This is a genomic window from Pseudomonas sp. 2957 (genome assembly GCF_031456345.1).
Classification (GTDB): domain Bacteria; phylum Pseudomonadota; class Gammaproteobacteria; order Pseudomonadales; family Pseudomonadaceae; genus Aquipseudomonas; species Aquipseudomonas siliginis.
The window spans coordinates 967,838-1,025,508 of sequence record NZ_JAVDUL010000001.1; the positions used below are offsets into that span (position 1 = coordinate 967,838).

Annotated in this window: 25 protein-coding genes (1 of these 25 cut by a window edge); 14 read left to right on the plus strand and 11 right to left on the minus strand. The window is 62.7% G+C overall.

Going from position 1 to position 57,671, the window contains the following annotated elements:
• Positions 1–1,562: the 5' portion of a glycoside hydrolase family 15 protein gene (locus J2Y39_RS04445; protein ID WP_310215343.1), read on the minus strand. The gene continues 265 nt to the left of window position 1, outside the view; 1,562 of the gene's 1,827 nt are visible here — the first part of the coding sequence; its start codon is at positions 1,560–1,562; its stop codon lies beyond the left edge, outside the window.
• Entirely contained in the window at positions 1,555–2,355 is an 801-nt protein-coding gene (locus tag J2Y39_RS04450) for a glucose 1-dehydrogenase (protein ID WP_310215345.1), read from the minus strand. The genes J2Y39_RS04445 and J2Y39_RS04450 overlap by 8 nt, the downstream gene beginning before the upstream one ends.
• A 234-nt stretch (positions 2,356–2,589) precedes the next feature.
• Here J2Y39_RS04450 and J2Y39_RS04455 point away from each other — a divergent pair, with 234 nt between their 5' ends.
• Positions 2,590–3,762: an MFS transporter gene (locus J2Y39_RS04455; RefSeq protein WP_310215348.1), complete on the plus strand. Its 1,173-nt coding sequence runs from the start codon at positions 2,590–2,592 to the stop codon at positions 3,760–3,762.
• 111 nt (positions 3,763–3,873) lie between these two features.
• Here J2Y39_RS04455 and J2Y39_RS04460 read toward each other — a convergent pair whose 3' ends face one another.
• Positions 3,874–5,007, minus strand: coding sequence for a cupin-like domain-containing protein (locus tag J2Y39_RS04460; RefSeq protein ID WP_310215350.1), 1,134 nt, complete (start codon positions 5,005–5,007; stop codon positions 3,874–3,876).
• A 136-nt stretch (positions 5,008–5,143) separates the two neighbouring features.
• Between J2Y39_RS04460 and J2Y39_RS04465 the strand changes: the two genes are divergently transcribed.
• The 6 genes from J2Y39_RS04465 to J2Y39_RS04490 all read left to right on the plus strand — a co-directional run bounded on the left by J2Y39_RS04465 (position 5,144) and on the right by J2Y39_RS04490 (position 31,672).
• Positions 5,144–5,884, plus strand: a complete 741-nt coding sequence (locus J2Y39_RS04465; protein WP_310215353.1) for an alpha/beta fold hydrolase — start codon at positions 5,144–5,146, stop codon at positions 5,882–5,884.
• A gap of 35 nt (positions 5,885–5,919) precedes the next feature.
• Positions 5,920–6,903 carry a TauD/TfdA family dioxygenase gene (locus tag J2Y39_RS04470; protein WP_024012352.1) on the plus strand — a complete coding sequence of 328 codons (984 nt, stop codon included), beginning with the start codon at positions 5,920–5,922 and terminating at the stop codon, positions 6,901–6,903.
• A gap of 187 nt (positions 6,904–7,090) precedes the next feature.
• Positions 7,091–10,492: an amino acid adenylation domain-containing protein gene (locus J2Y39_RS04475; RefSeq protein WP_310215356.1), complete on the plus strand. Its 3,402-nt coding sequence runs from the start codon at positions 7,091–7,093 to the stop codon at positions 10,490–10,492.
• Positions 10,489–18,312, plus strand: coding sequence for a non-ribosomal peptide synthetase (locus tag J2Y39_RS04480; RefSeq protein WP_310215359.1), 7,824 nt, complete (start codon positions 10,489–10,491; stop codon positions 18,310–18,312). Before J2Y39_RS04475 ends, J2Y39_RS04480 begins: the two co-directional genes overlap by 4 nt.
• A gap of 13 nt (positions 18,313–18,325) precedes the next feature.
• Positions 18,326–30,640: a non-ribosomal peptide synthase/polyketide synthase gene (locus J2Y39_RS04485; protein ID WP_310215362.1), complete on the plus strand. Its 12,315-nt coding sequence runs from the start codon at positions 18,326–18,328 to the stop codon at positions 30,638–30,640.
• Positions 30,641–30,709: 69 nt separating this feature from the next.
• A complete protein-coding gene (locus tag J2Y39_RS04490; RefSeq protein WP_310215365.1) occupies positions 30,710–31,672 on the plus strand; it encodes an alpha/beta hydrolase in 963 nt (320 codons plus the stop codon).
• A gap of 877 nt (positions 31,673–32,549) precedes the next feature.
• Here J2Y39_RS04490 and J2Y39_RS04495 read toward each other — a convergent pair.
• The 5 genes from J2Y39_RS04495 to pvdM form a co-directional block, all read right to left on the minus strand.
• Positions 32,550–35,033, minus strand: a complete 2,484-nt coding sequence (locus tag J2Y39_RS04495; protein ID WP_310215368.1) for a TonB-dependent siderophore receptor — start codon at positions 35,031–35,033, stop codon at positions 32,550–32,552.
• 115 nt (positions 35,034–35,148) lie between these two features.
• A complete protein-coding gene (locus tag J2Y39_RS04500) occupies positions 35,149–36,798 on the minus strand; it encodes a cyclic peptide export ABC transporter (protein ID WP_310215371.1) in 1,650 nt (549 codons plus the stop codon).
• A 109-nt stretch (positions 36,799–36,907) separates the two neighbouring features.
• Positions 36,908–37,795, minus strand: a complete 888-nt coding sequence (locus tag J2Y39_RS04505) for a formylglycine-generating enzyme family protein (protein WP_024012359.1) — start codon at positions 37,793–37,795, stop codon at positions 36,908–36,910.
• Positions 37,796–37,831: 36 nt separating this feature from the next.
• Entirely contained in the window at positions 37,832–39,118 is a 1,287-nt protein-coding gene (locus tag J2Y39_RS04510; RefSeq protein WP_310215375.1) for an aminotransferase class V-fold PLP-dependent enzyme, read from the minus strand.
• The gene (gene pvdM, locus J2Y39_RS04515) at positions 39,115–40,479 is read right to left on the minus strand and encodes a pyoverdine-tailoring dipeptidase-like protein PvdM (RefSeq protein ID WP_160769553.1); all 1,365 of its coding nucleotides are present in this window, start codon (positions 40,477–40,479) and stop codon (positions 39,115–39,117) included. Before pvdM ends, J2Y39_RS04510 begins: the two co-directional genes overlap by 4 nt.
• Before the next feature lie 207 nt (positions 40,480–40,686).
• On the opposite strand from pvdM, the gene J2Y39_RS04520 reads away from it, so the two are divergent.
• Positions 40,687–42,312 (plus strand): PvdJ/PvdD/PvdP-like protein, encoded by a 1,626-nt coding sequence (locus tag J2Y39_RS04520; RefSeq protein WP_310215378.1) that lies wholly within the window; start codon positions 40,687–40,689, stop codon positions 42,310–42,312.
• Between the two features lie 527 nt (positions 42,313–42,839).
• Here J2Y39_RS04520 and J2Y39_RS04525 read toward each other — a convergent pair.
• From J2Y39_RS04525 to J2Y39_RS04535, 3 genes are read right to left on the minus strand one after another with little or no spacing between them, the layout of a single operon-like run.
• On the minus strand, positions 42,840–44,234 hold the full coding sequence (locus J2Y39_RS04525; protein ID WP_252885684.1) for an efflux transporter outer membrane subunit: 1,395 nt from the start codon (positions 44,232–44,234) through the stop codon (positions 42,840–42,842).
• A 7-nt stretch (positions 44,235–44,241) separates the two neighbouring features.
• Positions 44,242–46,212 carry a MacB family efflux pump subunit gene (locus tag J2Y39_RS04530; RefSeq protein ID WP_310215382.1) on the minus strand — a complete coding sequence of 657 codons (1,971 nt, stop codon included), beginning with the start codon at positions 46,210–46,212 and terminating at the stop codon, positions 44,242–44,244.
• Complete coding sequence (locus J2Y39_RS04535; RefSeq protein WP_310215385.1) at positions 46,213–47,376, minus strand: efflux RND transporter periplasmic adaptor subunit; 1,164 nt, start codon at positions 47,374–47,376, stop codon at positions 46,213–46,215.
• 279 nt (positions 47,377–47,655) lie between these two features.
• On the opposite strand from J2Y39_RS04535, the gene J2Y39_RS04540 reads away from it, so the two are divergent.
• The 6 genes from J2Y39_RS04540 to J2Y39_RS04565 all read left to right on the plus strand — a co-directional run bounded on the left by J2Y39_RS04540 (position 47,656) and on the right by J2Y39_RS04565 (position 57,624).
• Positions 47,656–48,138, plus strand: coding sequence for a sigma-70 family RNA polymerase sigma factor (locus tag J2Y39_RS04540; RefSeq protein WP_016773904.1), 483 nt, complete (start codon positions 47,656–47,658; stop codon positions 48,136–48,138).
• 133 nt (positions 48,139–48,271) lie between these two features.
• Positions 48,272–49,609, plus strand: coding sequence for a SidA/IucD/PvdA family monooxygenase (locus tag J2Y39_RS04545; protein WP_310215389.1), 1,338 nt, complete (start codon positions 48,272–48,274; stop codon positions 49,607–49,609).
• A gap of 675 nt (positions 49,610–50,284) precedes the next feature.
• Complete coding sequence (mgtA, locus tag J2Y39_RS04550; protein WP_310215392.1) at positions 50,285–52,984, plus strand: magnesium-translocating P-type ATPase; 2,700 nt, start codon at positions 50,285–50,287, stop codon at positions 52,982–52,984.
• 230 nt (positions 52,985–53,214) lie between these two features.
• Positions 53,215–53,649 carry a hypothetical protein gene (locus tag J2Y39_RS04555; RefSeq protein WP_041478514.1) on the plus strand — a complete coding sequence of 145 codons (435 nt, stop codon included), beginning with the start codon at positions 53,215–53,217 and terminating at the stop codon, positions 53,647–53,649.
• A 125-nt stretch (positions 53,650–53,774) separates the two neighbouring features.
• A complete protein-coding gene (locus tag J2Y39_RS04560) occupies positions 53,775–54,407 on the plus strand; it encodes a response regulator transcription factor (protein ID WP_056784337.1) in 633 nt (210 codons plus the stop codon).
• Positions 54,408–54,417: 10 nt separating this feature from the next.
• Positions 54,418–57,624: a transporter substrate-binding domain-containing protein gene (locus tag J2Y39_RS04565; protein WP_256811285.1), complete on the plus strand. Its 3,207-nt coding sequence runs from the start codon at positions 54,418–54,420 to the stop codon at positions 57,622–57,624.
• Positions 57,625–57,671: the final 47 nt, after the last annotated feature.

Genomic DNA, 57,671 nt, shown 5'->3' on the forward strand with positions numbered 1-57,671 from the left:
AGGCCATCGATGTTGGCGTCCTCGTTGCGATAGCGATATACCATGCCGTCACGCACCAGGGTTTTTTCGATTGCTTCCAGAGTCGACAGCCAGCGCGGATCCTTGGCGCTGACGAAGCGCACCAGCGGCATCAGCAGCATCGAGCCATCCAGTGCGGTGCCGCCCTTGTACTGAACGAAATGCCCGCGTTCTTCGTCCCAGAAGTTTTCCCAGATGTCGGTGTAGATCGCTTGCCGGGTGTCATCCCAACGGGCGAACGGCGCCGGTAGCGAACGCTTGGAAGCCAGACGGATCGCCCGGTCCAGCGCCACCCAGCACATCAGCCGCGAGTGCAGGAAATGATGGGTCTCACCGCGCATTTCCCAAATGCCGACATCTTCGCTCTGCCAGTTTTCGCAGACCTGATCGACCACTTCGCCGACATGCCGCCAGCCTTCGTGGGAGATCGCATCACCGTACTTGTTGACCAGATACACCGCGTCCATCAGCTCGCCGAAGATATCCAGCTGGATTTGGTCATAAGCGCCGTTACCGATGCGCACCGGTTGCGCGCCGCCGTGGCCGGCCAGATGCGTCAGCTCGGTTTCCGGCAATTCCTGCTGGCCATCGATGGCATAGAGGATGTTGAGTTTCATCGGTTTGCCACAGCAATCGCTCACCCGTCCGCGCAGCCATTGCATGTAGTGGTTGGCTTCATCGACAAAGCCCAGGCGCATGAACGCGTAAACGGTGAACGAGGCATCTCGGATCCACGTGTAGCGGTAATCCCAATTGCGCTCGCCGCCGGGGGTTTCCGGCAGGCCGAAGGTGGCGGCGGCGAGGATCGCACCGTGGCGACGCGAGGTCAGCAGTTTCAGGGCGAGGGCGGAGCGATTGACGATTTCCCGCCAGCGCCCGCGATAGTTGGATTGGCCGATCCAGCCGCGCCAGTATTTGAGGGTGCGCTCCATGCACAACTCGCCGGCGCCTTTGGCAAAACGCGGATCGTCGCTGCCGCCGAGCATGAACGCGGCGGTTTCATTGTGCTTGAGGGTGAACTGCGCGACGGCCGCTTGTGCATCGATTTGCAGTGCCTGATCTGAAGCCAGGCGTATCGACGGCTGGCCAGCGGCGTGGAACGTTACGTCCTTTGCGTCCATCTCTGCCCGGGTGTCGGCGCGACCATAGTCGTGGCGCACCGCGCAACGCAGGTTGAACGTTGCCGAACCGCTGACCACGCGCACCCGGCGCATCAGCAGCGGCAGGGCGTCGACATCGTCCCCGATGGGCAACAGATCGGTGATTTCCACCACTGCGTGTTCGCTCAGCCAACGGGTCTGCAAGACATTGGTGTCGGGCAGATAAATCTGTTCCCGGCGCGCATCCGGCAAGTCCGGCGCGAGCTGGAAAATCCCTGCTTCAGGGGTATCGAGCAGCGAGCAGAAGATCGTCGGGCTATCGAACTCCGGCCAGCAGAAAAAATCCACGCTGCCCTTGTCGTTGACCAGTGCGGCGCTGCGCATGTCGCCGATGATGCCGTGGGCACCGATGGGACTTTGTTGTTCCATTTCAGGCTCAGCCATTGCCGCGAAACTCCGGATAGAGGCTCATCCCGCCATCGATGAACAGGGTGGTGCCGACGATGTAATCGGACAGATCGGAAGCGAGGAAAACCACTGCGTTGGCAACGTCCTCGACATCGCCAATGCGTCCGTAGGGAATCAGCTCAAGAAGTTTTTCGCCGGCCGCGCCTTCAGTGGCTTCTGTGTTGATGGCCGTGCTGATCGCACCGGGCGCGATGCTGTTGATACGGATGCGCTGGTGGCTGACTTCCTGAGCGAGGCTCTGCATCAACTGATCGACGCCGCCCTTGGACGCCGCGTAATTGACATGCCCGGCCCATGGAATGCGCTGGTGCACCGAACTCATGTGAATGATCTTGCCCGCCGCGCGCGACACGCCCTCGCGCACGCCCTGACGCTGAAAAATCCGCAACGCCTCCCGCGCGCAGAGGAACTGCCCGGTGAGGTTGACGCCGATCACCGTGTTCCAGTCGTCGAGGGTCATGTCCACGGCGGCAGCGTCTTTTTGCAGACCGGAGTTGGCCACCAGAATGTCCAGCGAGCCGAAGGCTTCGACGGTCTCGGCGAACAGCCGCTCGACCTCGTCCTCTTTCGAAACATCGGCGCCGATAGCGAGGGCCTTGCCGCCCTTGGCGTTGATTTGCGCGGCCAGTTCTTCCGCAGGTTCAGCGCTGCTGTTGTAGTTGATCACGACCGCAGCACCGGCCGCAGCGAGTGCTTTGGCGGCGGCATGGCCGATGCCGGAGCTGGCACCCGTGACCAGCGCCACCTGATGAGCGAGGGAAATCTGCATGACGATTCGCGCCTTGGTTCCAGAGACTTAAGTAGCTGACTGATGGCAGACGCTGAGAGTTCATTTGCTGGATGCGGTGATTGCGCCGGCCCCTTCGCGAGCAGGCTCGCTCCCACCGGGGGACGGCATTTCGAATGTGCGAGCGAAGGGGCCTTCACAGACCGCTAACAATTGCGCGCTTCCACGGCATTCAAGGCTATGGCAACTTGGCCGCCCCTGATGAGGCTGCAATCGATGGCAAATCCCTACCGCGAATTGTTCACCGCCCCCGGCGCCCGTGCGTTTGTGCTGGCCGGGATGCTGGCGCGCATGCCCATTTCCATGACCGGCATCGGCCTCATCACCATGCTTGCGCAGTTGAACGGCGGTTATGCGCTGGCGGGGGCGGTGGCGGCGACGTTTGCCTTGGCCACGGCGTTTTGCGCGCCGCAGGTATCGCGGTTGGTGGACCGTTATGGTCAGGGGCGGGTGCTGCCGATCGCAGCGCTGACCGGTGGCGGCGGGTTATTGAGTTTGCTGCTGTGCACGCGTTTGCAGGCGCCGGACTGGACTTTGTTCGTCTTTGCCGCGCTGGCCGGGTGCATGCCGAGCATGTCGGCGATGGTGCGGGCGCGCTGGACTGAAATCTACCGTGGCCAGCCGCAATTGCAGACGGCGTATGCCCTGGAGTCGGTGCTCGACGAAGTGTGTTTTATCGTCGGGCCGCCGCTGTCGGTGGGCTTGTCGGTCGCGGTGTTTCCCGAGGCCGGGCCGCTGGCGGCGCTGTTGGCCTTGGCCATTGGCGTGACGGCGTTTGTCGCCCAGCGCAGCACCGAGCCGCCCGTGCACGCGCAGGAGTCGCAGCATCAGGGCTCGATCATTCGCTCGACTGACGTGCAATGGCTGCTGGCGTTGATGCTGGCGATGGGCGTGATCGTCGGGGTCATCGATGTGGTCAGCGTCGCCTTCGCTCAACATCAGGGGCAGCCGGCAGCGGCGAGTATTGTTTTGTCGGTGTACGCGATCGGCTCATGCCTGGCCGGCATCGCCTTCGGTGCGATGCGTTCGAAACTGCCGCTGCCGCGCCTGTTTCTCTACGGCGGTGTGGCGACGGCAGTGACCACGCTGCCGCTGTTATTGGCGAGCAATATTCTCGGCTTGTCGATCGCGGTATTTATCGCCGGGCTGTTCTTCTCACCGACGCTGATCGTCGCGATGGCGTTGATCGAACGCATCGTGCCACCGGCCAAACTGACTGAAGGCCTGACCTGGCTGGTGACCGGGCTGAGCATCGGCGTGGCGATCGGCGCCGCCGGTTCCGGCACGCTGGTGGATGCGTTTGGCGCGCGCAGCGGCTTCTGGCTGGCGATTGCGGCGGGGGCGGTGGTGCTGGTTTCAGCGTTTCAAAGTTTCCGTCACTTGAAATGAAATTCCACTGTGGGAGCGAGCCTGCTCGCGAAGGCGGTGTGTCAGTAAATATCTTCATACCTGATACAACGCCTTCGCGAGCTGGCTCGCTCCCACAGTTATTTTGCGGTGTTACCAGCCGCGTCCTGAGTTGATCCAGAAGTTGACTGACAGCGACGTCGACACCGACTCCACCTGATGGAACCAGCCCTCGGGCAGGAACAGCAGATCCCCAGCCTCCAGCGTTACCCGCAAAAACGTCACCTCCCGCGCTGCCGGGAAGCGCTCATAGTCCGGCGCATCGGGGTTGAAATCGCAGCCATCCAGACCACCCTTGGGCGCGGTCGACCAGGTGCCCAGCGCTTCGCGGTGATGCGGCGCGGCAAGGGTGAATTTCTTCTGCCCCCAGACCTGCGCGAAGAGGTTGTCGGTGTCATCGCGGTGCAACGGCGTCAGCGTGCCCTTGGGGCCGATCCAGATCCGTGGCGGGATGAACAGCGACGTGTCGAAGTAGGGCGGGTACTGGATCTGCTGCAACAACTGCGCTGGCAGGATGTTGTTGCCCATGTACGCCGGCGGCTCGCCGTCCGCGCCTTTGACTGCCGGGCTGTCCAGCGAGGCGATGAACTCGGCCATTGAGGTCGAGCGGAAATCACGCTCGGTGGAAAACGTCTTCTTCACATAATCGCCATGGCGGGTGATGCCCTGCAGTTCAGCGAAATGCACCAGCGACTCCTCGCGGCTCAGGCTGAACAATGGCCAGTCGTGCAGGGCATTGCTGATCACCAACGGAATGCCGTTGGGCAGATACCGGGTTTCGAATTCGTGCCGGCTCAACTCGGCGCGTGTGCGACGTTCGACGCTGGTCTGCCGAGGCAGCGCGGCAGTGAGCTTTTCGCTGAAGCGTGGCGGCGTCGGGTAGCGCTTATTCATGTCGACCTTTGCCACCGTGCCGCCACCCTGGCGGGCGTGGTCGATAATTTGCGGCAACATCGTCGCCAGGCCCATGTTGCCACCGATCTTCAGGCGACCGCTGGCGAACAGTTCCTCGACGTTGACCACGCCGGCCATGATCCCGAGAAAGTCTTTTTGCGCGACTTCGATGGTCACGTCCGGACGCGGGTGGCGCCCGACTTCCGTGCGCTGGCTGGTCTTGATGTCGTACCAGTACGCCTGTTGCGCACTGAAGATGAACTGGAAAACCCCCTCGATGCCGACCGCGCCGGCGTTGGCGAACAACTTGCCCAGAATGCTCTGCAGGTCCACGGTGATTCCCTCGCGATTGTTGTTTTTTTCCTGAACAGGCAACGAGCGGCTGGCGGCGGAATTTAGCGGCCGGGCGACTAATTTGTCCGGCCAGTGATCCGTCTTTCTTGCAGACACATTTTTCAAGGAAAGCGCGGTGACCAAGCTGACATTGCTGTGCCTGCCCTATTCGGGCGCCAGCGCCATGGTTTACAGCCGCTGGCGGCGTCAACTGCCGACGTGGCTGCAATTGCAACCGGTGGAACTGCCGGGACGTGGCACGCGGTTCGATGAACCGCTGCAAACCGACATGCGCGCACTGGCGCGGCAACTGGCGCGCGAGCACAAGCCGGGGCTGCAAGGCCCGTATGCGTTGTTCGGGCATAGCCTCGGTGCGTTGCTCGCCTGCGAACTGGCCCATGCCTTTCGCGAGTCGGGTGTGCCGGAGCCGCTGGCGCTGTTCGCCTCCGGCACCGCCGCACCGACCATGCGCAGCGACTACGACCGCGGCTTTGCCGAACCGCGCAGTGATGCAGAACTCATCGAACAGTTGCGCACTTTTCAGGGCACCAGCGAAGAAATCCTCGCCAATCAGGAATTGATGAGCCTGACCCTGCCGGTGCTGCGCGCCGATTTCATGATGTGCGGGCGCTTCACGCCTGCCGAGCGGCCCTTGCTCAATTGCCCGGTGCACGTGCTCGGTGGCAAGGAAGACCGCGCCACCACCGAACAACTGATCGGCTGGAGCAAGGAGACCCTGGGCAGCTTCTCGGTGGACATGATGACCGGCGGGCATTTCTTCATTCATGAACATGAAGCGCGGGTCATTCGCACGATCAAGACGCATCTGGAAGTGCATCACCGGCGCCATGCGCAGGCCGCGCAACCGGCGTTCTGAGACGCGACTCATCTATCATTTTCAGGAGGCCAGTCATGGCTGTTGCTCTGGGATTTTCCGTGCGGCCGCTGCTGCCGCAGCGCGGGCGCTTGCCGCTGCTGGTCGAGGCGGGCGATGCCGACACCGATCTGTTGGCGGTATTCGATGAATTGAAGGCGTTGGTCGACGAGCACCTGCTGCGCGACGGTGGCGTGCTGTTTCGCGGCTTCCGCCTCGACGGCGCCGAGCAGTTTCGCCAGTTTGCCGCAAGTTTCGGCCATCCATTGCTCAACTACGAGTTCGGCTCGACGCCGCGTACCAACGTCACCCAAGGCGTGTACACCTCCACCGAATACCCGGCGCACCAGAGCATTCCGCTGCACAACGAACAGGCCTATTCCCGCGACTGGCCGATGAAGATCTGGTTCTACAGCATGATCGCTGCCAGGTCCGGCGGTGAGACGCCGATTGCCGACAGCCGCGAAGTCTACCGGCGCATCCCCGTGGCGATCCGCGAGCGGTTCGTCAGCAAAGGCCTGATGTACGTGCGCAACTTCGGCAATGGCCTCGATGTGGCCTGGGAAGACGTGTTCAACACCGAAGACCGCGAAGTCGTCGAGGCCTACTGCAAGGCTCACGGCATAGTTTGCGAGTGGAAGGACGACGGTGAGCTGCGCACGCGGCAGACCTGTCAGGCGGTGGCGGTGCATCCGGTGACCGGCGACCACGTCTGGTTCAATCAGGCGCACCTGTTTCACATCTCCAACCTGCCAGCGGACGTGCGCGAAAGCTTGCTCGACATCGTCGACGAAGAAGACCTGCCACGTAATGTCTACTACGGCGACGGCTCGCCGATCGAAGACGAAGTGCTGGCGCAGATTCGCGCGGTGCTCGACGACTGTGCGATCAGTTTCCCCTGGCAGGAGGGCGATGTGCTGATGCTCGACAACATGCTCTCGGCTCACGCGCGCTCACCGTTCGAAGGGCCGCGCAAAGTCATCGTGGCCATGGCCGAGGGGCATTCGCAGGACGTGCGCTGACCTGTTCGCAACTCTTCAACTCAAATGCCGAATCCGGGCCTGTACCGGCTTCGGCATTTGTCTGTCTGGCCTTTGAACCGTCGGGCCGTGATTGCCGCTGGCGCGCTAAATCATCGCGCGGGCCATTCGTTCTTGTTGATACGACCGGGTCTCCAGGTCACGCCGCCGATCAGCAAGGACTCCACGCATGAATGCCGCAGACGCACAGAAACTAGCCCGCCGCTTTATCGAATTGCCCCAGGACAAACGCCGTCTGTTCCTCGCCGGCATGGCCCGCGAGGGCATCGATTTTGCGCAGTTGCCCATGACCGCCTGCGACGGCATCGCCGAGCGAGACGGCTTGTCTTACGCGCAACAGCGCATGTGGTTTCTCTGGCAACTGGAGCCGACCAGCGCCGCCTACAACCTGCCGATGGCGGTGCGTCTGGATGGTGAGTTGCAAGTCGAGGCACTGGAGCAGGCCTTCAGCCGTCTGGCGGCGCGCCACGAATGTTTGCGCACCACCTTCGGCCAGGACGGCGAGCGGGCCTTCCAGCGTGTGGCCGAACCTCAGCCTCTGAAACTACCCGTGACTGACCTGAGCGAGTTGCCCCAAGCCCGGCGCTGGCCGCTGGCGCAGCAGCACATGATGGCCGAGGCGACCCAGGCCTTCGACCTGCAGAACGGCCCGCTGCTGAGTCTGCGTCTGTTGCGCCTGGCCGAGCAGGAACATGTGCTGCTGCTGACCCTGCATCACATCATCGCCGACGGCTGGTCGATGAACATTCTGATCGACGAATTCATGCGCACTTACGACGCGTTGGTCGCCGGGCGTGATCCGACGCTGGCGCCGTTGAGCGTGCATTACCGCGACTACGCACTGTGGCAGCGCAGCTGGCTGGAGGCCGGTGAGCGCGAGCGGCAATTGGACTACTGGCGCACGCAACTGGGCGACGAACATCCAGTGCTGGAATTGCCCACCGATCGCGCCTATCCGGCGCAGTCCAGTCATCAGGGCGCACGCCTGGAAACGGTGATCGACGCACCCCTGCGCGAAGAGCTGAAAAACCTTGCCCAGCGTCAGGGCGTAACCTTGTTCGTGGTGTTGCTGGCAGCGTTCAAGACCCTGTTGCATCGCTACAGCGGCCAGACCGATATTCGTGTCGGCGGGCTGATCGCCAACCGCACCCGCAGTGAAACCGAAGGGTTGATCGGCTTCTTCGTCAACACGCAGATTCTGCGCAGCGTGGTCACCGCACAAACGCCCTTCACCGAGTTGCTGCAGAACCTGCGCCAGGCCGCCCTCGGCGCCCAGGCCCATCAGGATCTGCCGTTCGACGCCCTGATCGAAGCCCTGCAACCGGCGCGCAGCCAGAGCCACAATCCGCTGTTCCAAGTGATGTTCAACCACCAGCCGCTGGTCACCGATCTGCACCAGGCGCAACTGGCCTCGGGTTTGCGCGTGGGCTATTTGAGCGAGGAGCAACTGGCCGGCAGCGGCCGGCAACATGCGGCCACCAGTGACCTGATGCTCGACACTCGCGAGGAGGGCGAGCAATTGTTTGCTGCCTTCACTTACGCCAGGGATATTTTTGATGCTTCAACCATCGCCGCGCTGGCCGGGCATTGGCGCAACATTCTCCAGTCGGTGTGCCGCGACCCGCAGCAGTTGATCGGCGATGTGGCGATGCTTGCCGAAGACGAACGCCACGCCTTGATCCAGGCCACCGCACCAGCGCCTCGTTTCATTAGCGTGCAAAGCCTGTTCGAAGCGCAAGTCGCACGGACCGCGCAAGCGCCGGCGGTGCGGTTGGCCACAGCGCCTGCGCCGGCATTCAGCTACGACGAACTCAACAGCCGCAGCAATCGCTTGGCCCATCAGTTGCGCGCACAGGGTGTCGGCCCGGACGTGCTGGTCGGCGTCGCGCTGGGGCGTTCGCTGGAATTGGCGGTGGCGCTGCTGGCGGTGCTCAAGGCCGGTGGTGCCTATGTGCCGCTGGATCCGCAGACGCCGGCCGAACGCTTGCGCCATGTGCTCGCTGACAGTGGTTTGCAACTGTTGCTCGGCGACCAGCAAAGCCTCGCCAGCCTGCCGCCGCTCGACGGCATCGAATGCCTGTGTCTGGAGCAATTGCCCGCCAGCGAACAGAGCGACAATCTGCCGGTCACGGTCGAAGCCGACAACCTCGCTTACGTGATCTACACCTCTGGCTCCACCGGACGGCCGAAAGGGGTGGCGGTCAGTCATGGCGCGCTGAGCGAGTTCATTGCCCGCGCCATCGATTACAGCGATCTGCGCGAAGGCGACCGGGTTCTGCAATTTGCCACCAGCAGTTTCGACGGTTTCGTCGAGCAGTTTTTCCCGCCGCTGTGCCATGGCGCCAGCGTGGTCATGCGCGATGCGCCGTTGTGGGACAGCGCGACGCTGCATCAGGTGATCATCGATCAGGGCATCACCCTGGCCGATCTGCCAGCGGCTTATTGGTATTGGCTGGTGCAGGAATACGCGGCGAAACCGCCGGCAAGTTTCGGCGCGCTGCGGCAGATTCACGTCGGCGGTGAAGCCATGGCGGTGGACGGTTTGCGCTTGTGGCAACAGGCCGGGCTCGGCCATGTGCGCCTGCTCAACACCTACGGCCCGACCGAGGCCACGGTGGTCTCGACGATTCATGACTGCACTGCGCTGACCGCGCAGGACGTGTCGTGGCGCGGCATGCCGATCGGCAAGGGCTTGGCGGCGCGGCGCCTGTACGTGCTCGACGATGATCTGAACCTGCTGCCGCAAGGCGCGGTGGGCGAGTTGTACATCGGTGGACCGGGTCTGGCGCGCGGTTATCAACGCCAACCGAGCCTCAGCGCCGAGCGTTTCATTGCCGACCCGTTTGCCGACGGTCAGCGCCTGTATCGCACTGGCGACCGTGCGCGGCTGCGCGGCGATGGCGCGCTGGAATATGTCGGTCGGGTCGATCATCAAGTGAAGATTCGTGGCTTTCGCATCGAACTGGGCGAGATCGAATCGCGCCTGCAGCAATGTTCGGGCGTTCGCGAAGCAGTGGTGTTGGCGGTGCCGTTCGCCGGCGGTGCGCAACTGGTCGCCTACGTTGTGACAGAACCTGCGGTGCTCGCCAGCGCGGCGACGCAAGCGGCATTCCGTCAGCAGACCCGCGCCGCGCTGCAAGCCAGCCTGCCGGATTACATGGTGCCGGGGCATCTGCTGTTGCTGGCGAACCTGCCGCTGACACCGAGTGGCAAGCTCGACCGCAAGGCCTTGCCAGCGCCGGATCCTGCGCAGTTGCAGGGCGATTACCGCGCCCCGCAATCACCGGCTGAACAATGTCTGGCGCAGGTCTGGGCCGAGGTGCTGCACGTGCCGCGTGTGGGCCTGGATGATCACTTTTTTGAACTGGGTGGTCATTCGTTGTTGGCCGCGCAGGTGATTGCCCGGGTCAAGGAGCAGATGGGCGTGGTGCTGCCACTGCGCAGCCTGTTCGAAAAACCGCTGCTGGCGGATCTGGCCGAGGTGCTCGGGCAACTGGCCGAGGCGAGCGGCGACGACGACTGGTCCGACCTGGATCAGTTCATGAATGCTTTGCAAGGAGAAGAAGTATGAGCGGCACGATGGCGGAACGTATTGCAAAAAGGTTCGTCGGCTTGCCGCTGGAACAGCGTCGGCTGTTTCTCGCCAAACTGCGCGAGGAGGGCAAGGACTTCAGCCTGTTGCCGTTGCCGGTCAGCCGCCACGACTGCGGGCAGATTCCCCTGTCGTTCGCCCAGCAACGCCTGCTGTTCCTGTGGCAACTGGAACCGCACAGCGCCGCGTACAACATGGCCGCTGGCTTGCGTCTGAAAGGCCGGATGGATGAGTCGGCCCTGAGCCGCTCGTTCGATCATCTGCTGGCGCGCCATGAAGTATTGCGCACGGTGTTTCACACCGACGGCGATCAAGCGCATCAGGTGATTCTCGAGCAGCAGAAAATTGCCCTGGACCGCTTTGATCTGACCGACGTCGCCGCGCAAGAGCGCGAAGAACTGCTCGCGCAACACGTACAAGACGTCACCGCGCAACCGTTCGATCTGCGCCACGGCCCGTTGCTGCGCGCCAGCCTGTTTGCCTTGGCCGACGATGAATTCGTGCTGGTGGTGAGCATGCATCACATCGTCTCCGATGGCTGGTCGATGGACGTCATGGTCAAGGAATTCGTGCAGTGCTATCAGGCGTTCAGCTTGCAGCGCGAGCCGCAATTGCCGGCACTGCCGTTGCAATACGCCGACTATGCGATCTGGCAGCGGCGCTGGCTGGAAGCCGGCGAGGGCGAACGCCAGCTCAACTACTGGCGTCAGCAATTGGGCGACGAGCATCCGCTGCTGGAAGTGGCAGCGGACTTTGCCCGACCACCGACCCAGAGCTTCGCCGGGCAGACCCTGAGTTTCGATTTCGGTGCTGACCTTTCGCAGCAGCTCAATGCCTTCGCGCGCAGCCAGGGCATCAGCCTGTTCATGCTGGTGCTGGCCGGGTTCTCGCTGTTCCTTTCGCGTCTGGCCGGCGAGCGCGACATTCGTGTCGGCGTGCCGAATGCCAACCGTGGCCGCGCCGAAGTCGAAGGGCTGATCGGTTTCTTCGTTAACACTCAGGTCCTGCGCTGCCAGGTCGATGAGCGCGGCAGTTTCGCCGATTTGCTCGCGCAGGTGCGTGAAGCGGCGTTCGGCGCGCAGGCGCATCAGGAATTGCCGTTCGAGCAACTCGTCGACGAATTGGTCGCCGAACGCACCCTGGGCCACAACCCGCTGTTCCAGGCCAAATTCAACCAGAACGTCGGCATGCAGAAACAGCGCTCGATGGCCTTGCCCGGCCTGACCGTCAGCGAATACCCACTGGCCAAGGACGGCACGCACTTCGATCTGGCCCTGGACATTACCGACGACGGCGCACTGATCCACGGTCAGATGACCTATGCCAGCGATCTCTATCAGGCGGAAACGGTCGCCGGTTTTGTGCCGATGTTGCTGGATCTGTTTGCACAGTTGCTCGACTCGCCGCAGGCGCCACTGCACACCGTGGCCACGCGGCAGCCTGCTGCGCTTGCCATTCACCGCGAACCGGCGTTGACGGTGTTGCAACACTGGGCGCGTGAAGTGGCCCGGCAGCCGCAGGCGCTGGCCGCTCGGGATCTCAAGCAAACGGTGACTTTCCAGGCGCTGGATGAACAAGCCAACCGTCTCGCCCATTATTTGCGTGCGCAGGGCGTCAATGTCGGCGAACCGGTGGCCGTACTGCTGGAACGTTCGCTGGACTGGCTGACTTGCCTGCTGGCGATTCTCAAGGCTGGCGCGGTGTACATGCCGCTCGACGTCAAGGCGCCAAGCGCGCGCCTGAAGCAGATGCTCGGCGCTGCCCAGGCGCGGGCGCTGATCGGTGCTGAAGGCGACGCACGGCTCAGCGAACTGGCGGCTGAGGGCTGTCAGGGTCTGGAGTTTGCACCAGGGCAATGGCACTCGCTGCCGACGTCCGCGCCTGAGCTGACGCTCTATGCGCAGTCGCCGGCCTACGTGATTCACACCTCCGGTTCCACCGGGCAACCCAAGGGCGTGCTGGTCAGCCACGGCGCGCTGGGCAGTTATGTGCGCGGTGTACTCGAGCGTCTGGCGCCGGCGCCCGAGGCGAGCATGGCGCTGGTCTCGACCATCGCCGCCGACCTTGGCTTCACCGTGCTGTTCGGCGCGTTGTGCTCCGGTCGTTTGCTACATGTGCTGCCAGAAGAACTCGGCTTCGACCCGGATCGTTTTGCCGAATACATGGCCCGCCATCGCGTTGGCATGTTGAAAATCGTCCCCGGGCATCTCGCCGCGCTGTTGCAGGCGGCCAAGCCTGCCGATGTGCTGCCGGAACACGCACTGATCGTCGGCGGCGAAGCCTGTTCGCCGGCGCTGGTCGAGCGTGTGCAGCAACTTAAGCCGGGCTGCCGCCTGATCAACCACTACGGGCCGAGTGAAACCACCGTGGGCGTGCTGACCCATGAGGTCGAAGTGCTTGCCGCGCAAGCACGCAGTGTTCCGGTCGGCACGGCGTTGGCCGGTGCCCATGTCTATGTGCTCGACGATGTGCTCAACCCGGTGGCCGATCAGGTTGCCGGTGAGTTGTACATCGGCGGCGACAGCGTTGCCCTTGGCTACCTGAATCAGCCAGCGCTGACCGCAGAACGCTTCCTGCCCGACCCGTTCGGCGCAGCGGGCGCGCGGGTCTACCGCAGCGGCGACCGGGTCCGGCGCAATCGCGAGCAGGCGCTTGAGTTCATCGGTCGTGCCGACGATCAGGTCAAAGTTCGCGGCTACCGTGTGGAGCCTGCGGAAGTCGCGCGGGTGTTGCTCAGCCTCGATGACGTCAGCGAAGCCGCCGTGCTCGCGCTGCCACTGGATGACGATCCGGCGCGCCTGCAACTGCTGGCGTGGTGCGTGCCGGCAGTGGGCGCGAAGGTGCAGGCGCAGGATCTGCGCGAGCAATTGCAGGCGCGGCTGCCGGATTACCTGGTGCCGGCGCAGTTGCTGTTGCTGGAAAAGCTGCCGCTGACTGCCAACGGCAAGCTCGACAAGCGTGCCTTGCCAGTGCCCGGCGTGGTCAGCCAGCAGTTCGTCGCGCCGGTCGGTGAGATCGAAGAGAAACTGGCCGCGATCTGGGCCGAGGTGCTCAAGCTCGAAAGGGTCGGCAGCAGCGATAACTTCTTCGAACTGGGTGGCGACTCGATCCTCAGCTTGCAGATCATCGCCAGGGCCAAGCGCCAGGGCATCAAGCTCAGCCCTAAGCAATTGTTCGAAAAACAGACCATCGGCCAATTGGCTGCCGTGGCCAGACTGATCGAAGCCAAACCGGCTGCCGTCGCCGCACCTGTGGCACGCGGGCCGTTGCCGTTGCTGCCGATTCAGGTGCGTTTTTTCGAGACCCCGATCGCCCAGCGCCAGCACTGGAACCAGTCGGTAATGCTGCAACCGACCCTGGCGCTGGACGCCGTGCATTTGCGCAAGGCGCTGGCGACGTTGGTCGAACAGCACGAAGCGCTGGCCTTGAGCTTTGTGCAGTCGGGCGATCACTGGCAGGCACTGCCGCAGCCGCAGGGTGATGCCGAATTGCTCTGGGTACGCGAGCTGGACAGCCTCGATACCTTGCCGGCCGTGGCCGACGCAGCGCAGCGCAGCCTGGATTTGCAACGCGGGCACTTGCTGCGCGCGGTGCTGGTCAACCTGCCGAACGCCGAGCAGCGCTTGTTGCTGGTGATTCATCACCTGGTGGTCGACGGCGTGTCGTGGCGCATTCTGCTGGAGGACTTGCAGCAGGCTTACCACGCATGGGCGGCGGGGACGGCGCCGGTGTTGCCAGGCCAGAGCAGTTCGCTGCACAACTGGGCCGAGCAGTTGCATCGTTATGCGCAGAGTGAAGCGCTTGCCGGCGAACGCGATTATTGGCGCCAGACCCTGGCGGCGGAAGACGCGGCACTACCACAAGATTTCGCCGTGGACAGCCAGACCCGCACCCAGGCCGCCCGCGCCAGTACGCGCCTGAGCCAGACATTGACCGACAAGCTGCTGAAAGTCGCCCCGGCGGCTTATCGCACGCAGATCAACGATATGTTGCTGACGGCTTTGGCGCGGGTGCTGTGTGACTGGAGCGAGCAGCCTTCGGTGTTGATCCAGCTCGAAGGCCATGGTCGTGAAGACCTGTTCGAAGACATCGACCTGAGCCGCACGGTCGGCTGGTTCAGCAGCCTGTTCCCGGTGCGCCTGACCCCGCAGGCCAATCCCGCTGCGTCGCTGTGCGCGATCAAGGAGCAACTGCGCGCCGTGCCTGGCAAAGGCATCGGTTATGGCGTGCTGCGTTACCTCACGCGTGCTGCCGAGTTGCAGACGCTGGCGCAACCACGGGTAACCTTCAATTATCTCGGCCAGTTCGACGGCGCGTTCAGCGCTGAGCAGGGCGCGTTGTTCCTGCCAAGCGCTGACAGCACCGGCGCCAATCAGGATGGGCAAGCGCCGCTGGGCAATTGGCTGAGCGTCGACGGACAGGTTCTCGGCGGTGAGCTGGAACTGACCTGGACCTTCGGCACCGGCATGTACCGCGCCGAGACCATCGAGGCGTTGGCCGAGGCCTATCGCCGCGAACTGCAACGCCTGATCGAACATTGCTGCGACAGCGCGGCCGGTGGCGTGACACCCTCGGATTTCAACCTCGCCAACCTGACCCAGGCGCAGCTGTCGGCGCTGCCGATGGCGCCGCGTGACATCGTCGATCTGTACCCGCTGTCGCCGATGCAGCAAGGCATTCTGTTCCACAGCCGCAACGAGCCGGACAGCCCGGCCTACACCAATCAGCTGCGCGTGGATGTCGAGCAGCTCGACGCCGAGCGCTTCCGCCAGGCCTGGCAGCAGACTGTTGATGCTCACGATATTCTGCGTACGGCGTTCGTCTGGCCGCAGGATGCCGCCGCGCCGGTGCAGGTGGTACGCAGCCGTGTGCAGATGCCGTGGCAGGTGCAGGACTGGCGCGGTCGCGCCGGCCTTGATTCAGCACTTGATCATCTCGCCACTGAAGACCTGCACAACGGTTTCGATCTGCTCGACGCACCGCTGTTGCGCGTGACGTTGGTGCGCATCGCTGAACACACTCATCACCTGATCTACACCTGCCATCACATCCTCATGGACGGCTGGAGCACTTCGCAGTTGTTCGGCGAAGTGCTGCAACGTTACGCCGGCATCGTGCCGAGCACAGGGCAGGGGCGTTATCGCGATTACATCGAATGGCTCGGCCAGCGCGATCCGCAAGCCAGTCGGCAGTTCTGGAGCACGGCGCTGGCGGATCTCGAAGAGCCGACGCGACTGGCCAGTGCCATGCCGGTCAGGCACGCGGCGAGCGGCTATGCCGATCACCAGCATGTGTTCAGCGAACCGCTGACCGCAGAACTGAACCGCTTCGCCCGCGAGCAGAAAGTCACGCTCAACACGCTGGTACAAGCGGCGTGGCTGCTGCTGTTGCAGCGCTACACCGGCCAGGATCACGTGGCGTTCGGCGCGACTGTCGCCGGGCGGCCGACGGATTTGCCGGGTGTCGAGCAGCAGATCGGCCTGTTCATCAACACCTTGCCGGTGGTAGCGGCGCCATCGCCGGAGATCGGCGTCAGCCAATGGCTGCAACAGGTGCAAGACCTCAACCTGGCCTTGCGCGAGCACGAACACACGCCGCTGTATGACATTCAGCGCTGGGCCGGGGCGGGTGCCGGCGCGTTGTTCGACAGCATTCTGGTGTTCGAAAACTACCCGATGGCCGAGGCCTTGGCTCAGGGTCCGCAGACCGGCCTGAAATTCTCGGCGATCCGCCGTCAGGAGCAGACCAATTATCCGCTGACCCTGGTGGCGATCACCGGCCGTGAGCTGAGTCTGGGCGTGAGTTACGATCAGGCCAGTTTCGAAGCTCAAGCGATCAATGCGTTGAGTGCGCAGTTGCAAGGCCTGCTCGAGCAGTTCCTCGCCGACGCCGCGCAGCCGCTGGGCGCGCTGCAACTGCTCGCCGAGCCACAACGGCAACAAGCGATCGAGTGGGGCAAGGCGCCGGTTACCACGCCGGATCAATGCACGGTGCTGGCGCACATCGCCGCGCAGGTGCAGCGACAGCCACAGGCGAACGCGGTGCTGTTCGCTGAGCAATCCATCGCTTACCAAAACCTCGATGCCCGGGCCAATCGTCTGGCGCACAAGCTGCAAGGCATGGGCGTCGGGCCGGAAGTGCGCGTCGGCGTGTGCATGCGCCGCACGCCGCAGATGCTGGTCGGCTTGCTGGCGATCCTCAAGGCCGGTGGCGCCTATGTGCCGTTGGACCCGGATTACCCGCAGGAACGCTTGCTGCACATGCTCGACGACAGCCACGCGGCGGTGCTGCTCACTGAGCCAGCGGCATTGGCGATGCTGCCTGAAACCTTGAGCGCACAGGTGCTGCTGGTGGACGAGAGCGTCGCCAGCGAATGCCCGGATGCTGCGCCACTGGTTAATCTCGCGGCAGACAATCTGGCGTACGTGATCTACACCTCCGGCTCCACCGGCAAGCCGAAAGGCGTAGCCATCAGCCACGGCAATCTGTCGGCGCTGATTCAGTGGTCAGCGGGTGTCTATCGCGAAGAACAATTGCGCGGTGTGCTGGCCTCGACCTCGATCTGCTTCGATCTGTCGGTGTGGGAAATCTTCGTCACGCTGGCCTGCGGAGGCTGTCTGGTATTGGCGGACAACGCCCTGGCGCTGGCGGATTTGCCGGCGCGCGAGCAGGTCACCCTGATCAACACTGTGCCGTCGGCGATTGCCGCGTTGCAACGGGCCGGGCAGATCCCGACTTCGGTCGGCACCATCAATCTGGCCGGCGAGCCGCTCAAGCAGAGTCTGGTCGACAGCCTCTACGCCAGCACTCAGGTGCAGCAGGTCTACGACCTCTACGGGCCGTCGGAGGACACCACTTATTCAACCTTCACCCTGCGCACGCCGCAGGGCCGGGCGAACATTGGCCGGCCACTGGACAACACCGTGGCCTACCTGCTCGACAGTCAGTTGCAGGCGCTGCCCGAGGGCGTGGCGGCCGAGCTGTATCTGGCGGGTGCCGGGGTGACGCGCGGCTATCTGCGTCGTGCCGCGCTGACCGCCGAACGCTTTGTGCCGAATCCTTACGCGAGCAATGGCGAGCGCCTGTACCGCACCGGCGATCTGGTGCGCCAGGGCGATGAGGGCAACATCGAGTACATCGGTCGCGCCGACCATCAGGTGAAGATTCGCGGTTTCCGCATCGAACTCAGCGAGATCGAAGCGCGTCTGCTGGAACTCGACGATATCGGCGAAGCGGTGGTACTGGCGCAGGACGGCGCCGCTGGCAAACACCTGCATGCCTACCTCGTCGCCGCGCCGGACAGCGAGCGGTCGACGCTGGCCGAGCGGGTACGCAATGCCTTGGCCAGTCGCTTGCCGGCGCACATGGTCCCGGGGCATCTGCACCTGATCGACGCGATCCCGCTGACGCCCAACGGCAAGCTCGATCGCAAGGCGCTGATGTCGTTGGGCGAGAGCCCGACGCAGGAGCAATACCATGCACCGCAAAGCGATCTGCAATGGGAGGTCGCGACGATCTGGCAGGAGGTGCTGGAAGTCGAGCGGGTCGGGCTGGCGGACAACTTCTTCCAGCTCGGCGGCCATTCGTTGCTGGCGACATTGGTGGTGACCCGGGTGCAGGAGCGCCTCGGCGACAAGGTGCCGCTCAAGGCGCTGTTCGAAACCGACACCCTCAAGGATTTCTGCGCGCGGATTGAAGCGCTGCGCGTCGAAATGTCGCCCGTTCAGGATGAATTGGCTAAATCACTGGAGGCCCTCAAACGTCTATCCCTCGATGATCTGGAAAAACTGATTTCTTGAGAGGGAAAAACGCGTGCAAGAGTTAATCGAGTCGGTAGGACAACTTTCGGCTAAGCAAAGAAAGGCTCTGGCGGTTCTGCTCAAGCAGAAAGGCGTCAACCTCTTTGACATTGCCCCGGTTTTCAAGCGCACGGCTGAAGAGCCGTTGCTGCTGTCCTACGCTCAGCAGCGCCAGTGGTTCCTCTGGCAGTGGGCACCGCACAGCGCGGCCTACAACATTCCGACGGCCCTGCGCTTGCAGGGGCCGCTGGATGTGCCGGCACTGGAACGCAGCATCGCGGAGTTGATCGAGCGCCACGAAACCTTGCGCACGGTGTTCTCTCAAGACAGCGCGCAACCCTTGCAAGTGGTCCTGCCCGCAGGACCTTTTACCCTCGATATTCACAACCTGAGCACTGATCTGGCGCATGACCCGGAGCACTCGATCGAGGCTTTCGTCCAGACCCAGAGCCAAAAGACTTTCGACCTGCAGCACGGCCCGTTGCTGCGTGCTGCGCTGCTGCAGGTCAACCCCGCTGAGCATGTGCTGGTGCTGACCCTGCATCACATCGTTTCCGATGGCTGGTCGCTGCAAGTGATGATCGAGGAACTGGTGCAGCTCTATGCCGGTTTCAACCTCGGTCACGACGCCGGTCTGCCGGCGCTGCCGATTCAATACGCCGATTACGCCTTGTGGCAGCGCCAGTGGATGGAGGCCGGTGAGCAGGAGCGACAACTGGCCTACTGGCAGGCCAAGCTCGGCGGCGAACAACCGGTACTGGAACTGCCGCTGGATCGCCCGCGCGCGGTGGAGCAGAGCTTCGCCGGCGCCAGCCACAACCTGATTCTCGATCCGGCGCTGAGCCATGCCCTCAAGGCCTTTGCCCGGCAGGAAAACGTCACCCTGTTCGTGTTGCTGCTGGCTTCGTTTCAGGCCTTGCTGCATCGCTACAGCGGGCAAAGCGACATCCGAGTCGGCGTGCCGGTGGCCAACCGTGGCCGAGTGGAAATCGAGCGCCTGATCGGCTTCTTCGTCAACACCCAGGTGCTCAAGGCGGACATCGACGCAGAGCTGCCGTTTGTCGAACTGCTGCGTCAGGTCAAACAGACGGCGCAGGAGGCGCAGGCGCATCAGGACTTGCCGTTTGAGCAACTGGTCGAAGCGCTGGAGCCGGGCCGCAGCCTCAGCCACAGTCCGCTGTTCCAGGTGATGTTCAACCACCAGGCCGAGCGCCGTGCGAGCGTTGCGACGCGCCTTAACGGCCTGAACATCGAACCGCTGGAATGGCAGAGCCAGACCGCGCAATTCGACCTGACCCTCAACACTACCGAACAGGCGCACGGCATCGAAGCGGTGCTCAAGTACGCCACTGACCTGTTCGACGCAGCGACCATCGAGCGCCTGGCGCAACACTGGACCGCGCTGTTGCAGGCGATCGTCGCCGAGCCGACCCGGTGCATCGGCCAATTGCCGATGCTCGACGCCGGCCAGCAGCAACAGCTGTTGGCGCAATGGAATCCGTCGCTGATTGAACAACCGCTGACGCCGTGCATCCAGCAAGCCATTGAGGCCCAGGCCGAGCGGCATGCCGACGCGGTGGCCGTGACCTTCGCAGGACAACGCCTGACCTACGCTGAACTCAATCGCCGCGCCAACCAGTGGGCGCATACGCTGCTCGAGCAGGGCGTCGGCCCGGACGTGCGCGTCGGTGTGGCGGTGGAGCGTTCGCTGGACATGATCGTCGCCATTCTCGCGGTGCTGAAAGCGGGCGGCGCCTATGTGCCGCTGGACCCGAGCTACCCGGATGACCGCTTGAGCTACATGATCGACGACAGCGGTATTCAATTGCTGTTGACCCAGGGCCATTTGCTCGGGCAATTGCCGCTGCCGCCGGGGCTGATCTGCCTCGATCTGAATCAGGCGCCGGAGCACGGCATCGCAAGCAACCCGCCATGCCTGACCACGCCGGACAATCTGGCCTACGTCATCTACACCTCCGGTTCCACCGGCAAACCCAAGGGCGCGTTGCTGCCGCACGGCAACGTGATGCGCCTGTTCAGCGCCACCGCGCACTGGTTCGATTTCGGCGCGCAGGACAGCTGGACGCTGTTCCATTCCTACGCGTTTGACTTTTCGGTGTGGGAGATTTTTGGCGCGCTGCTGTACGGCGGCAAACTGGTGGTGGTGCCCCACGACGTCAGCCGTTCGCCAGAGGATTTCTACACGCTGCTGTGCGATGAAAATGTCACGGTGTTGAACCAGACGCCGTCGGCATTCAAGCCGTTGATGCAGGTTGCCTGTGAATCTGCGCGCAGCAATGCCCTGCGTTACGTGGTGTTCGGCGGCGAGGCGCTGGAAGTACAGAATCTGCGTCCGTGGCTCGAGCGTTTTGGCGATCACGCGCCGACGCTGATCAACATGTACGGCATCACTGAAACCACCGTGCACGTGACCTACCGGCCATTGTCGCTGGCCGATCTGCAGAGCAATCACAGCAGCCCGATCGGCGCGCCGATTGTCGACCTGTCGTGGTACTTGCTCGACAGCTCGCTGAACCTGGTGCCGCAAGGCTGCATCGGTGAGTTGTACATCGCTGGCGCCGGTCTCGCCCGTGGTTATCTGAATCAGGCCGGAATGAGCGCCACCCGCTTCGTGCCCGACCCGTTCAACCGCAAGGCCGGCCAGCGTCTGTACCGTACCGGCGACCTCGCACGGCTGCGCGGCGATGGGGTGATCGAGTACATCGGTCGTATCGACCACCAAGTGAAGATCCGTGGTTTCCGCATCGAGCTCGGCGAAATCGAAGCGCAACTGCTCAAGCATCCACAGGTGCGCGAAGCGGTGGTGCTGGCGGTGGACGGCCTCAGCGGTCAGCAACTGGCAACCTGGGTCGTGCCCGTCGAGGCAGTGAACGCGGACGAGCAGGGCGCCCTGCGCGATTCGATCAAGGCGCACCTGCGCGAAACCCTGCCCGATTACATGGTTCCGGTCAGTTGGGCGTTCCTCGACCGACTGCCGCTGACCGCCAACGGCAAGCTCGACCGCAAGCAGCTGCCGCAGCCGGACGTTGCGCAGGTGCAAGAGGCCTACTCCGCGCCGCGCAGCGAACTGGAACAGCGTCTGGCGGAGATCTGGCAGGACGTGCTCAAGGTCGAGCGGGTCGGGCTTCACGATAATTTCTTCGAGCTGGGCGGCGATTCGATCATTTCGATTCAAGTGGTCAGCCGCGCGCGGCAGGCTGGCATTCGCTTTACGCCCAAGGACATTTTTCAGCACCAGACCGTGCAGCGTCTGGCCACCGTCGCGCAACAAAGCGACGCCGTGCAGACGGAGCAGGGCGAGGTGCTTGGCGACGCACCACTGACGCCGATCCAGCAGTATTTTTTCCACAGCGACATCCCGGCGCGGCATCACTGGAACCAGTCGATCCTGCTGACCCCGGCGAAAACCCTGCAAGCCACTGCGCTGCAACAGGCCCTGGCGCAGGTGCAAAAACAGCATGACGCCTTGCGTCTGCGTTATCGCCAAACCGAGCAGGGCTGGCAGCAAAGCCACGGCGCGGCGGATCAGCCACAAGACTTGTTGCGCAGCTTTACGCTGGACGACAGCGCGGCACTGCCAGCGCTGTGCCTGGACCTGCAACGCAGCCTCGACCTGCACAACGGCCCGCTGATCCGCGCGGCGCTGGTCGATATGCCGGACGCCAGTCAGCGTCTGTTGCTGGTGATTCATCACCTGGTGGTCGATGGCGTGTCGTGGCGAATCCTGCTCGAAGACCTGCAAAGCGCCTATCAGCAGATCAGCAGCGGACAGAGCGTGCATCTGCCGGCCAAGACCAGCGCGTTCAAGGACTGGGGCTTGCGCCTGCAAGAACATGCGAGCAGCGCGGCGCTGGGCAGCGAACTGAGCTACTGGCGCGAGCAGTTGCGCGATGTTCCGCTCGGTTTGCCGCTGGATAATCCGCAGGGCCAATTGAACAACCGCTTCGAACGCAGCGTCGACACGCGGCTGGACGCCGAACGTACCCGCCAATTGCTGCAACAGGCTCCGGCGGTCTACCGCACCCAGGTCAACGACCTGCTGCTGACCGCACTGGCGCGGGTGCTGTGCGAGTGGACCGCTAGCGACAGCACGTTGGTGCAGCTCGAAGGCCATGGCCGCGAAGACCTCTTCGATGACATCGACCTGAGCCGCACCGTGGGCTGGTTCACCAGCATGTTCCCGGTGCGCCTGACACCAAACGCCAGTCTGCAAACCTCGATCAAAGGCATCAAGGAGCAACTGCGCGCGATCCCCAACAAGGGCATCGGCTTCGGCTTGCTGCGTTATCTCGGTACCGCCGAAGCACAAGCGGCGCTGCGTGAACTGGCGCAACCGCAGGTGACGTTCAACTACCTCGGCCAGTTCGATAACAACTTCGACGAAGACGCCTTGTGGCGGCCGGCCACCGAAGACAAGGGCGCCGGTCAGGACGCAAACGCGCCGATGGCCAATTGGCTGACCATCGATGGTCGGGTTTATCAGGGCCAGTTGAGCCTGACCTGGACCTACAGCAGCGACGTTTTCGAAGAGGCGACCATTGTCGGTTTGGCCCGTGCCTACGAAGTGGCGCTGAGCGAATTGATCGACCACTGCCTCAGTCATTCCGGGGGGCTGACTCCGTCCGACGTGCCGCTGGCCGGTTTGTCCCAGGCGCATCTGGACAGCCTGCCGATCGCCGCCCAGCGCATCGAGGACATCTATCCGCTGGCGCCGATGCAGCAGGGCATTCTGTTCCACAGCCTGTACGACGCCGACGCCAGCGCCTACGTCTATCAGATGCTGCTGGACATCGACGGCCTCGACGTCGCGCGGTTTCAGCAAGCCTGGCAGCGGGTGGTCGATCGCCACGAAGTGCTGCGCGCCGGTTTCATCTGGGGGCGCGATGGCCTCGATGCGCCGTTGCAGGTGATCAACCGCCAACTGACCCTGGAAATGCCGGAAATCGATGTGCGCGATGCCGCCGATCTGCCGGCGGTGCTTGAAGCACGGGCGCAGGCCGACCGCGAACGTGGCTTCGATCTGCAGAATCCGCCGCTGTTGCGTCTGTGCCTGCTGCGCACTGCCGACGACCGCCATCGACTGATTTTCACCTGCCACCACATCCTCATGGATGGCTGGAGCAACTCGCGGATGTTCGGCGAGGTGCTGCAGGATTACGCCGGCCAGCCGGTGCCGAGCGCGCAGGGTCGCTATCGGGATTTTCTGGTGTGGCTACAGGGCCAGGACAAGGCGGCCGCGCAGGAATTCTGGCGCGGGCAACTGGCCGAACTCGACGAGCCGACCCGACTGGCCTCCGCCTGCCACGGACGCACCGTGCCGGGGCCGGGCAAACAGATGCATCGTCTGCATTTCGATGAAGCGTTGACCCAGCGTCTGAACAGCTTCTCCCGTCAGCAACAGGTGACCCTCAACAGCCTGGTGCAGGCGGCATGGCTGCTGGTGTTGCAGCGCTATACCGGCCAGGCCACCGTTGCGTTTGGCGCCACGGTATCCGGGCGTCCGGTGGATTTGCCGGGCATCGAAGAACAGCTGGGGCTGTTCATCAACACTCTGCCGGTGATCGCCAGCCCGCAGGCCACCCTCAGTGTGGGCGACTGGGTGCGCAGCGTGCAGGACAAGAACCTGCTGTTGCGCGACTACGAACAGACGCCGTTGCAGGACATTCAGCGTCTGGCCGCATTGAGTGGCGAAGCGTTGTTCGACACTTTGCTGGTGTTCGAGAACTACCCGGTGTCCGAAGCGCTGGAGGCCAATCCGGGCGGGCTGCGCTTTTCCGGTCTGGAGCATCGTGAACAGACCAACTACGGCCTGACCCTGATCGCTGGTGCCAGCGAAGTGCTCAACCTCGATTTCAACTACCTCACCGAGCACTTCGCCGAGCGCAGCGTGCTTGGTCTGGCGGCGCATTTGCGTGAAGTGCTCGAGCAATTTATCGCAGCGCCGCAGCGTGCACTCGGCGAGATCGGTCTGCTGCCGCTGGCCGAGCGTCAGACGCTGGCGCAGTGGAACGACAATCACGCGGCTTATCCGGCCGAGCGGTTGATCTCGCAGAGCTTTGAAGCAAGGGTCGCAGCACATCCGCAGGCACTGGCGTTGAGTCATGCCGGCGTGGCCTTCAGCTATGGCGAACTGAACCTGCGGGCGAATCAGCTGGCCCGGCATTTGGTGACGCTGGGTGTCACCGCCGAAGTGCGCGTCGGCGTGGCGCTGCCGCGTTCGGCGGAACTGGTGATCGCCCTGATGGCGGTGCTCAAGGCCGGCGGCACCTACGTGCCGTTGGACCCGGACTACCCGGCCGACCGCGTGGCCTACATGCTCGATGACAGCCAGGCGAAAGTCCTGCTGACCCAGCAAGCGTTGCTGGCGCAACTGCCGTCCAGCGAAGCCCACGTGGTGCTGGTCGAGGCCGGCGGTGAGGCGTTCGCCGCGCAGGCGCGGGACAACCTGCCGGCGCGCGCCGACTCGGCCAATCTGGCCTACGTGATCTACACCTCCGGTTCCACCGGCAAACCGAAAGGCGTGGCCATCGCCCATCGCAACGTGCAGGCGCTGATTCACTGGTCCGCCGAGGTCTACAGCGAGGACGATCTGCAAGGCGTGCTGGCCTCGACGTCGGTGTGCTTCGACCTGTCGGTGTGGGAGATTTTCGTCACCCTGGCGCGCGGCGGATCCATGGTCATGGCACGCAATGCCCTGGAGCTGGCGGACTTGCCCGAGCGTGATCAGGTGCGCCTGATCAACACCGTGCCGTCGGCAATTGCCGCGTTGCAACGCATCGGCCAGATCCCGGCGGGCGTGCGCATCATCAATCTGGCCGGCGAGCCGCTCAAACAGGCGCTGGTTGACACCTTGTACCGCGAGACTTCGGTCGCCCACGTTTACGATCTGTACGGGCCTTCCGAAGACACCACGTATTCGACCTGGACCCGCCGCGAACTCGGCGGCCAGGCCAATATCGGCCGGCCACTGCGCAACACCACCGCGTACCTGCTCGACGGGCAATTGCAGGCAGCACCGCTCGGCATCGCAGCGGAGCTGTATCTGGCCGGTGAGGGCATCACCCGTGGCTATCTGTTGCGCCCGGGCCTGACCGCCGAACGTTTCGTGCCCAACCCGTTGGCGAGCAACGGCGAGCGTATGTACCGCACAGGCGACCTGACGCGCTGGCTGGATGACGGCCGTATCGAATACGTCGGCCGCATCGACCATCAGGTCAAGGTGCGCGGCTTCCGTATCGAACTGGGGGAAATCGAAGCGCGTCTGCTGGCCCAGGCCAGCGTGCGCGAAGGCGTGGTGCTGGCGGTGGACGGCGTTGGCGGCCAGCAACTGGTCGCTTATGTGGTACCGGCCGAGGCTGATCAAAGCCCCGCGCAACTGGACGCGCTGAGCACTGCGCTGCAAACCGCGCTCAAGGCGCATCTGCCGGACTACATGGTGCCGGCGCAGTGGCTGTTCCTCGAACAGTTGCCGCTGACACCCAACGGCAAACTTGATCGCAAGGCCTTGCCGACGCCGGATGCCAGCCAGGCACAACGCGATTACGTCGCGCCATCGACGCCGCTGGAGCAGCAACTGGCCGAGGTCTGGCAGGACATTCTGAAGATCGAGCAGGTCGGCGTGACCGACAATTTCTTCGCCCTCGGCGGTGATTCGATCATCTCGATTCAACTGGTCAGCCGTGCGCGTCAGCAGGGCATTTGCTTCACGCCCAAGGACCTGTTCCAGCAGCAGACGGTGCAGAAACTGGCCGCAGTGGTTTCGCTTGAAGACGCACAATCAGCCAGCGCCGCCGACTATCCGTTGGCGCAACTGGATCAGGCGCAGCTCGATGCCTTGCCGGTGCCGGCGGAGCTGATTGAAGACGTCTATCCGCTGTCGCCGATGCAGGAAGGCATGCTCTTCCACACGCTGTCGGATAACGGCAGCAGCCTCTATGTGCAACAGGTCAGCCTGCCGATCAAGGGCCTCGACGTTGAGCGTTTCCGCCAGGCCTGGGAATTCATCATTGTGCGGCAGGCGATCCTGCGCACCAGTTTCCATTGGCAGGATGGGCTGGCCAAGCCGTTGCAGGTCGTCCATCGCCAAGCGCCGTTGCAGATGCAGGTGCTCGATTGGCGTGGGCAGGACTGCAGCGAGGCGGCGATTGCCGAATTTGCCAGTGCCGACCGCGCGCTGGGCTTCGACTTGTCCGAGGCGCGTTTGCAGCGGGTGACCCTGCTGCAGCTGGGCGACGAGCAGTACCAGATGATCTGGACCAGCCACCACATTCTGATGGACGGCTGGAGCAGTTCGCGGTTGTTCGGCGAGGTCTTGCAGTTCTATTCCACGGGCCAGGTGACTGGCGAGAACGGCCGCTATCGCGACTTTATTGCCTGGTTGCAGGCGCAGGATCAGGATGCCCAAGAGCTGTTCTGGAAGGCGCGTCTGGCGGTGGTCAACGAACCGACCGCGCTGAGTCAGGCGATGCACCCGCGCCACAGTGCCGACGTTACCGGTCACGATGCGCTCTATTCAAATTGGGACAAAGCGCAAACCGCGCGCCTGCTGGAGTTCTGCCGCGACCTGCGCATCACCCCCAACACGCTGATTCAGGGCGCGTGGCTGCTGCTGTTGCAACGCTACACCGGCCAGCAAACGGTGACCTTCGGCGCCACCGTATCCGGGCGTCCGGAAAGTCTGCCGAACGTCGGCAACATGCTCGGCCTGTTCATTAACACCTTGCCGATCATTCAGACCCCGCAGGCTGATCAGCGCCTGGCCGACTGGCTGGGCGAAGTGCAGGCCTACAACCTCGACATTCGCGATTACTCCCAGGCGCCGCTGGCCGATGTGCAGCGCTGGTCGAACCTCGGTGGTCAGGCGCTGTTCGACAGCATCGTGGTGTTCGAGAACTTCCCGATCGACGAGCGCTTGCAGGAAGAAACCGACACCGAGCTGACCTTTGGCAAATCCATCGGCCATGGCGTGACCAACGTGCCGATGGACCTTGCGGTGATGCTCGGCGACGAGTTGTCGATCGAGTACCTGTACTTGCGCAGCCACTTCAGCGCCGAGGCGGTGCAAGGCATTCGCCTGACCCTGGAAAACACCCTCGCGGCGATGATGGCCGCGCCTTATGAGCGGCTGGGCAACTTGCAGCGTCTGTCCGCTGAACAATGGCAAGCGGCGCAGGCCTGGAGCGCCGAGCCGGCGCACCGCCATGAACCGCGCCTGTTGCCGGAGCTGATCAGCCGTCATGCGCAACAGCAACCGGATGCGATCGCAGTGCAATGCGCCGGCGAGAGCCTGAGCTACGCAGAGCTGGAGCGGCAGGCTAATCGACTCGCGCAGTGCCTGATCGCCCATGGCGCCGGGCCGGAAGTGGTGATCGGCGTGGCGTTGCCGCGCTCGCTGGAAATGCTGGTGAGTTTCCTCGCCGTGCTCAAGAGTGGTGCGGCGTACGTGCCGCTGGACATCGATTACCCGCCGGAGCGTCTGGCCTACATGATCGAAGATTCGCGCATGGCCCTGCTGCTGACGCAAACCAGCCTGCGCGCGACGTTACCGGTGCCGCATGGCGTGTTGCGCCTGGAAATCGATCAGCTCGATCGCAGTCTTTACAGCGATGCCGCACCGGTCTGCGATGTTCACGAGCAGAGCCTGGCCTATCTGGTTTACACCTCCGGCTCCACCGGACGGCCGAAAGGCGTGGCCGTCACCCAGGGACCGCTGAGCATGCACTGCCAGGCGATCGCCGAGTTGTACGAAATGGACGCGAGCAGTTGCGAGCTGCACTTCATGTCGTTCGCTTTCGACGGTGCCCATGAACGCTGGGTGAGTACGCTGTACAGCGGCGGTCGTCTGGTGATCCGCGACGGTTGTTTGTGGACGCCGGAGCAGACCTATCAGGCCCTGCACGATTACGGCGTGACCATTGCCTGCTTCCCGCCGGCCTATCTCAAACAACTCGCCGAGTACGCGGCTGCCAGCGGCATTGCGCCGCCGCCAGTGCGCATCTACTGCTTCGGTGGCGATGCGGTGCCGGAGCAGACCTTCGAACAGGTGAAAGCGGCGTTGCGTCCGCAATACTTCACCAACGGCTACGGCCCGACCGAAACCGTGGTCACGCCGATGCTCTGGAAAGTCGCCATCAGCCAGCAGTGCGAAGCGGCATACGCGCCGATCGGTCGCGCGGTCGGTGCGCGTTCGTTGTACGTGCTCGACGACGATCTGAATCCGCTGCCGCCGGGCTTTGCCGGTGAGTTGTACATCGGCGGTTACGGCGTCGCCCGTGGTTACTACGGACGCCCCGACCTGACCGGCGAGCGCTTCGTGCCCAACCCGTTTGCCCCGGGCGAGCGCCTGTACCGCAGCGGCGATCTGGTGCGTCGTCGCCCGGACGGCGTGGTCGATTACGTCGGGCGCATCGACCATCAGGTCAAGGTGCGCGGCTTCCGCATCGAGCTGGGCGAAGTCGAGGCCAGCCTGCGTCAGTTGCCGGCGGTCAGCGATGCGCTGGTGATTGCCCGCGACAATGCCTCCGGCAAGCAACTGATCGGCTACGTGGTCACCGCCAGCGGTGAAGACATCGGCGATGAACTCAAGGCCGGGCTGCGCGCTTCGCTGCCGGAATACATGGTGCCGGCGCAGATCGTCTGCCTCAGCGCGTTCCCGGTCACGCCCAACGGCAAACTCGATCGCAAGGCCTTGCCGGAGCCGGAGTTCAAAAGCGACGAATATGTTGCCCCGCGCACCGAGCAGGAACGCCTGCTGGCGGAAATCTGGGCGCAGGTGTTGCAGGTCGAGCAGGTCGGTATCAGCGATAACTTCTTTGAACTGGGCGGCGATTCGATCCTCAGCCTGCAAGTGATCTCGCGGGTGAGAAACCACCCGACCCTGCAGATGGAGCTGAAGCTGCGTGATCTGATGCGCTATCAAACCATCGCCGGCATCGTAGAGCAGCAAGTGGCGAAGGAGGGCGCCGGGCAAGCGTTGCCGGACCTGACTCAGGTCGCTGCAGAGGGTGCGTTCAATTTGCTGCCGATCCAGCAATGGTTCTTCGCCGAAGGCATGGCCGAGGCGCATCACTACAACCAGTCGTTGCTGCTCAGCGCACGTCAGCCGCTGGATCTCGATGCCCTGGAACAGGCGCTGGGCTTGATCGAACAGCATCACGATTCGTTGCGTCTGCGTTTTTCCAACGACGGCGGGCGCTGGTTGCAGCGCTATAGCAGCAGCGCGTCCGACGAGGCTGTGCTGTGGCGCCGTGAAGCGCAAAGCAGCGAAGAGGTCGAAGCCTTGGCCAACCTCGCGCAGCGCAGCCTCAAACTCAATGACGGGCCGGTCTGGCGGGTCATGCATGTGGCCTTGCCGGATGGTCAGGCGCGGTTGCTGGTGGTGATTCATCACCTGGTGGTCGACACCGTGTCGTGGCGGATTCTGCTCGACGATCTGAAAGTCGCTTATGAGGCGTGCGTGCAGGGGCTGGCGCCGCAGCTGCCGATTCGCACCAGCAGTTATCGTTCGTTTGCCGAGGCATTGCAGGCGCAGGCGCCGGTGATTGCCGAGCAGGAATTGAGCTATTGGCTGGAGCAACTGGATCAGCCCGGCGTTGATCTGCCGTGCGACAACCCGCGCGGCAAGAACCTCGTGCGGCAACAGGCGCAGGCGCGGCTCAAGCTGTCCCGCGAGCACACCGAACAACTGCTCAAACAGGCCCCGGCGGTGTACGGCACGCAGATCAACGACTTGCTGTTGTCAGCGCTCAGTCGCGCCCTGTGCCGCTGGAGCCAGCAACCGTCGGCGTTGATTTTGCTTGAAGGGCACGGGCGCGAAGACCTCTTCGAATCGATCGACCTGAGCCGCAGCCTCGGCTGGTTCACCAGCATGTTCCCGGTGCGTTTGCGCCCGGACAGCGATGACATCGGCCAGTCGATCATCGATGTGCAGGCGCAACTGGCGGGCGTACCGCAGAAAGGCATCGGCTATGGCGTGCTGCGTCATCTGGCCGGGCCGGAAATCTCGGCGCAACTGGCTGCATTGCCGCAGGCACGGGTGACGTTCAACTACCTCGGGCAGTTCGACCAGAGCTTCGATGAACAGGCGTTGCTGGTGCCGGCACTGGAAGAAACCGGCGACAACTACAGCCTCAAGGCCAACCTGGGCAACTGGCTGGAAATCGTCGGCCAGGTCTATGACGGGCAACTGGCCTTGCGCTGCATCTACAGCAGCCAGCGTTACCGCGCCGGCACCATGGATGCGCTGATGAGCGATTACCAGCGTGAACTTGAAGCGTTGATCGAACATTGCATGGCGCGTGTGGGTTGATCGCCCGGTCTTTTGCGCGGGCGCTGCCCAGGCGCGCCCGTCCTATTGCGGATACAAGGATTTTTAACGATGTCGTTACACCCTGATCTGGAAGCTTTCCTCGACCTCGCTCAAGACAGCCAGGACGCCGGCCTGCCGGCCATGCACCAACTGACCCCGAGCGAGGCCCGCGCCACCTTCGAGCAGACCACCGCGCAACTGCGCTGGCCGGCGCCGCAGGATCTTGAAGTCACCGAGATCGAAACACATGCCCGTGACGGTGCGGCGCTGGCGTTACGTTTGTATCGGCCCAGCGGTGTTGAATCGCCGCTGCCGGTGCTGGTGTATTTCCACGGTGGCGGATTTGTCGTTGGCAGTCTGGATTCCCACGACGGCGTCTGCCGCGAGTTTTGTCAGCGCACGCCGTGTGCGGTGCTTTCGGTCGGTTATCGACTGGCGCCGGAGCATCGCTTTCCGACAGCGCTGGAGGATGGCGAGGACGCTTTGGCCTGGCTGGCCGAAGAGGCTGTGAGCCTCGGCCTGGATGGTTCGCGCGTTGCGTTTGGTGGCGACAGCGCGGGCGCCACGTTGGCGACGGTGCTGGCGATTCAGGCAGTGCGGCGGCCGCACACGGTGGCTATCGCGCCCAAGGCGCAGTTGTTGTGTTATCCGGTGACCGATGCTTCGCGGGTGCATGATTCGCGGCTGTTGTTTGGCGAGGGGTATTTGCTCGAGAACGACACGCTGGAGTGGTTTTATCAGCACTATGCGCGAGGGCCGGAGGATTATCTGGATTGGCGTTTTTCGCCGTTGCTGGCGGAGGATTTGCGTGGGGTGGCGCCGGCCATTGTGCTGCTCGCCGGGTTTGATCCATTGCTGGATGAGGGGCAGGCTTATGTCGACAGGCTGCGTGGGCAGGGGGTTGAGGTCGAGGTCGAGGTTTGTGCCGGGTTGACTCATGATTTGTTGCGGTTGGGGGTGGTGGTGCCTGGGGTTCTGGAGGTTTATTCGAGGGTTGGTGGGGCGCTTGCGCGGGCTCTTGAGATTGGGTGAATATCCGTTGCTTCGGTAGCGGCTGCTGGCGGTTTCGCCTGACGGCGACTTACTTTTTTACAAGCGCCTAAAAAAGTAAGCAAAAAACGCTAGCTCCTGCGTTCGGCCCTCGCAGGCTCGGGTTCCTTCGCTCCGGGATCGATCCGGGCGCAGCGGCTCCGGTTTGCTTCGCTGCACCTACACTCGCTGTGTTTGGCTGCGCCAAACGGTCGCTGCGCTCCCACCCCCGGATCAATCCCTCCACTCAGCCTTCCGACGTCGCCGGTGGATCAAAAGCAAGATCAAAAGCACTCGAGCTAACGCTCATTGTTGAGTGGTGAAAAGCGTGTGGTCTGCTTTGGATCTGTGTTGGATTCGCCCCTCACCCCAGCCCTCTCCCGAGGGAGAGGGAGCCGATTTGCGGGCTTTCCAGAATCTGCATTCGACTCGATATCGCAAGTCGGCGTATTTCGCCTGAACACCTCGGTCAGTCCCCTCTCCCTCCGGGAGAGGGCTAGGGTGAGGGGCTTTTGCTCTGGCTCTTGATCTTTTGCCCCTTCGGCAGGCTTCGTTACGGGATCGATCCGGGGGTGGGAGCGCAGCGACCGTACGACGCAGTCGTACACAGCGAGTGTAGGTGCAGCGAAGCCAACCGGAGCCGCTGCGCCCGGATCGGTCCCGTAACGAAGGTACCCCGAGCTCCAGCGAGCGGGCCGTACGCCGGGGCAAAGCCTTTTGGGTTACCTTTTCGGCGTTTGGAAAAGGTGACTCGCTGTAAGAGCGAAACCGCCAGCGGCAGCACCCGCAGCAACGGATATGCCCCCCAATCCCCAATCCCAAAAACCAAAAAGCCCCGCATCTCACAATGCGGGGCTCTCTCACAGCTCAAATCAAAAAATCAGAAATCAGCCTTCACCGACATCACAAAATTGCGTGGATCCCCGTAGAAGTTACCGAACCCCTCGGTACCAATAGTCGCGTAATAACGTTTGTCGAACAGGTTATTGCCGTTCAACGCCACCGACCAGGTGTCATCAATCCGATAACCAATGCGACCGTTCCAGACCGCATAACCCGCGCCATCGACATTGTCCCCGCCCAGAGGCGAAACCCGGTAGGTGCCCGTCTGCGCATTGACCCCCGCACCAATCGTCACACGGTCCAGCGGCCCGCTCAGGGCGTAATCACCCCAGACGCGCAACAGGTGACGCGGCACGTAGGAGTTGTAGACCGCGCCATCCTGAGTGGCATCGGCATCTTCCAGCACCTTGGTCTGGGTGTAGGTATAACCGGCCAACAGTTGCAGGCGGTCGATCACTTCACCGCTGACTTCAGCTTCAAAGCCCTGGGCGCGGACCTTGCCGGAGTTGATCTGGCACGAACTGTCTTCGCACCGCAGGTCATCCTGGGCCGCATCTTTCTGGATGGTGCGGAACAGGTTGAACGTGGTGTTCAGACGACCGTCGTACCACTCACCCTTGATCCCCAGCTCGTAGCTCTGGCCAATCAGCGGCTTGAGCGTGCTGCCGTCGATGGTTTTGTACGAGCCTTGCGGGGTGAAGATGTCGGTGTAGCTGGCGTAGGCGGTCAGGTTGTCGTTGAGGTCGTAGAGCAGGCCGGCGAAGGGCGTGACCTGGCCGGTTTCGGTGGACTGGGTGTTGACCTCGGTGCCTTCGCCACGGAAGTACTGCACCGAGTCAGTGTCGGATTTGTACCAGCTGACCCGGCTGCCGAGTACCAGGGTCATCGGGTCGGCGAGTTTCAGGCGGGCGATCGAGTAGGCGCCGTATTGCTTGATGTGCATGTCCACCGGGCCGCCACGGGAGGCGTTGGCCAGGTAGTAGCTTTCATCCGGCTGCGGGATGTTGTGGTTCGGGTTGAACACGTTCTGGCGCTGTGGCAATGCCGCCACCGCGTAGAAGTCGTCCTTGTGCGAACGGCTGGCGTTGGCGCCGACGATCAGTTCGTGCTGCTGGCCGAAGGCGTCGAATTTGCCGTCGACGTAAGCATCGAAACCGTAGTCGCGCTGATCGTAATCATAGGTACTGCCGAGCATCAGCGTGTTGGTGGCGGTCGCGCCCAAGGGCACTGTGCCGCTCGGGAAGGAATATTCCATTTCCTGAGTGTTGCGCGAGTACACGCCGGCGACTTTTAGCGACCAGTCATCGTTGAACTGGTGTTTGACGTCGGCGAAGTAGGTGGCGCGTTTGCTGCGCTGGTTGTTCCACGAGGTGTTCAGGCAGGTGGAGCGTTTCAGGTGCAGGTCGGAGCCGTCGGCGTAGCGCGGCAGGCCGCCCCAGCACGGGGTGGCGTCGACGTCTTCATAGGCCATGCCCAGACCGAGGGTGGTGTCGGGGCTGAGATCGAAGTCCAGGGCGCCGTAGTAGATCTGGTCGCGGCGTTCAGCCACATCGTAGAAATACTGACGGGTCTGCTGGGTCACCACGGCGCGGCCACGGACAGTGCCGGCGTCGTTCAGCGGGCCGCCGGTGTCGACCTGGCCGCGATAGTTGTCCCAGGTCCCGGCCGACAGCGACAGCTGCGTATGCGGGGTGTCCTGGCCGCGCTTGCGCACGAAGTTGACGCCGCCGGCGGTGCCGCCCGCGCCCTTCATCATGCCGGCCGCGCCGCGGAGGATTTCCACGCGGTCATAGATGGCCATGTCGCTGTTGAAGCTGTCCGCCTGCACGTAGCTGCTGCCGATGTCCAGCGGTACGCCGTCGTACTGGTACTGGCCGGTCATGCGGAAACCGCGCGAGTAGAAATACTTGCCGCCCATTGGCGAGTCGTAGACGGTGATGCCCGGTGTCTTCTCCATCACCTGTTCAATGGTGTTGAGGTTCTGGTCGTCGAGCATCTTGCGGGTCATCACCGTGACCGACTGCGGCGTTTCCTTGAGCGAGTGCACGCCTTTGCCGATGGTCACGCCGCCGGTGGTGTAGGAGTTGCTGCCTTCGGTGGTGGCGCCGAGGCGGTTGGCGTTGACGTTGGTCGGCGCCAGTTCCATCGCGTTGCCGCTGGTGGCCGGGCCGAGCACGGTGACGGTGTTGCCGTCACGCTGATAGCGAATGCCGGTGCCGCTGAGCATCGCCTTCAGTGACTCGTCATCCTGGTAGCGGCCGTTGAGGGCGCTGGAGCGCAGGCCTTGCAGGCTTTCCGGGCTGTAGATGATTTGCAGGCTGGTCTGCTGACCGAGGGTTTGCAGGGCCTGGGCCAGCGGTTGGGCCGGGATATTCAGGGTCCATTCCTGGGCCTGGACATACGGCGCTGCCGCGAGGGTCAGTGCCAGACCCAGGCCGCTACCGGCCAGGCGTGTGCGGGTCGCGCCGTGCATCAGCAGGGCTCGAGTCAGAGGGCGAAGCATGAAACGGGATGCGGACATGAGGTTAAGACCTTGGCAGGTATAGTTGTTAATGGTTCTTATTCATCTCATTAAGACGAGGAAGCCGCGGCAAACCGGAAAAGTTTTTTCTCCGGCCCGGTCGCGGCTGCCTCGATCAAGCGGTTTGCAGTTCGCTTCTGACCTTGCCGGCCTCCATGCGCACCAGTTGATCGGCGACGTCGAAGTAACGGTCGTCGTGGGAAATCACGATGATGGTTTTGCCCAGACGCTTGAGGTCGGGCAGCAACTCGGTATAGAAAATCCGCCGGAAGGTCGGGTCCTGATCCGCCGCCCATTCATCGAACACCAGCACCGGGCGCTCTTCGAGCCAGGCATTGACCAGTGCCAGGCGTTTGCGCTGACCGGTGGACAGGTCAGTGGTGCTGAACGCGCCGTCGCGCACGCTGACCTTGTGCGCGATCTCCAGACGTTCCAGGTAGCGGGTGGCATCCTGCGGCACTTCACGATCGCCCTGAACCAGATCATCGAACAGGTAGTAGTCGGCGAAGATCGTCGTGAAGTTCTGCCGGTAATCATCGCGGTTGACGGCGGTGATCGGCTTGTCGTTAACGCGAATTTCGCCCTCGGTCGGCGCGTACAGGCCCAGGAGCAATTTGATCAGCGTGGTCTTGCCGCAGCCGTTCTCACCGACGATAAACACAATGTCGCCCTGTTCGATGCGCAGGTTCACCGGGCCGAGGCGGAACGGCTCGCTGCCTTCCACGGGAGGGAAGGCGTAGCGCACGTTGCGCAGTTCCAGGCTGTTGACGGCGGCTGGCTTGCTGCCCTGATCCTGCAGCAACAGGTGCGGCTCCGGTGAGGAGAACTGTTCGCTGAGTTCGGCAATGCGACGGAAGGCAATCTGCGCGCGGCTGATGATCGGCAGGGTGCTGATCAGGTGCTCCAGCGGCCCCTTCATGTACAGCAGCACCAGAACGAAACCGCTCATCACCGCTTTGTCGGCACTCGGCCACAGCGATTGCAGGGCCAGGGCCATGCCGATGACCACGAAGAACAGCATCGAGCCAAACGACTTGGCGATGACGAAGGTGTTGATCGATCTGATCTGGGTGTCGCAGATTTTCTCGGCGGTTTTCTGAATGCCGGCGACGAACATGCGCTGGCGGCGCGGGCGGTGAATGCGCAGTTCCTTGGCGCCTTCGGCAATTGCGTTGTAGTGCTTCTGCAGTTCGTCTTCGGAATCGCGGGCGGCGTAGAAACCGCGCATGCCTTTGGCCCGGGCGATGGCCTGGATGGTGGTGCCGATGGCGATGGCCACCAGCATCATCAGGAACATCGGCCACGACAGCATGGCCAGATAGCCGAGACAACCAAGGGTCACGGTCATGGAAATCGCCAGCGGCGCGAAGGCGAAGGCGAAGTCGCTGATGGTGTCGACGTCGTGGGTCAGCACCGGAATCAGGCGATGGCTGCGATAGCGTTCGATCTGGTCGATCGGCGCCGACAGGACTTTCTCCCCCAGCTCTTTGCGCAGTTTGGCGATGATGTGCTGGCCTACGTAGTTGGTGCCGATGTCCGACAGGATCGTGGTCAGCAGGGCCAGAGTACATAGGCCGGCGAAGATCATCACCACCGTGCGGGTCAGGCCGTCATCGGAATGCAGGGCGTTGTTGATGGTCGCCAGCAGCACGGTGACGCTCAGGCCGCCGAGCATGCCGAGCACGATGGACGCCGAGACGATCAGGCGGAAGGGCTTGAGCAGGGCGAACAATTCGTTGATCGCCCCACGCGTAGGCTTGGTCATGGAGGATTCCTGCTTCGATGCGGAGGGAGTGCCGGTACTTAAGGAAAACGAATGGTCGGGTAGTTTCTTTAACTGAGCGCAGGCGTGGCTGCGCTCGTCGAGGGCGGGATCAGAGGTCGCGTACTACGCGGAAGCCCAGCCAGTCGCCCTTGCTGGTCGGCCAGCTGCTGTTGCGGTTGCCCGAGCGCGAGAAGATCGGCGCCTCGCCCCAGTCATTGCCGCGCATGACCTGGCGTTCGCAGTTTTCCTGGGTCCATGGGCGACCGTCGGCGGGCACGCCGGAGTAGTCCGGGTGATAGCAATCGGCGGTCCATTCGTAGACGTTGCCGTGGGCGTCGAACACGCCAAACGCATTGGCCGGGAAGGTGCCGGCCGGCGAGGTGAAGTTGTAGCCGTCGGCTGCGCCATAGGTGTTGGCGTGTTTGGATATCTGGTAATCCTTGCCCTCATCGAACGGGAACGGGAAAGGCCCGGTGCTGCCGCCCCGGGCGGCGTATTCGCGGATCGATTCGCTTTGCAGGCGATAGGCGTGCCCGGTCTTTTTCGACAGCCAGTCGATGTAGCCCTGGGCTTCGGCGACGTTCATGCACACCGCCGGGTCGCGGGGCGTCTGTTTGAATTCCGGTTTGCCGGCGGTGCAACGACGGCCCGGACGATCATCGAAGTCGTAGGGTTTGTTGCCGGTCTCGCGCACGTAGGCGTCCCATTCGCCCACCAGCACCTGCGAGCGGCTGATAGCGAACGGTTTGCTGAACGTCACAGTGTGCAGCGGGCCTTCGTCGGGCTGCCGGCCGACTTCATCGTCCGGTGTGCCCATGGTGTAGCTGCCGGTCGGCAGCACGACCATTTCCGGGCAGTCCTTGCAATCCTTGAACACTTTGCCCGCAGCGGGTGCTGTCGCCGCCTGCGCGGTGCCGGGCATCAATGCGCCGCAGAGGGCGCTCAGCGCCAGTGCGGGCAGGGCTTTGGAGAGGAGTGACGCGTGAGGCTTTTTCATGGGTCGTCTCTTTGAAAGGAAAACGGCAGTCGAGGGTCAGGCACGCAGCTTGGTGCCGAGGATGTCCATGAAGCGATCCACTTCGGCTTCGTTGTTGAGCAAGCCCGGCGCGGTGCGAATCACCGGCCCGACGTCGCGGCTGACCGCGTCGCAGATCACCCGGTTCTGCATCAGCCAGGCCGCCACTTCATCGCTGTCCTGGCCCTTGATCCGGAAGAAAGTGAAGCCGGCGGAGAACTGCGAGTCGAGCGGGGTGACCAGTTCGATGTTGCGGTGCTCTTGCAGGCGTTGCTTGAGGTAACTGTTGAGCTGATGAATGCGCGTCTGCACCTCGGCCTTGCCCAGTTGCAGGTGCAACTTGAAGGCTTCGTCCAGCGCCCAGCGATGCTCGAAGGCGTGGTAGCCGCCCGGGGTCATGATGGTCGAGAAAGCCGTGGCCTCGGAGAAGGTCGGCACGCTGGGGCTGACGTATTTCAGTTCTTCGGTGCGGCTGCAGACGATGCCGGTGCCGCGCGGGCCGAACATCCACTTGTGCGTGCCGGCGATGAAAAAGTCGCAGTTCATCTGCGGGAAACTCAAGTCGTCGACGCCGAAACCGTGCACGCCATCGACCACGTAGATCAGCCGGTCCTGGTCGTCGCGCTGACGGTTGTGCTCGTCGACCAGCCGCGAGATGTCGCTGATCGGCAGCTTCACACCGCTGCCGGAATGCACCCAGGTCATGCCCAGCACGCGGGTCTCGGGGCGGATATTGCGATTGATCGTGTCGAGTACCTGATCCAGAGAAATGCTCTGCGGGGTTTCGAACAGCTTGAGTTTGCGCACGCGCGTGCCGTCACGACGGCTGCGGAAATCGAGAATGTTGCGCGTCGAATAATGTTCGTGAACCGTGGTGAGAATTTCCTGATCCGCGCGCACCTGCACGCTGCCGTAGATCATCGCCAGGCCTTCGGTGGTGCTGCCGGTCAGGGCGATCTGCGCCGGTTTGGCTTGCAGATACTGGCCGGCCCAGTGGCGCACGTTTTCTTCGCGTTTCTCGGTGACGCCCAGATCCCAATCCATCGCCAGACCCGGATTCAGATCCAGCGCCGCGCGATGGCGTTCGATCGCTTCGCGCACCGGTTTGGGGTGCGAGGTGACGAGGAAATTGGCGAAGTGAATCGCTTGGGGATCCTGATCGAACATTTGACGCAACTGCGCCCATTTGTCTCGCGACGCAGTGGGCACGGCAGCGGTGGCCGCCGGAGCACTCAGGCTGGCGCCAAGTGGCAGGGCGGCGGCGAGCAGGCCGGCCTGCTTGAGAAAAGTGCGGCGATCAGTCATGGCCGGGCCACCTCCTGGCGTGCCGCCAGCGCCGGTTTCGCAGCCTTTTGCACCTGATCCCAGACGCGCATGAAATTGCCGCCCCAGAGCTTGGCGATATCCGCTTCGGAGTAGCCGCGCTGTAGCAGTTCGGCGGTGACGTTGCGAATCTCGCCGACGTTTTCCCAGCCCTTGATACCGCCGCCATCGTTGAAATCCGAAGCAATGCCGACGTGGTCGATACCGATCTTGCGCACCGTGTAATCGATGGCGTCGCCGAAGTCCTTGAGGGTGGCTTTCGGTTCCTCTTCGAGGATCGCGTAGAGGCCGCTGGCGTACTGGCCGAGCTTCTGTTCCGACCAGGCGGTGATGATCGGATCGCCCGGCATCAGTGCCATGGCCAGATTGGGCAGTGGCGGCAGATCGAAGCGCGCACGTAGCGCATTGAGTTTGTCCTGCGTGCCCTGGGTCAGCGGTTTCAGGTATTGCGAGAAGGCGACGACTTGCACCACGCCGCCACTGTTCTTGATCAGTTGCAGTTCTTTGTCGCTGAGGTTGCGCGGGATATCCACCGCCGCCCGTGGCGCCGAGTGCGAGGCCACCAGCGGTGTGCGGCTCAGTTCGGCGACTTGCTCGAGGGCCTTGGTCGACATCTGCGAAACATCGATGATCACCCCCAGATCATTCAAGCGCTGCACCGCTTGTTTACCGATGTCCGACAGACCATCGAGGGCGTCGGGCGAATCATTGAAAAACGGCAGCGGCCGCGACGAGTCGGCCCAGCTGTTGTTGCCGATGTAACTGAAGCCGAACATGCGCATGCCGCGCCCGGCCCACAGGTCGAGCTTGCTCAGGTCATTGCCCAGCGGGTAGGCGTTGAGCATGCTGATGAAAATCGCAAACTTGCCTTCGCCATGCAGGCGGCGGAAATCATCCGGCGTGTAGGCGATGCCGGCCTGATTGGGAAAGTCGCGGACGATCCCGGAAATGATCTTGTAGCGCACCTCCTGCTGATTGCGCGCTTCTTCGACAAAACCCTCGGTCGGACGGTGCGGGGCATTCGGGCCGTTCCACATTTCCGGCCAGCCGAACACCGTCAGCGCGGCGCCGGACAGGCGTCCGCGATTGGCCTTGATGAGGTCGAACTGGCCCGAGCCATCCTTGTCGGCTTCGTGGTCGTGGCTGCCGAAACTCAGCGGCACGGTGATGTGGCTGTCGAACGACAGCAGGCGATCCTGCAACTCCGTCGCCTGTTTCATCACCTTCACCGGATAGCCGGGGTTGTTCCAGTAATCCCAGGCCAGAAATCCTGCGCCGGCACTGATCGCCAGGGCCAGCGGCAGGCCGATGAATAGAGCCTTTTTCCAACGCGGTTTTGTCATTGCCATCTCATTCAGGTTCGCCGTCGAGGTACAGGCGCAGGGGCCTTTGCTATCTGGGAAGAACGAGTGGCTGCACGGCTAATTTAGGTGTGCGTTACAAATGCCCGGCAGCGGCGCAGGGATGTTTTGCCGGCGGCGTAAATTTCCCCGCCGAGCAAACGTTCTAGCTTGGATAAAGCCTGCTTCATGGCTGACACAGGTAGGGCAATGACGATCTCTCGACGCTGGTTCATGGCGGGCATGGCACTCACGGGCGCCGCGCTGCCTGCCGCTTTTTATGCACATCGTGAACTGACTCGCGAGGAGTTTCCGATCACCCCGGGCGAGGCCACGGTCGATCTGGCGGACACCGCCGGGCAACAGCTGGCGGACAATTTGCGTGGGGTCTGGGACATTCGCTTTACCGGTGCGGCGGCGGGGCTTGATGGTCTGCCTGCGCAAGGTCTGGAACTGTTTCTCGACATCGCTCATCGTGGGCGCGGCCTGCGCGGTTATCTCGACACCGGAGCGAATCTGCGTGCCGAAGGGCCTGTGCGTTATCAAGTGGTTGGCGATCTGGCTCCGGGCAACGGCGCCGAGATGTATTGGCGCCTGCTGCGCACCGATGAGCCGCTGGCGCCACCGGTGTATGAATTAAAAGTCAAACTGGATGAGGTCTGGGCGGCGTTCGGTAATGCCGGCAGCGCCACGTTCACCGGGCAAGTGCTGCGTCTGAATCGGCCGTTGGCGTTGCCCGAGCTGGACAACCAGTTCATCGCTATCAAGCGGCGTTTTCCCGAAGCCCGTGAACGCACCGGTCTGAATCCGAAACTGTTGGCCTGGCTGGTGGCGCCCGAGCATCGGTTGTTCCACCAGCTTTGGCACGCCACCCGCGACAAGTGGCACAAGCTCTCGGAGAAAAAGCGCGAAGCGCTGCGCGGCATCGGCTGGCAGCCCGGGCCGCGTGACAAGGAGCGCGACGCCCGTGGGCCAAGCAAGGATCGCAATGGCTCGGGCGTGGATTTTTTCTTTATGCATCGGCACATGCTAGGCATCGCCCGCTCGATGCAGGATTTGCCTTCCTGGCCGGCGTTCCCGCAGCCGCAGCCTGAGCTGGAGCGGGACCGACAGGGCTTCGCCCGCTATTTCGACAATCATGACGGCAATTCGCTGCCGCCGACCTGGCTGGCCGAGGGCGATGACGAGTACACCAAGTGGGTCAGCGACATCAAAGCGGCGGAGACTTTCCAGAGCAATTTCCTGGTCTGGGAATCGCAGTACCGTGACCCGCGTTATTTGTCGAAATTGACCCTTGGCCAGTTCGGTTCGGAAGTCGAACTGGGCCTGCACGACTGGCTGCACATGCGCTGGGCTTCGGTGGCGCGTGACCCATCCAACGACATTCCAGTGCCGATGGCGCGCGATCAGGCGGACTTCGCTGCGCGCTGGTATGCGCCGGAAAACGACTTTCTCGGTGATCCGTTTTCCTCCCATGTGAATCCGGTGTTCTGGCGTTTCCACGGCTGGATTGATGACCGCCTGGAAGACTGGTTCCGCGCCCATGAACGTTTTCACCCGGGCGAAGTGAGCCGTCTGGAAGTCAACGGCGTGCCGTGGTTTGCGCCGGGACGCTGGGTGGAAGTCGCCGACCCCTGGCTCGGCCCCGACACCCACGGCTGCAGCACCGTGCCCGGGCTGCAAGTCGGACGCTCAGTGGAGATGGACCCGGAGACCATGAAGCTGGCGCTGCGTATCACTTTTGGCGACGAAGACAACATGACCGAGCTGTTCCGCAAAGTGCCACAGCGCCCTTGGTATGCGCGACACCTGAAGGTCAAGGGCCGACAGCTTTAGATTGGTTCAACACATACTCTGAATTGGTCGCAATCTTTTGTAGGAGCGAGCCTGCTCGCGATGGCGTTGTGTCAATCAGCTGCTATGCCGGATGACCCACCGCCTTCGCGAGCAGGCTCACTCCTACAGGGGGTATTTATGGTGGCGTACATATCCATCGCTGCGGTAACGACTACCTAAGGTTTCGCCCTTACGGCGACTCACTTTTTTTACAAACGCCTAAAAAAAGTAAGCAAAAAAACGCTTGCTCCTGCGTTCGGCCCTCGCAGGCTCGGGTTCCTTCGCTGCGGGATCGATCCGCTCAGCCTTCCGACGTCGCCGGTAGATCAAGATCAAAAGCACTCGAGCTAACGCTCATTGTTGAGTGGGGCGGCTTCGCCGCGGGCAGCTGCGCTGCTTTGCTTTTCTGTGGGAGCGAGCCTGCTCGCGATAGCGATCTCAAAGATACGAATGAACAGCAGATTTACCCTGATCCCTGTGGGAGCTGGCTTGCCAGCGAAGGCGTCAGTTCAGTCGACGCATCGTCCTCAGATCACTTCCCAACCACCCCCCAACGCTTTGTACAAGGCAATGCTCGCCTGCAAGCGCGACAGGCGCAGTTGGACGTTCAGGTCTTGCGCCGCATACAGCGTGCGCTGAGTTTGCAGGACGGTGAGCAGGTCTTCGGCGCCGGCCTGGTAGCGGCTCTGGGCGATGTCGAAAGCGGTCTGTGCCTGGTTCAGTTCTTCGCTTTGCCATTGCCGCTGTTCGTCGAGGCCGCGAATGCTGCTGAGGGCTTTTTCGACGTCGGCGAAACCGTTGATGATTGCCCCGCGATAGGTCTCCAGCAGTTCATCCTGGCGGGCCTTGGCCTTGTCGCGTTCGGCGCTGAGGCGGCCGTTGTTGAAGATCGGCGCGGTCAGCCCCGACGACAGGTTGTAGAACGTCGTGCGCAGCAGGTCGGCGGCAAGGTCGGCGCCGCTGCCGAGGCTGGCGGTCAGGGTGATTTTCGGCAGCATCGCGGCGCGGGCGACGGTGACATCAGCCTGGGCTGCGGCGAGCTTGGCCTCGGCGCTGGCAATGTCCGGACGCCGACTGAGCAAGTCGCTCGGCACGCCACTGGCGATGTCCGGCCAGTGCAATTGGGCGAAGGATTGCTCGGGCAACGGTAACGCTTGCACCGGTTGGCCGAGCAGGGCGGCGAGGCTGATCAGTGCTTCGCGGGCCTGTTGTTGCACCAGCGGCAGGCGACGCTGTTGTTCGGCCACCAGGCTTTTCTGCTGGGCCAGTTCCAGCGCGGTGGCGCTGCCGGCGTCGAAACGGGTCTGCACCAGATGCAGCACGTTCTGTGCATTGGCCAGATTGAGTTCGGCGATGCGCGCCTGCTCACGCAGGGCCAGGGCCTGGGTGTAACTGTTGGCGACGCCGCTGAGCAAGGTCAGCTCGACGGTGGCGCGGTCGAACTCGCTGGCCTGCACACCGAACAAGGCACTGTCGCGCGCGGCACGCTTGCCGCCCCAGAAATCGATTTCGTAACTGGCGCTGAGCTCGGCGTCGTAATAATCCAGCGAGCGATTCTCGGGACTGACATCCAACTGGCTGTAGCCCTTGCCGTGGATCAGTTTCTGCCGGTTGGCGTTCAGCCCGGCCTTGAGTTCGGGCAGCAGCGGGGCGCCGGCAATGGTTGCGCTGGCCTCGGCCTGTCTGACCCGTGCCACGGCGGCGGCGAGGTCGTAGCTGCCCAGCCGCGCCTGTTCGACCAGTCGCGCCAGCTCGGGGCTGCCGAATTGCGTCCACCATTGTCGATTGCTCTGCAGCGCGCCGTGGCTGTCGGCGGACTGCCACGCGCTCGGTGGTTGCACGCCGCTGTCCAGGCGCGGCGCCGGGCTGCTGCAGGCTGCCAGCAACAGGCTGGCGGCGAGGAACGTCAGTCGCACTTTCATAGGTCGATCATTCACTGGTAAGGGCCGTGACCGGGTCAAGCCGGGCAGCTTTGCGGGCCGGCATGAAGCCGAAGATGACGCCGGTGACCAGCGCACAGGCAAACGCACCGATCACCGCCAGCGCTTGAAAGGCAATCGCCACGCCGCTGAGCAACAACACGCCGCCGACCAGCAGCGCCAGGCCAATTCCGGCGATACCGCCGACCACCGAGAGCATCAGCGCTTCGGTGAGAAACTGACGGAGGATGTCGCGCTGACGGGCGCCGGTGGCCATGCGAATACCGATCTCGCGGGTACGTTCGCGCACGGTCATGAGCATGATGTTCATCACGCCGATACCGCCGACCAGCAGGGAAATCGCCGCAATCGCCCCCAGCATCAGCGACAGCGTGCCTTGCGTGCGCGCTTCGGCCTGGATCATCGCGGCATTGTTGGTCAGTTCGAAATCCTTCTTGCCGTGGTGTCGACGCAACATCGCCTGTTCGATGGCCTGTTCGGCGTCCTTGACCTTGCGCGCGTCCTTGGCGGCAATCACCACGTATTGTGGATTGCGGCTGCCGAACAGGCGCGTGCTCGCCGCCGAGTAGGGAACGGCGATGCGGTTGTCGCTATCGGAGTCGCCGGAGCTGGCGCCTTTTTCCGCAAGCACGCCGAGGATCTGGAACGGCACGTTTTCGATGAGGATGTATTGGCCGATGGGGTCGGCGACATCCTTGAGCAACTTGTCGCGAACCTTGGTGCCGATCACCGCGACGGCGGCGGCGCTGTCCTCGTCGGCCTGGGTGAAGTAGCTGCCCTGAATCACCGGCCAGTTGAAAATCTGCGGAAAGTTGGTGTCATTGCCGCCGACGTAGCTGCTGTGGTCGGCGTTGCCAAAGCGCACCCCGGCGGTCGAGCCGTTGACCGGCATGATCCGTTCCACCTGGGGCAGGGCGGACAGTTCGGCGACGTCGTCGAGGGTGATGATGCCCTCCGGCGTACGCGGGTTCGGCGCCGAGCCGCTGAGGTAAATGATGTTGGAGCCGAACGCGCCCATTTGCGCCATGACCTGACGCTTGCTGCCTTCGCCGACGGCGAGCATGACCACCACCGAGGCCACGCCAATGACGATGCCCAGCAGGGTCAGCGCCGTGCGAAAGCGGTTGATCCACATCACCCGCCACGCCGCTTGTACAGCGTCGAGCAGTTCACCTTTCCAGGCGCCGGTCTGGCTGCTGCCGTTGCTCAGGCGCTGGCGCAGGTCGACCGCTTGCAACGCCCCGGGATTGGCCGCAGGCGGCGCGCACGCGTGCTCGGCGCTGTCGCTGATGATCAGGCCGTCACGGATTTCGATGATGCGTTTGGCCCGTTGCGCCACTTCGCGGTCGTGGGTGATGAGGATCACCACATGACCCTGATCGGCGAGTTCGTCGAGCAGGCTCATGACCTCGGCGCCGCTGTGGCTGTCGAGGGCGCCAGTCGGCTCGTCGGCGAGGATGATATGGCCGCCGTTCATCAGCGCACGGGCAATCGACACCCGCTGTTGCTGGCCGCCGGAAAGCTGATGCGGACGATTGCCAGTGCGAGTGCCGAGGCCGAGACGTTCCAGCAGCGCGTGAGCTCGGGCATGCCGCTCGGCGGCCGGGGTGCCGGCGTAGATCGCTGGCATCTCGACGTTTTCCTGGGCCGAGCCGGAGGGAATCAGGTGGTAGCCCTGAAAGACAAAACCGAAGGCTTCGCGGCGCAGCCAGGCCAGTTCATCGCTGTCCAGATGCGCGACATTTTCCCCGGCGAACAGATACTCGCCGCTGGTGGGACGGTCGAGGCAACCGAGGATATTCATCAGCGTCGATTTGCCCGAACCGGAGGCGCCGACAATCGCAACGAATTCGCCGGCGTGGATCGACAGATCGATCCCGCGCAGCACTTCCACCCGCGGGCTGTCATCACCGCCGTAGGCTTTGCGGATCTGCCGCAGGTCGATCAGGGGCGTGTGCATTCAGCCTCCATGACCAGCGGCCGGCGCGCTGAGAACATGCTCGCCCTCGGCCAGACCTTCCAGCACCTGGGTGCGCAGGCGATCGTTGATGCCGGTGCGCACTTCCCGCGTTTGAATATCACCGTTCGCAGCGACGATCTGCGCCCGCTGCCACTGCGGACGCGAGCCCGGTTGCAGGGCAGCAGTCGGCACGGTCAGGGTGTCTTGCGCCTGTTCGGCGACGAAGAACACCTGGGCGGTCATGTCGGTCATCAGGCTGTGATCGGCGTTGTCGACGTCGAGCAGCACGGTATAAAGAACCACGCGTTCGCTGCCGCTGCGACCACTGGTAGGGCTGCCGCCCTGATTCTGTTCAAGCGGACGTGGTGGCACCGGCAGGATCTGCCGCACCGTGCTGCTCCAGCGCCGAGTGCCACCGCTGAGGGTGGTGAAGTAAGCGGTCATGCCCGGTTTGACGTGGCCAATGTCGGCCTCCGAAACTTCGGCCCATACCGTCATCGGCGACAGTCGGGCGATGCGCAGGATCAGCGGGGTCTGTTGCTGCGCGTTGAGGGTCTGGCCTTCGCGCGCACCGATGGCGACCACGGTGCCGCTCATCGGCGCGTAGATGCGCGTGTAACCGAGCTCCGCTTCGTCGCTGCGCAGGCTGGCCTTGGCCTGGCGGATCTGCGCCTGGAACATGTCGATGCGCGCCTGGGTTGCGCGAACCTCGGCGCGCGCGGTCTGCACGTCTTCCTCGCGGGTGGCGCCACCGGCGGCGAGTTTCTGCTGGCGCTGGTATTTCTGCTGCGCCAGATCGTGCTGGGCGCGTTGCTCCTGCAACTGCGCCTTGAGGTTTTCGATGGAAAAGCGCCCGGCATCGAGCTTGGCTTTCTGTGTCGACGGGTCGATTTCCACCAGCAACTGGCCTTCCTTGACCGTATCGCCAGCCTCGACGTGAATCTTCTGAATCTGCCCCGAAGCCTGCGCCCCGACATCCACATAGCGGCGCGGCTGCAAGGTACCGAGCGCCGTCACGCTGTTTTCGATATCGCCCCGGCTGACCTGCACAGTGGCAACGGCGTCGCGACCGGGTGGCAAAACCTGCCAGGCAGCAACGGCGATCACGGGAATCAGACAGAGGGCGGCAAACAGCGCGCGACGGGCGGGGCGGGGACGATTCATGCAGGGTTCCGGCCAGTGGTTGCGGCCCGTCGCAAGGCACGACAGACACAGGGGCTGTCCTGTAAACGAGGCATGGGCGACGGAATTTAGCCGCAGACACATCGAGTTACCGTAGCCGGGCGACGACTATTTGTCCGGGATATGGAATCAACTCTTTAAATCTATATGAGAATTACTATAAATTACGCACCTCAAGTTGCCACTATCTTGCTACTGCGTGATCCGCAGGTCTGATCAGTGCGCTCAAGGACAGAAACGGCATCGATGCGGTCGGGAGTCATGTTGGAAAACTACTATCGTGAGCTGGTGTGTTTCCTCAACGCCAGACTGGGCAACCGTCAGGTCGCCGAGGATGTGGTGCATGACGCCTATGTACGCGTGCTGGAGCGCTCCAGCGAGGTGCCGATCGAACAACCCCGGGCCTTCCTTTATCGCACCGCGTTGAACCTGGTTATTGACGATCACCGCCGTAACGCGCTGCGTCAGGTCGAATCGCTGGACGTGCTCGACAACGAAGAGCGCTATTTCACCCCGTCCCCCCACGGCACCCTCGATCACGGCCAGCGTCTGGAAATGCTCCAGCGCGCACTGGCCGAGCTGCCGCCGCTGTGCCGCGACAGTTTTCTGCTGCGCAAGATCGAAGGAATGTCCCATCCGGAAATCGCCCAGACCCTCGGCATCTCCCGGGCGCTGGTGGAAAAACACATCGTCAACGCCATGAAACATTGCCGCTTGCGCATCCAGCAATGGGATGGCCAGTGATCCGCGCCGGTTAAATTTCCTTTCATCGTCCTCGTTCCTACTCAACAGACGACCTGCTGACCTGATTCAGGCCGGTCAGGCCACCCAGGCTTTATTTCCCCGCGTTGAGGGGTTCATCCAGAGGACACTGGAAATGACACAGGCAATTGCATCGCCCATCGTTCACGACCTGATCGGCGTCGGTTTCGGCCCTTCGAACCTGGCACTGGCCATCGCCCTGCAAGAGCGCGGCCGGATCCAGGGCGAACTGGATGTGCTGTTCCTCGACAAGCAGGCCACCTACAGCTGGCACGGCAATACATTGTCGACGCAGAGCGAGTTGCAGATTTCCTTCCTCAAGGACCTGGTGACCCTGCGCAATCCGACCAGCCCGTACTCGTTCGTCAATTACCTCAAGCACCACGGGCGTCTGGTCGACTTCATCAACCTCGGCACCTTTTATCCATGCCGCATGGAGTACAACGACTACCTGCGCTGGGTGGCCGGGCAGTTCACCGAGCAGAGCCGTTACGGTGAAGAAGTGCAGTTCATCGAACCGGTATTGCACAACCAGCAGGTCGAAGCCTTGCGGGTGATTTCCCGGGGCAGCGACGGCCAGCAATTCGTGCGTACCACACGTTCGGTGGTGGTCAGCGCTGGCGGCACACCGCGCATTCCAGAGGCGTTCAAGGCGCTGAAGGGCGATCATCGGGTATTCCACCATTCGCAATACCTGTCGCAAATGGCCAGACAGCCGTGCGAGAACAATCAACCGATGAGTATCGCCATCATCGGAGGCGGACAGAGCGCGGCGGAAGCCTTTATCGATCTGAATGATTCATTCCCGTCGGTGCAGGTCGACATGATCCTGCGCGGCTCGGCCTTGAAGCCTGCGGACGACAGCCCGTTCGTCAACGAAGTGTTCTCGCCGGAATTCACTGATCTGGTGTTCCAGCAGAACAGCGTCGAGCGCGAGCGTCTGGTCAACGAGTACCACAACACCAACTATTCGGTGGTCGACATCGACCTGATCGAACGCATCTACGGCATCTTCTACCGGCAGAAGGTTTCCGGGATTGCCCGCCATGCCTTCCGCACCCTGACCACCGTCGAAAGCGCCAATGCGACGGCAAATGGCATCGAACTGGCGGTGCGCAACAATGCCACTGGCGAAGTCACAGTGCGGATTTACGACGCCGTGGTGCTGGCCACCGGTTACGAGCGCCAGATGCACCGCAAATTGCTCGCGCCGCTGGAGGAATACCTCGGCGAATTCGAAGTCGATCGCAACTACAAACTGATCACCGACGAGCGCTGCAAGGCCGGCATATATATGCAGGGCTTCTGCCAGGCCAGCCATGGCCTGAGCGATACGCTGCTGTCGGTGCTGCCGATTCGCGCCGATGAAATCGCTGGCTCGTTGTACGAGCATGGCAAACAGCGCGGGCACAGCCGTTCTGTGGCGGAGTTGCTGTTGGCGACTGCCAGCTGAGTTCTGCGGCGCCTGTCACACCGCTTTCGCGAGCAGGCTCGCTCCCACAATGGTTCTGTGAACGCAGGGCAAAATGTGGGAGCGAGCCTGCTCGCGAAGGGGCCATGGAAAGCCCCACATATGATCGTTCCCACGCTCTGCGTGGGAATGCAGCCGGGACGCTCCGCGTCCCTTTCAGAAGCCGAACGCGGAGCGTCCGATGAGGCGTTCCTACGCTGAGCGTAGGAACGCTCGCGGGGAAATTCTGAACCCTTCCTGAACACCCCCCACATTCCCGGCAAACACCTCTTCCAGCGGTTTAGCTGCAGGCGTAAGCTGCGCGCGTTTTCATCAATTGCGGAGACCCACAGTGGGTACTTGTTCGAGTGACAGTTGTCGGCCGGTCTCGATCACCGGCAGATTCTCGGCAAGATAACGCGCAGTCTTTCCCTGCCGTTGTCTCGCCGTAACAGCGAGCAGCGGCATCCCGTGCACGACCCGTTCCGGAACGTGTCTCGACGTCCTTCTCATCGACGCTGAACCAAGCGTGCTGACGACCTCAGTCGTCATCGCAGCCTATCGACACGCCTGTCATTCCCGACGGGCGCGCTACGCCTTGCCGTGCCGGTTGTTCCGGCGGCGAGGCGCGGCGGTACCTGCTCGACGGTTTCCCGGCTGACCACAGGGGACACAGCCATGAAACTCACGCTCAAGGAATTTTTCGCAGGTTTTCTGCGCAGCCGCCACATCGCCCGGCACTTCCGTCGTCTGGCGCTGCTGGATTCGATCAACGACACCAGGGTCAACCGTGAAGTGCCGCCGACGCTGGCCAGTACGCTGGTGGCTGCCGCCCATGCCGACAGCGCCGCGTTGCTGTCGTCGTTGGGCACGCACGGCGAGGGGCTCACCGAGGTCGAGGCCGATGCACTGCGTGCGCAACACGGCCTCAACGAAGTCGAACACGAGCAGCCGCTGCCGTGGTGGACTCATCTGTGGCACTGCTACAAAAATCCGTTCAACCTGCTGCTGACCTTGCTCGCGGTGATCTCCTGGCTGACCGAAGACCTCAAGGCGGCCGTGGTGATTTTCTCCATGGTGGTGCTGTCGACGCTGCTGCGCTTCTGGCAGGAGAGCAAATCCAATCAGGCCGCCGATGCGCTCAAAGCCATGGTCAGCAACACCGCCACGGTGCTGCGCCGCGATGGCCCACGCCGGGAGCTGCCGATCAGGCAACTGGTGCCCGGCGATCTGATCGTACTCTCGGCCGGCGACATGATTCCCGCCGATTGCCGCGTGCTCAGCGCCAAGGACCTGTTCGTCAGCCAGGCAGCGATGACCGGTGAATCGATGCCGGTGGAGAAATTCACCCGGCAGACCGATCGCGACACGCGTAACCCGCTGGAGCTGGACAATATTCTGTTCATGGGCACCAACGTTGTCTCCGGCAGCGCGATTGCGCTGATTCTCACCACCGGCAACAGCACCTACTTCGGTGCGCTGGCGCAACGGGTCGGCGCGACGGACCGGGCGGTGACCTCGTTTCAGCAGGGGGTCAACAAGGTCAGCTGGCTGCTGATCCGCTTCATGTTCGTCATGGCGCCGCTGGTGCTGTTCATCAACGGTTTCACCAAGGGCGACTGGACCGAAGCGCTGCTCTTCGCGCTGTCGATTGCCGTCGGCCTGACTCCGGAAATGCTGCCGATGATCGTCACCTCGACCCTGGCCAAAGGGGCCGTGGCCCTGTCGCGCAAAAAAGTCATCGTCAAACGCCTCGACGCGATCCAGAACTTCGGCGCCATGGACGTGCTGTGCACCGACAAGACCGGCACCCTGACTCAGGACAAGATCTTTCTCGCCCGTAATGTCGACGTCTGGGGTGAGGATTCTGACGCTGTGCTGGAACTGGCCTACCTCAACAGCTACTACCAGACCGGCCTGAAAAACCTGCTGGATGTGGCGGTGCTGGAACACGTGGAAATCCATCGCGAATTGAAAGTCGGCAGTGCGTTTCGCAAAGTCGATGAAATCCCGTTTGATTTCAATCGCCGGCGCATGTCGGTGGTCGTGGAGGGCCGCGCTCAGCCCCACCAATTGATCTGCAAAGGCGCGGTGGAAGAAGTGCTGGCGGTGTGCAGCCGGGTGCGTCACGGCGAAGTTGATGAGGCTTTGAGCGATGAATTGCTGGCGCGGATTCGCCAGGTCACCGGCGCTTTCAATGCCGAAGGTCTGCGCGTGGTGGCGGTCGCGGCTCGCTCAATGCCAGCAGGCCGCGAGATTTACAGCCTGGCCGATGAGCAGGAACTGACGCTGATCGGTTACGTGGCGTTCCTCGATCCGCCGAAGGAAAGCACCGCGCCAGCGCTCAAGGCCTTGGCCGAGCACGGCGTGGCGGTGAAGGTGTTGACCGGTGACAACGAGCTGGTCACAGCAAAGATCTGCCGCGAGGTCGGCCTCGGACAACAGGGTTTGCTGCTGGGCAATGACATTGAGCGCATGAGCGATGCTGAGCTTGCGGTGGCGGTCGAGACGACCAACGTCTTCGCCAGACTCACGCCGTCGCACAAAGAGCGCATCGTCCGTGTGCTCAAGGGCAACGGCCATGTGGTCGGGTTCATGGGCGACGGTATCAACGACGCGCCGGCGCTGCGCAGCGCCGACATCGGCATTTCCGTGGACAGCGCGGTGGACATCGCCAAGGAGGCGGCGGACATCATCCTGTTGGAAAAAAGCCTGATGGTGCTGGAGGAGGGCGTGCTCGAAGGGCGGCGTACCTTCGCCAACATGCTCAAGTACATCAAGATGACTGCCAGCTCCAACTTCGGCAATGTGTTCTCGGTGCTGGTCGCCAGCGCGTTCATCCCGTTCCTGCCGATGCTGCCGATGCACCTGCTGGTGCAGAACCTGCTGTACGACATTTCGCAGATTGCCATTCCGTTCGATAACGTCGACGAAGAGATGCTGAAACAGCCGCAGCGCTGGCAGCCGGCTGACGTAGGGCGTTTCATGCTGTTCTTCGGCCCGATCAGTTCGATCTTCGACATTACGACATTCGCCTTGATGTGGTACGTGTTCGACGCCAATACCCCGGATCACCAGACGCTGTTCCAGTCCGGCTGGTTCGTGGTCGGGTTGCTGACCCAGACGCTGATCGTGCACATGATCCGCACGCCGAAGATTCCGTTCCTGCAAAGCCGTGCAGCCATGCCGCTGATGGTGATGACCGGGGTCATCATGGCGGTCGGCATCTTCCTGCCAATGGGGCCGCTGGCGCATTACTTCAAATTGCAGGCGCTGCCGTCGCTGTATTTCGTGTTTCTGCCAATGATTCTGCTCGCGTACATGGCTTTGACCCAAGCGGTGAAAGGCTTCTACATCCGTCGATTCGGCTGGCAATAGCAGCCATGGAATGCTCTCCCCTGTGGGAGCGAGCCTGCTCGCGAAGGCGCCGTGTCAGTCAATACGTCTCTGACTGGTATAGCCCCTTCGCGAGCAGGCTCGCTCCCACAGGGGATATTGGTGCGTCGGGGCCGCCGGATGAATGAGCGGATTTTTAGGAAAAGTCCTACAGAGCTATCCCCGACGCTTGCGTAGTCTTGCCCTCCCCAAACCTCACCGGGAGAATGACCATGAGCAACAAAGCGTTGCGCATCCTGATCGCCGACCCGCAGCATTTTCATCGCATGAAAATCGAGCGCCTGTTCAACTCGCTCGGCTACTACCGCGTCGCCCCGGTGCAGAATCTCGGCGAACTATTGACGCTGGTCGACTACGGCTGCGAGCCGTTCGATGTATTGGTGATCAATGCCGAGCTGGCGGCAGGCTCCCTCGATCTGTCGGGCTTTCTGCTCGATCACCCACAGGTTCGCCACGCTCTGATCTACAACGAACCGTCGGCGCCCTTGCTGGCGGTTGCGGGGTTTGCTCAGGAAAACGCGCAGATCAGCCCGACGCCATTGCCCAATTCACAGCTCATCGGGCAGGTGATGGCGAGAGTCGAAGCTTGCGACGAACGCCAGGCACCGCCCGACTCTCACGCGTCGTTGCGCCATGCCAATGCATAAAAAACCACTCTGCACAACTGTCAGACCTGACAGGTGATTCTCTTGCTCATCCATGTAACAGTGCCGGCGCGGCCACCGACTCCGGGACAGACTGTTGCGGTGTCTTCGATTTTGCAGGAGTACCAATGAAGTCAGCGCTGATCGTCGATGATCACCCAGTCGTGCGCGCGGCCATTCGAATTGTCCTGCAGGCTCAAGGCTTCACGCAGATTCATGAAGCGTCCAATGGCAATGAAGTCGTGCCGTTGATTTGCGCGCATGATCCACACCTGGTCGTGCTCGATCTCGGCTTGGGGTCCATGGACGGGCTGGAAGTGCTGACGCGAATCCAGATCAAAGCGCCGACGGCACGCTGCCGGATCCTGGTGTTCAGCATGCATGAGCCCACGCATTACCAGGAGCGCTGTTTGCGCGCGGGCGCGCGGGGTTACGTGACCAAGAGCAATCATCTGACGCTGCTGCACGATGCTATCAAGGCGCTGATGTCCGGCCACACCTATTTCTCTGCGTTGCCCAATACCAGCGGTCTGTACAACGCGGTGCAACGCACTGAACAGGAGCTGATCGCTCAGCTGTCCGATCGAGAGTTATGCATTTTCGTGAACCTGGCGTTGGGCAAACCAAACAAAGCCATCGCCCAGGAGATGCACCTGAGTCACAAGACTGTCAGCACCTACAAGACCCGCATGATGGCGAAACTTGGCCTGGGTTCGCTGGTGCTTCTGCGTGAGTTCGCCAAGCGCAATCACTTGATCTGAGTACCTCGACATGACGCAGGGACTGCGGGTTTTAGGACTGTGGCTGGGGCTTGTTGCCTCGGTCGGGGCGAATGACCAACCGCAGACACTGGAGGTGCTGGCGCGCCTCGAACCTGGGGGTATCCAGGTCCGCCTCGATGATCGGGAGCGCCAGTGGCTGCGTGAGCATCCAGTTTTGCGCATGGGCATCTCCGGCCCGGATTACCCGCCCTTCGAAATCACCCGCCAACAGCATGAGCTGGAAGGGCTGACCGCCGATTACGCCGACCTGATGGCGCAACTGCTCGGCATCAGGATCGAAGTGCGGCGTTTCGCCGATCGGCCGGCACTGATGGCCGCACTCAAGCGCGCCGACGTTGATCTCTTGGGCACCTCGAACAGTTTCGAAGCGGCGGATCCGGCCTTTGTTCTGTCGCGGCCGTATGCTGAAGATCAGCCTATGCTGGTCACGCGTCACGACGAGAAGCTGACCGCCGACCTGACGGCCAAACGCATCGCCATGGTCGAGGATTACCTGCCACTGGCCCATGTTCAGGCGTTCTACCCCGGCGCCCACGTGCAGCTTTATGCTTCGGCCATGGATGCACTCGGCGCGGTCGCCTTCGGTGCCGACGACGTGTACCTGGGCGACTTCATCAGCGCCAATTATCTGATCAACACCAACTATCGCAACGACCTGCAATTGGCCGGGCCGTCGGGGCTTGATGCCAATCCGTTCGCCTTTGCGTTGTTGCGCAGCGATGTGGCGCTCAAACGCATCGTCGACAAGGCCTTGCTGGCCGTGCCCATGGAACGTCGGCATCTGATCGAACAGCGCTGGAGTGTCGGCCTTGCCGAGATGGCCGAACAGTCGCGGGTACAGCTCAGCGCCGCTGAACAGCAGTGGCTTGATCAGCACCCGGTGGTGCGGGTGGGCGCGGTCGAAGACTTCGCGCCGTTGGCGTTTTTCGATGCCGATGGACGCTTCAACGGCCTGGCAGCGCAGTTGTTGAGCCTCATCGCTCAGCGCAGCGGGCTGAATTTCGAGATCGTGCGTGGCACCTCGTTGAACGATCAGTTCGAGCAGCTCCAGGCGGGTGAACTTGATGTCCTGCCGGTGGTGACGCCGAGCACCGAGCGGGAAGCGCAGCTGCAATTCACTCGCGCCTATCTGAACAATCCGTTCGTGCTGGTCAGCGCGGCGAACGGGCCACATCCATTGCCGCTCGACGACCTGGCGGGCAAACGCCTGGCCATCTATCGCGGCCACCCGTTGCGCGAATACCTGTTGCAACGCGTGCCCGGACTACGTCTGGTCGAAGTCAAAAGCCCCGCCGAAGGCATGGCGCTGATTGCCCGAGGACAGGTCGACGTAACGGTGAGCTCGTTGCTGGTGGCGCGTTTTCTGATTGCCCGGCAGTACCGCGATCGCCTGCGAATTACCGGCACCGTTGGCGATCAGCCGGCGCGCATCGCATTGGCCACGGCGCCGCAATCGGCATTGCTGCACTCGATTCTGAACAAGGCGTTGCTGAGCATTGCGCCGCAGCAAATGGATGAACTGGTGGAGCGCTGGAGCCACGATGTAGTGGTCGAGAACAGCTACTGGCTGCGCCACCGTCAGGAGATTCTGCTTGGTTTCGCCAGCGCAGCTGCCTTGCTTCTGTTGGCACTGCTGTGGATTGGCTGGCAGCGCCGGCAGATCCACCAGCGTCAGCAATGGTTGCTGCAACTGCAACAGGCCAAGGACGCGGCGGACGAAGCCAGTAGGGCCAAGAGTACTTTTCTGGCGACCATGAGCCACGAGATCCGCACGCCGATGAACGCCCTGATCGGCATGCTCGAACTGGCCCTCAAGCGCGCAGAGGAGGGCGTCACCGACCGCTTGGCGATTCAGGTGGCGTCGAATGCCGGCCAGCAATTATTGGCGTTGATTGGCGACATTCTCGATATCGCTCGTATCGAGTCCGGGCATTTGTCCCTCGCGCCCGAGCGAGCTAATTTACGCGAGACGGTGTTATCGGTATGCCGAGTGTTCGAAGGGCTGGCGCGGCAGAAACGCTTGTTGTGGCGCATCGAGCTTGATCCGCGCGCCGACGTGGATGTGCTGATCGATCCGACGCGCTTCAAACAGGTGCTGTCCAACCTGTTGAGCAATGCGATCAAATTCACCGAGGCAGGCGAGGTCAGCCTGCGTCTGCAGATCGTTGCGATATCGCACGAGCAAGTGAGTGTGCAAGTGCTGATCGAAGACAGCGGCATCGGTATAAGTGCTGAAGATCAAAAGCGCCTGTTCAGCCCGTTCGTTCAAGCGAGCAATAGCCTTCAAGCGGCGCGCAGCGGTTCCGGCCTGGGGCTGGTGATCAGCCGTAACCTCTGCGAAATGATGGGCGGCACGCTGGGTCTCGATAGTGATCTCGGGCAAGGCACGCGAGTAAAAATCAATATCCAGTTGCCGCTGCTGACGTCGGTGACGACCACACTGGCAACGCCCGAGGCGGCGGCCGCGACGTGTGTATTAAGCGTGTTGGTGGTGGACGATCACCCGGTCAACCGCTTGCTGATGTGCTGGCAATTGAGCGAACTCGGGCATCGCACGGTAGATGTGGGCGATGGCGAACAGGGACTGGACCGCTGGCGAACCCAGGCCTTCGATGTCGTCATCACCGACTGCAACATGCCGCGACGCAATGGCTATGAACTGGCACAGGCGATTCGCAACGAAGAAGCCGCCAGCGGCCGCAGGCCCTGTCTGATCCTCGGTTTTACGGCCAACGCGCAAATCGAAGAGCGCCTGCGTTGTCTGGATGCCGGTATGGACGGCTGCCTGTTCAAACCGATTCGCTTGCACGATCTGGCTGAAGCCATGAACGGCGCCCGCCGTTGCGAGCTTCACGAAGATGAACCGCCTGGCGCCGAGTCGGTCGAGATTGACCTGAGTGCCTTGGAGCAGATGGCCGGGACCGATCACTCGTTGATCGAGCGTTTGCGCAAGGAAGTCGGTAACAGCCTGCGTGATGATCTCCAGGCTCTGGATCAAATCCACGTCGGCGACCGCAACGGCCTGCGTGAGCTGGCCCATCGCATCAGGGGCGGCGCGCAAATGGTCGGCGCTGCGCGGGTTGTTGCGGCGTGTGCAGATCTGGACACGGCGTGCCGAGACGGTGATAACGCGTTTATCGAGCGTGCCATCGGCAAGCTGCGCGACGCCATGCACGGCCTCGCACGGTGCCTCTGAACCAATGCAGTCTGCTGTGGGAGCGAGCCTGCTCGCGAAATGCGCGC

Bases quoted from the DNA above. Each gene is read 5' to 3' on its own strand.
- J2Y39_RS04450 (WP_310215345.1), bottom strand. From the start codon at position 2,355: ATGCAGATTTCCCTCGCTCATCAGGTGGCGCTGGTCACGGGTGCCAGC.
- J2Y39_RS04455 (WP_310215348.1), top strand. From the start codon at position 2,590: ATGGCAAATCCCTACCGCGAATTGTTCACCGCCCCCGGCGCCCGTGCG.
- J2Y39_RS04470 (WP_024012352.1), top strand. From the start codon at position 5,920: ATGGCTGTTGCTCTGGGATTTTCCGTGCGGCCGCTGCTGCCGCAGCGC.
- J2Y39_RS04475 (WP_310215356.1), top strand. From the start codon at position 7,091: ATGAATGCCGCAGACGCACAGAAACTAGCCCGCCGCTTTATCGAATTG.
- J2Y39_RS04480 (WP_310215359.1), top strand. From the start codon at position 10,489: ATGAGCGGCACGATGGCGGAACGTATTGCAAAAAGGTTCGTCGGCTTG.
- J2Y39_RS04490 (WP_310215365.1), top strand. From the start codon at position 30,710: ATGTCGTTACACCCTGATCTGGAAGCTTTCCTCGACCTCGCTCAAGAC.
- J2Y39_RS04495 (WP_310215368.1), bottom strand. From the start codon at position 35,033: ATGTCCGCATCCCGTTTCATGCTTCGCCCTCTGACTCGAGCCCTGCTG.
- J2Y39_RS04500 (WP_310215371.1), bottom strand. From the start codon at position 36,798: ATGACCAAGCCTACGCGTGGGGCGATCAACGAATTGTTCGCCCTGCTC.
- J2Y39_RS04505 (WP_024012359.1), bottom strand. From the start codon at position 37,795: ATGAAAAAGCCTCACGCGTCACTCCTCTCCAAAGCCCTGCCCGCACTG.
- J2Y39_RS04510 (WP_310215375.1), bottom strand. From the start codon at position 39,118: ATGACTGATCGCCGCACTTTTCTCAAGCAGGCCGGCCTGCTCGCCGCC.
- pvdM (WP_160769553.1), bottom strand. From the start codon at position 40,479: ATGACAAAACCGCGTTGGAAAAAGGCTCTATTCATCGGCCTGCCGCTG.
- J2Y39_RS04520 (WP_310215378.1), top strand. From the start codon at position 40,687: ATGACGATCTCTCGACGCTGGTTCATGGCGGGCATGGCACTCACGGGC.
- J2Y39_RS04525 (WP_252885684.1), bottom strand. From the start codon at position 44,234: ATGAAAGTGCGACTGACGTTCCTCGCCGCCAGCCTGTTGCTGGCAGCC.
- J2Y39_RS04530 (WP_310215382.1), bottom strand. From the start codon at position 46,212: ATGCACACGCCCCTGATCGACCTGCGGCAGATCCGCAAAGCCTACGGC.
- J2Y39_RS04535 (WP_310215385.1), bottom strand. From the start codon at position 47,376: ATGAATCGTCCCCGCCCCGCCCGTCGCGCGCTGTTTGCCGCCCTCTGT.
- J2Y39_RS04540 (WP_016773904.1), top strand. From the start codon at position 47,656: ATGTTGGAAAACTACTATCGTGAGCTGGTGTGTTTCCTCAACGCCAGA.
- J2Y39_RS04545 (WP_310215389.1), top strand. From the start codon at position 48,272: ATGACACAGGCAATTGCATCGCCCATCGTTCACGACCTGATCGGCGTC.
- mgtA (WP_310215392.1), top strand. From the start codon at position 50,285: ATGAAACTCACGCTCAAGGAATTTTTCGCAGGTTTTCTGCGCAGCCGC.
- J2Y39_RS04555 (WP_041478514.1), top strand. From the start codon at position 53,215: ATGAGCAACAAAGCGTTGCGCATCCTGATCGCCGACCCGCAGCATTTT.
- J2Y39_RS04560 (WP_056784337.1), top strand. From the start codon at position 53,775: ATGAAGTCAGCGCTGATCGTCGATGATCACCCAGTCGTGCGCGCGGCC.
- J2Y39_RS04565 (WP_256811285.1), top strand. From the start codon at position 54,418: ATGACGCAGGGACTGCGGGTTTTAGGACTGTGGCTGGGGCTTGTTGCC.